Here is a 57,671-nt window from a genome sequence, read left to right on the forward strand (position 1 = left end):
CTTGACACTTACTCGGGTTGGACTTTCACCAACTAGCAATTAACGGCTTGCTGGGCACGCGTACATAACAAAAGCCGGACTAGCCGGCTTTTGGGTTTGTTTACAAGATAGAAACAAGCGATGTGTGCTTGTGTCCGAGATAGGCCACGCGATGTTTGCTTGTTTGCTTGTTCCGCAAGGCAGTTGTCACATTCTTATGAGCTTGCTTCTTCTTTCGGTTTTGAGATCAGTACGGCCCGAGGCTTACTTCCTTCATACGGACCGACAACCCCTCTTGCTTCCATTTCGTCAATTAAACGGGCTGCCCTGGTGTAACCGATTCTAAATCGTCTTTGCAGCATCGATACAGAGGCTGTTTGCATATCTACAATCAGTTCAACCGCTTCTTCGTAAAGGTCATCATCAACCTCAGTGGTATTTTCCGGGATATCGTCGGGAATCATTTCTTCCTGATATTGGGCTTTTTGCTGGGCAATCACAAAATCAACGATATCTTCAACCTCTTCATCCGACAAAAACGCGCCCTGGACCCGAACCGGCTTCGAAGCTCCAACCGGCAGGAACAGCATGTCCCCCCTGCCGAGCAGCTTCTCAGCCCCTCCCATATCAAGGATCGTTCGCGAATCGGTTTGCGATGATACAGCGAAAGCAATTCTGGAAGGAATGTTCGCCTTGATGACCCCGGTAATGACATCAACAGACGGACGCTGCGTTGCAATTATTAAATGGATGCCTGCGGCCCGTGCCATTTGTGCCAGCCTAGTAATCGCGTCCTCAACATCTGAAGAAGCTACCATCATTAAATCGGCGAGCTCATCAACGATGACGATAATATATGGCAAAAGCGGCTGGCTCGCTTCTTCTTCTGCGTTTTGCCTTTTTACATAGTCATTATATCCTTCGATATTTCTAGTGCCTGTATGGGAAAAGAGCTCGTAGCGCCTTTCCATCTCATTGACAACTTTTTTTAGAGCCTGGGAAGCCTTTTTTGCATCGGTAACAACGGGAGCGAGTAAATGCGGGATTCCATTATATACATTTAACTCGACCATTTTCGGGTCAATCATCATCAGCTTCACTTCATGTGGTTTTGCCCGCATTAACACACTCGTGATGATTCCGTTGATACAGACACTTTTTCCGCTTCCGGTTGCCCCGGCGACAAGCAGATGGGGCATTTTATTAAGCTCCGCCAAAACGGCTTCGCCGGTGATATCCCGGCCCAGGCCAATCATCAGCTTTGCTTCCGGCCTGTCATTTTGCCTTGCTTCAAGAACCTCCCGCAACGAAACCATCGCAACCTCTGAATTCGGCACTTCGATGCCTATTGCCGATTTACCAGGTATCGGTGCCTCGATGCGAATATCTTTAGCAGCAAGGGCAAGCGCAAGATCATCACTGAGGCTGACAATTTTGCTTACCTTCACACCAACATCCGGGTGGACCTCATATTTCGTTACGGCCGGCCCTAGGTGTACTTGTGTTACCCTCGCTTTCACCCCAAAGCTTTGGAAAGTTCGCTCCAGCTTGGCAGCATTTGCGTGGATGAGTTCGTATTCTCCACTTTGATCTGTTTGGCGCGGGTGCTTTAGCAGGCTTACAGGCGGAAGTTCATAGGCAGTATTTTCCACTTCAGTAAACGTCATTGGCGGTGCAGAATCGTCTTCGGCAGATCGATTCCGTTGCTCCGATTTGCCGCTTTCCGCTTCTACTGGCGGCGTCGGATAGGCTCTTTCCGCAAAGCTTGAAATGATTGGTTCAGAAGGCCGTTCTTCCCTCGTTTCCGGTCCGTCGTGAGCCGTAACAGCCTGATTATCCTGTTCAGCTTGTACACGATTGCGCTGCTCCATCCGCTGCAATCTTTTTGCTGCTTTTCGTTCTCTGCGACGAGTCGTTGAATCTTTCATATCAGCAACAAAAGCGAGCCAATTCTTTTTGCCGAACTCCCATATAAATCCGCCTAATTTTGCTGCACTACCCCCAAATGTCTTCCCGGTCAGCAAAATAAATCCAATGATAATAAATACTGTGGCAATTACCTTCGTCCCGGCTTCATCAAATAAATAGTAGAAGAGTGCAAACAGGACAGCACCTATCATGCCGCCGCCCAGGTCGGTAGTGCTCGTTTGCTCGTTTATTTCCATACGGAAAAGGTCCCATGTATTTGAAATCACACTCGGGTTTGTAAAGCTCCCACCGCTTGACATTAGCTCAAAGAGTGTAACATGGCTTAGAAGCAGCAAGGATCCAATGATGATGTATATCCCAACAAGCCTTCTGTAAAATAAAAACGGAAATTCACGTTTCCACATTAAATATCCGCCAAAAATAATCAGGCTAATTAAACTCAATATGTACCATTCTCCCATAAAGAAACGAAAGAATAGGACAATTCCCTTACCGACTGCCCCAAGCTTAGCAAGCGAAATTGCGGCCAGCGCAATAATAATCAGGGCAGACAGCTCAAATTGCAGCGTCCTTTTCAAATGATCTTTTTTTCTTGACTGTCTTCTTTTTCTTTTGGCCATTTTATCACCTTATGTTTTAATCTGGTCGAAACAAATAGCATGCTTCCATGACAACTAAGAAAGCAGCCCAAGCTGGCTGCTTCTTAACGAGTTGTCATTATTATACCATATACCCAGTCCAAACATAAGGCAGCCAGAAATTATCAAAAAGAAATTTTTGCGCCCGGTGTGCACCGCGAATCCATAAAGTGCTGGGGATCGCTGCTTAAAACACGGATTACCCGGTAGGACTGGTCGTCATCCAATTCCACCATAAGCGGGATCCCGTCCAAGTTAATCAATTTTTGCTTACTGTAGACGTCCCCCTCAGCAGGAAATATCAGCTCTTCAGGCATCATCGTATAGAGGATCATTGAATGATCGCCGCATTTCTTGCCCTTTTTAACTCGATTAATTCATTAAGCTTTCCCATCGCCTGGCCGATTCCGCCTACTTCATCAATCAAGCCATGTTCAACTGCTTCTGAGCCGACAACATTTGTTCCGATGTCCCTTGTTAAATTGCCTTTTTCAAACATTAAATCTTTAAAGGTTTGTTCACTCACTTTCGAGTGTCTGGTTACAAATTTCACCACCCTGTCCTGCATTTTATCCAAGTATTCAAACGTTTGCGGAACCCCGATCACAAGACCTGTAAGGCGAATCGGGTGAATCGTCATTGTCGCAGTCTCGGCAATTAACGAATAATCACATGACACGGCAATTGGAACACCGATAGAATGCCCGCCACCCAAGACAATTGAAACTGTTGGCTTCGAGAGTGATGCAAGCATTTCGGAAATAGCCAGGCCAGCCTCGACATCCCCGCCTACTGTGTTAAGGATGACAAGAAGTCCTTCTATTTTCGGGTTTTGTTCTATGGCCACGATTTGCGGAATGATGTGCTCGTATTTTGTTGTTTTATTCTGTGGCGGAAGCTGCAAATGCCCTTCAATCTGGCCGACAATCGTCAGACAATGAATCGTTGAATCCTGTGACAGCTGCGGCACATTCGTTTGGCCAAGCTCCTGTATTTTTTCGATTAAGGTCGAGCCCTTTTCTTCATTTTGCTGTTCCGTCTCATCCTGGTTGTTAAAGCCTGTTTGAAACCTTTCTTGATCCATATCCTGTTCTCCCTTCAAGAAATAATACTGTTAGTATGATCTTTGGCAGAGTTTTCATTCTATGGTTATAAAAAATAATCCGGTCAAAGGCAAAAAAACAGGTACGGCCAGATGGCCATACCTGTTTTCAACTGTAGACTTCCATGATGATCGGCAAAATCATCGGTCTCCGTTTTGTTTTCTCATATAAATATTGATTTAGTGAATCTCTCATATCTTGTTTTAAACTTGTCCAATCGAAGGAAGATTTCGAGATATTTTTTTCGACAATCTGGCGGACTAAATCTGTTGAGTCTTCCATCAACTTTTCCGATTCGCGCACGTAGACAAACCCGCGTGAGATGATTTCAGGCCCTGCAACAATTTTTCGTGTACCTTTGCTTAATGTCACCACAACAAGCAGGATACCGTCCTGGGATAAAAGCCTCCGGTCACGAAGGACGATATTGCCAACATCGCCGACACCGCTGCCATCAATTAATACGTTTCCGGCTGTAACGCGGCCGCCCGCTTTCAACTGGCCTTGTTTAATCTCGAATACATCCCCTTTTTCAGCGATAATTGTGTGATCATCCGGAATCCCGCATTCTTTGGCAACCCGGGCGTGGGCTTTTAGCATCCGGTATTCGCCATGAACAGGAATGAAATATTTCGGTTTCATTAAATTAATCATAAATTTAAGTTCTTCCTGGCTGCCATGGCTCGGAACCTGAGTGATCGATTTTCCGGACACGACGTGCGCTCCGGCGCGGTACAGCATATCAATCGTTTTATGAATAAACAGTTCGCTTCCTTTCAAAGGAGACGCTGCAAAAATCACGGTATCACCATTCTGGATATTTACCTGTTTATGGTCTTGCTTGGCCATTTTTTGCAAAGCCTCGATCGGTTCCCCCTGCTCTCCCGTAGTCAAAACAACGACGTCTTTATCCGCATATTGATCGATGGCGCCGATTGGAATAATTAAACCTTCATCAACCTCAATATAGCCCAGTTGCAGGGCAATGTCATAGACACGCTGCAGGCTTTTCCCGACAACTGCTACCTTTCGGCCGTTTTCGGCTGCCGCATTAAAGATATGCTGAATACGGTTTAAGTCAGAGGCAAAGCATGCCGCAATAATCCGGCCTGGAGCATTATAGAATGCCGTGGACATTTCCTTGGTTACAACGGACTCAGAAATGGTGTAACCAGGCCTTTCTGCTTCGGTACTGTCGGACAGCAAACATAAAACCCCTTTTTCACCAATACTGGCCATTCTGCCGATTTCCGGTTTATATAGATCGGTTGCTGCCTGATCAAATTTAAAATCGCCAGTAAAAACGATAGCGCCATCGGAAGTATCGATGCAAATTCCGACTGAGTCAGGAATGCTGTGGTTTGTCCTGAAAAAGGTCACCGCCGCCCGGTCAAAGTTTAGACGGGAATCGGAATTGATTTCTCTAAAGTCTGCTGTTCCGTTAAATTCTTGCTCTCTAAGTTTTGCCTGTGCCAAGGCGATGGTAAGCTTTGTTCCGTACACAGGTACATCGAGATTGCGCAGTACATATGTCAAGGCGCCAATATGGTCCTCATGGCCATGAGTCAGCAAAATCGCCTTCACTCTTGATTTGTTTTCCAGTAAATATGAAAAATCAGGAATCACAATATCGATTCCAAGCATTTCATTCTCCGGGAACATCAAGCCTGCGTCAATGACAAATATGTCGTCATCCACCTCTGCGACGTACATATTTTTGCCCATCTCGCCTACTCCCCCCAGGGCAATCAGCTTAATACTTTCATTTCTTGTCATACTCACGTAAGTTCCTCCTATGTTGTTTTCGCCGATCAAAAAATCAGTTACAACAATTATACTTGATGACAGAAATTGTTTACAACCATATTGTTGGCTCGCCTTCTCCAGACGAATGCGAATATCGTCGAACCATGTAAAATAATCGATATTAAGTAAAGTTGACGATAAATCCGTGAAAGTTGACGATATTTTTAAAATGTTGACGATGAAAACGGGGAAGTCGACGATAAGAACGGGGATGTTGACGATATAGTTAATAGTCGACGATAAGAACGGGGAAGTTGACGATATATTTTAAATGTTGACGATGAAAACGGGGAAGTCGACGATATATTTTAAAAATTTGATCAGAATTCAAAAAACAAGCAGGTTATTACACATTCGTACTCCAAAAAAACAGCCATGCCAATTCCATTGGCTAGGCTGTTTTGCGTGTTATATTGCTTTAAATTGTCTTTAATAGGTTTGCTAATGTCGTCCGTTCTTGTTCCGAAAGCGGGACGAGCGGCAAGCGGACAGAACCAACGTCAAGCCCTTCGAGCTGGAGCGCCGTTTTTACAGGCACTGGGCTTGGCGATGTAAATAATCCTTGCATAACGGGCAGGATCGTTTGATGAAGCTTTGCTGCTTGAGCAAAATTTCCAGAAAAGTGAGCACGGACCATCTCCTGCATTTCATTACCGATCACATGAGATGCAACAGAGACAACGCCTGCACCGCCAATTGCCAGGACAGGAAGCGTCAAGCCGTCGTCGCCGCTGTAAAGCAAAAAGTCATCGTCCGTATTCGCAATGATATGGGTCATCGCATTTAGATCTCCGCTTGCTTCCTTCACAGCGGCGATATTCGCAATTTGCGACAGGCGAACGACCGTTTCCGGCGCAATATTGACTGAAGCTCTGCCGGGAATATTATAGACCATAACCGGAAGCTTTGTGCTCTCGGCAATCGCTTTGAAATGCTGATAAAGCCCTTCCTGGTTGGGTTTATTGTAATATGGGGCAACAACCATAATAGCGTCGACACCGAGCTGTTCCGCTTTTTTTGTTAATTCAATGGATGCATAAGTATCATTGCTGCCAGTTCCGGCAATCACCGGAATTCTTTTATCGACCGCTTTGACAACATGCTGGAAAAGAGCCAGCTTTTCCTCTTTAGAAAGGGTCGGCGATTCACCGGTTGTCCCTGCAACAACAAGCGATTCGGTCCCGTGATCAATTAAATAATTGACGAGCTGGGTCGTTTTTGCAAAATCAACATGCCCTTTTTTATCAAAAGGCGTTACCATAGCCGTTGAAACTCTGCCGAAAAGAACCATAATTCCACTCCTTCATACCTCTTATATATCTGTTCTTTCAAACTCCAATGCTTCGGATTCAAGTTGAAAAGCATCATGGAGAGCGTTTACTGCATTTACAAGGTCTTCTTGCTTAACCAGGACCCAAATGGTTGTATGGCTGTCAGCAGATTGTAAAATTCTAATCCCTTTTTCTGATAGGGCCGTAACAATTTTCGCAGCAACCCCGGGAACTCCTGCCATTCCTGCGCCAACAACGGACACCTTTGCACAGTTCCGCTCGACAGCAGGCTCATGGCCGAGGTTTTCCAGCACATTGATTGCATGGTCGGTCACTTCATCTGTAACAGTATAGACGACACCGTTTGGTGATATATTGATTAAATCGACGCTGATCTTTTCATTTGCCATCGCTTTGAAAACTTCAGCCTGTAAATTGTACTGATTTTTTTTGGCATACACTTTAATTTGTGTAACATTTGAAACATGGGCAATGCCTGTGACAGGGCGCTCCTTAATATCACTGCCTCTGTTCTGTTTGTTAATCGACGTCACAAGCGTTCCGGGATTATCGGTGTAGGTGGAGCGGATCCGGATCGGCACTTTCGCCTGCATCGCAATCTCAACAGCGCGCGGGTGAATCACCTTTGCCCCCTGGTAGGCCATATTGCAGACCTCATTGTATGTTACGACAGATAACGGCCGTGCATTTGCGGCAATCCGTGGGTCTGCCGTCATAATCCCTTCTACATCCGTAAAAATATCAATCCACTCCGCCTCAAGAGCAGACCCCAATGCTGCTGCGGATGTATCGCTTCCGCCGCGGCCGATTGTTGTGATGTCACCATTTTTCGCAGAGCCCTGGAATCCTGCGACGACAACGGCATCATGAAGTTCAAGCTCTTTTATAAGCCTGTCGCATTTCATTTCAACAATTTTTGCGCTTGTATGGTCATTGTTTGTTCTGAAGCCTGCCTGCGCCCCGGTTAACGCAACTGCCTTTATGCCGTTTTCGATCAGCATATTGGTAAACACGACACTTGAAATCGTTTCACCGACGGATAAAAGCAGGTCTTGCTCCCGTTTACTGACTTTGCTCGCATTTCCGGAAATTAATGACAAAAGCGTATCGGTTGCATAAGGGTCCCCGCTCCTGCCCATGGCAGACACGACTACAACCGCCTTATATCCGTCTGAAATGGCTTTTTTAATATGCCGGATTGCGCTTTCCCGGCTTTGTTTATCCCTGACAGAAGTGCCTCCAAATTTTTGAACGATTATCTTCATCGTAACACCTCTAAAATTTATCTGACTCATTCTTCTTTTTTGTCCAGCTCCAGCGCCTAGCCCCTCGAGTCACTTCAGTCCTGCCGATGAAGTCATAGAGCAACTTCACCGACAGGCCCTCCAGCGCTTGTCGGGGCTGACCAAGGCGCTTGCGCATTTCTTAGATAATGAGATTACTTGACCTCTTTAACAAGTCCAAGCTTGATTAAGCTTTCGGCAATCTGGACAGAATTCCATGCCGCACCTTTTAATAGGTTATCGGAAACAACCCAGAGGTGGAAACCGTTTGTTTCGTCAAGATCCTGGCGAATGCGTCCGACAAAGACATCATTTTTGCCGACGCAGTCAGCGGGCATAGGATAGATTTGATTGTCCGGATCATCCTGAAGCGTAATGCCAGGTGCTTCTTTAAGTATGGCCTTTAATTCTTCCGCAGTTAAACCGCTGTTTTCCACCTCGATATACACCGACTCGGAATGACCGGTGGCAACGGGCAGGCGGACACAAGTTGCGGCAACCTGGAGCTCAGGCAAATGCATGATTTTCTTTGTTTCGTTGATCATTTTCATTTCTTCGTAAGTAAAGCCGTTGTCCTGGAATGTATCGATTTGCGGAATCGCGTTAAATGCAATCTGGTAATGCTTTTTATCTGATTTTACCGGTAAAAGTTTTGGTTCAAATGGTTCATTGTTAATAATCGCGCGCGTTTGTTCATAGAGTTCCTCGACAGCAGCAGCGCCTGAACCTGACACGGCCTGATATGTGGAGACGATCACTTTCTTTAAGCCGTATTTTTGGCGAACCGGTTCGAGTGCAACAACCATCTGAATCGTTGAGCAATTTGGGTTGGCAATGATTCCGTTATGCTGGTGCAGGTCATCTTCATTTACCTCTGGAACTACGAGTGGAACATTTGGATCCATGCGAAAAGCACTCGTATTATCGATAACAATTGCGCCCCTTTTGGCTGCTTCAGGAGCGAGCTGTTTTGAAACACTTCCACCGGCGCTGAACAAGGCGATGTCCACCCCTTCAAAGCTTTCAGGCTTCGCTTCCTGGACGATCACTTCCTCACCGTTAAATATAACCTTTGAGCCGGCAGATCGCGGTGAAGATAGCAAGCTTATTTTTGAAATCGGAAATTTGCGATTTTCTAAAGTTTTAATCATTTGCTGGCCGACAGCGCCTGTTGCTCCGACCACAGCAATATGCAATCCATGAGTCTGTCCCATCTATAATTCCCCTTCCGGTATAAAATCAGCAGTTTTATCTTATAATAAAAAAATATGAGAAGTTTTGGGAATGTAAGCAATTTGGTGTGCAACACCGATACTCCATCCCCATAATATCATTTATTTTAACATATTCGTTCATTAAAGGAATAAACTTTTTGCCTCAAGTTCCGGAAAAGGGTTCTGTTAATTGGCATCTTTATATCTTTCTACTATAACAGGCTGGAGTTGGGTACCGTTCACTGCCGCAACAATTGTTTCTTCAAGCATCGTCATTCGCGCCACCATCGAATTCGGTTTTTTCACGGGATCGTCCTGGCCAAACGGAATAAAATAAATATTTTTCGTTGCCATCAATCTCATCAGGTTGACCCCGTTTAATCCGAGGGCATCGTTTGTTGAAATACCCAGTACAACAGGATTACCGTTCCTTAGTGTCGCTTTTGCAGCCATCAGGACGGGGGAATCCGTCATCGCATTGGCGAACTTGCTCATTGAATTGCCGGTTAACGGGGCAATAACCATACAATCAAGCGGCAGTTTAGGGCCGAGCGGCTCAGCTTTAACAATTGAATCGATAATAGCTTGGCCTGTCAGATTTTCAATTCTTTGCACCCAGTCTTCCCCGCTTCCAAACCGGGTTTCCGTATTTTTTACGGTGAAAGTAACGACCGGAATCACTTCAGCTCCCAGATTAACAAGTTTCTCAATTTCCGGAAACACGGCGTCGTATGTGCAATGTGAACCTGTTAACCCAAAGCCGATTCTTTTTCCTTTTAAACTCATACTTCTTTCTCCTTTCGATTTAGTAAAAATTCACCAAGCAGCTGAGAAAGAACGTTAGCTAAAATTTGCCCTGCCGTTTTTGGGGCGACAATTCCGGGTAGACCCGGTGCCAGCAGCGCTTTAATTCCTCGTTTTTCCGCATAGCGGAAATCTGTTCCTCCTGGTTTTGAGGCGAGATCAATAATCAGCGTATGGACGGGCATTTTTGAAATAACTGATGCACTGACAACTAAATATGGAATAGTGTTAATGCAAATATCGACATCGGTGACGATATTACTGATATCATCAAGGTGGAACGCGGTTAAGCCCATTTCGGTGATCCGTGCGATATGTTCGCTCTTTCTCGCTCCAACGGCTACCTTAGCCCCCATTGCATGAAAGGTTCGTGCCACGCTCATCCCAACTCTTCCTAATCCCAGAATAACGACCGTTGAACCGTGAATGGTAAAATCGGTGTGCTGGATCGCCATCATAATTGTTCCTTCGACGGTCGGAATCGAATTGTAAATTGCAACATCATCCCGTTCAAAAAGCTGGACAAGGCGCCTGTTGGCCTGCTTCGTAATTTCATTTAAGTAGGAATTCGTGATTCCAGAATAGATCGTGCAATGGGCCGGGGTCTTTGAGAGTATTTCTTTTGTTATGAACACTTTCTCATTGGAAAAAATCGTCTCAATCTGGCCGTCTAGGCTCGTTCCGGGAACAGGCAAAATAATCGAGTCGATTGCTGTAAAATCGACTTCCTCCATTTTTTCCTTAATAGCTCCGGTAAAGGCATGGTCCAGTTGTTCAAATCCGACTAATGAAAGCTTCGCATCCAGTTCTGTTAACTTGCGGATAATCTCAAGCTGCCTGGCATCACCGCCAATAACTGCGATCTGCATTCCTGTCAGCATGAATACAATCACCTTCTTATATGGAATGAAACTTTTCTCATGTTACCGGGATCATCAGCATAGCTTTTAAAATCGCTAATCGTTTCCGACCAGAACGACCGTCAACCTACTGGTTAAAATCCCGTTCGTCATAGCTACGGGTGTTATGATAAAGTTTTTGGTTTTGAACTACTCCAACATATTATGATAGAAACAGGGAATCGGTGAGTTTTCCTGCAAAAAGGAGGACTTCACTTTATAGCTGCGAGTGCGCGGAGAGTTGTGCAAATCACCATTTCGGCAAATATAAAAAAACCGGCCTAAGAAGCGCCGGTTTACAGTTTTTGATCCTCTTCGGGAACATCGATAATTATCATGTCATTTCCGATTTTTTTTATGTGACGCCAGGAAACACGGACTTCCCCGCCCTGCTTCCGCAATCCAAACCATTTCCCGGTCGGAATAATCAATGCTTCTATTTGTCCGGTTGCTTCATTGATTTCCAGATCGGTTTGCCCGAGGACACCAAGCCTTTCAGCACGCTTTGCATCAACAATCTCTTTGCCGCTCAATTCACTCAGCTTCATGTATAATCCCCCGCAAAAAAGTATTTTTTACATATGTATCGTCCAAACCGCTGATTTAGACTAGGGGAATGTCCTTAAATTAAAACAAAAAAAGCCATACCATATTTGGCAGGCTGTATTTAAAGTCATTATGCAGGAAGCTTTGGCAGCTCTCCATCAGGGCTGATCAAAGCAATTGAATAATCATCCGTAAAGATGTTTTTGGCCATTTCATCCACGCCCTGCTTGCTGACTTGATCAATTTGTTCAACAATTTCATCCAGGGAGCGATGGCGGCCAAGCAGCAATTCATTTTTCCCGTTTCTGCTCATCCGGCTGTTCGTGCTTTCGAGACTGAGCATTAAGCTTCCTTTTAGCTGCTCTTTGCTGTTATTCAATTCTCTATCGGTAATACCCTCAGCTTTAAGTTTGCTTAATGTTTCCTGGATTGTTGCAGATAACACATCAAGCTGTTTCGCCCCGGTCCCGGCGTAAATCGTTACGATTCCACTGTCCTGGTAGGCCGAGTGATAAGAGAAGACTGAATAAGCGAGTCCCCGCTGTTCACGCACTTCCTGGAACAAGCGGCTGCTCATGCTGCCCCCAAGGATATTGTTTAAAACAATCAAGCTGTACATGTCGTCATGGCCAACCTTCAAGCCTTCAAAGCCGACACATAGATGGGCTTGTTCGGTTTCTTTCTTTCGGGTTACATGGTTTGTATGGAATACGGGCGTTTCGTCCAAAGCCAGTTGTTGCCCGCCTTCATAGCTGCCGAAATATTTCTCCACTTCTTTTATAAAGGACTCAGAAATGTTTCCTGCAATAGAAACGACAACATTTTCCGGTGTGTATGTGTTATGCATATATTCTCTAAGTGTATTTCCAGTAAAGGACTGAAGCGTTTCTTCAGTGCCAAGGATAGGATAACCAAGGGAATGCTTTTCAAAAATCGCTTTGCTCAACAGATCATGGACGATGTCATCAGGCGTATCTTCATACATTTTTATTTCTTCAAAAACGACGTTTTTTTCCTTATCTAATTCGTCTTCGACAAATGTCGAATTAAAAAACATATCCGAAAGAACTTCAAGGGCAAATTGGGAGTGAGTATCTAAAACCTTTGCATAATAACATGTATATTCCTTCGATGTGAAGGCATTTACCTGGCCGCCAATGCTATCAAAAGATTCAGCGATTTCCCGGGCTGTTCTCGTTGTTGTTCCTTTAAAGAACATATGCTCCAAAAAATGCGAAACGCCGTTAATTTCAGGTACCTCATTGCGTGATCCTGTTCCAATCCAAACGCCGATTGCGACGGAACGGACGGTCGGTATATTTTCAAGGACAACTCGAACACCGTTCTGGCAAGTATATTTCTTAATCAAAATTAATTCCTCCTGTTCTGGAACGACCGGCTGCAAGTATGACTGCATTTAGTAAGTATAGCTTATTGTTGTTATTTTTTCCAAAAAGAAGTTTATATTTCAGTTAATAATTGTATTTCGTCAGTTTATTTAGACAACTGCATTCGTTTTTCGGTTTAGCTTTACGTTGTGAAATTTTCTCACTTCTTCAATAATCTTTTTTCACTTAAGGCTTCAGAAACCGTCCCCAGCTCAATATCCTTCTCGTTGATTTGCATGATCAACTGATCAAGTGCTTTTGCAGTGGAGTCGGTCGGGTGCATAAGGATTAACGCCCCATTATGCACCTTTGTAACAACGCGCTGGATCAACACGTGAGGTGCAGGCTTCTGCCAATCAATTGTATCGACGCTCCACATAACCGTTCCTAGTTTCATCGCCGCGGCAATCTGGACAACCTGATCCCGGTAGCTGCCGCTTGGCGGCGCAAACCAGATCGGATTTATCCCGGTAGTAGCTTCAATCACTTCATTCGTCTTTTTTATTTCTTCATGAATTTTTGCCGTTCCAAGCCGCTCCATATTCGGGTGCGAATACGAATGATTGCCAATTTCATGGCCTGCGGCCGCAATCATTTTTACCAGTTCCGGATTTTGCTTTGCCCATCTTCCTTCCAGAAAAAAGCTCGCTGAAACGTGACGCTTCTTTAAGGTGGCAAGCATATCCGGTATGTATTCATTTCCCCATGCAACATTAATGATAAACGCAGCCATCGGCTTTTCGGGATTGCCTTTATAGATGGGAGCTGCAGGGAGATCACTCAAATGGACTGCCGGGCTTGTTTGTTGAAAAACAATGTCTTTTCCGGCAAATTTCCCGGTTCCCTTCATTTTGTTGTAAGAGGCTTCCACATCCACCTTCAGTCCGTTATAGCCCGGGATCGCTTTCCAAACCCGGTCTATTTTAGCGTCGACAGGAGGGATTTCATACTCTTGGGCTTTCCGTTCTATCTCTTCACGTAAAAGGCTTTTCTGCTTCCCGACAGAAAGGGTCTCTGTTTTTAATACGGTAATGTAATGATCTATCGTTTGGTTATTAACCAATATAAACGCAATTACAATAAATAAGACGACTAAACCTGTTTTTTTCATCCGACATTCCTCCTTCCATAAAAAAATATGTGAAGGAAGGACAAGGTAGAACACTGTATAAGAAAAGCCAGGGTTGTCCCTGGCTTCTTCCCTGTCCCCGCTCGCGCGGGGAGTAACTATTATTGCTCTGCTTTTTGTTTTTGATCTTTTAATACTGCTTTACGTGATAAGTTGACACGGCCCTGCTTGTCAATCTCGGTCACTTTGACAAGAAGCTCATCGCCGATTGCCACGACATCTTCCACTTTTCCAACCCGCTCCTCAGCAAGCTCGGAAATATGGACAAGGCCGTCTTTTCCGGCAAAAATTTCAACAAACGCTCCGAATTTCTCAATCCGCTTTACTTTGCCGAGATATATTTGCCCGACTTCTACTTCACGAACAATATCTTCAATGATTTTCTTGGCTTTCTGGTTCATTTCTTCGTTAACAGATGAAATAAAGACCGTGCCATCTTGCTCTATGTCGATTTTCACACCGGTTTCTTCAATAATCTTGTTGATCTGCTTGCCGCTTGGACCGATCACATCGCGAATTTTATCCGGGTTAATCGCCATCATTAAGATTTTTGGTGCATATGTTGACAGCTCTTCCCTCGGTGTTGAGATCGTTGCCAGCATCGAGTCGAGGATCTGTATCCGGCCTTTTTTCGCCTGCTGCAGGGCTTCTTCTAAAATCTCGCGTGATAAACCTTCGATTTTAATATCCATTTGCAAAGCTGTAACTCCACTGGCCGTACCAGCTACTTTAAAGTCCATATCTCCCAAATGGTCTTCCATTCCTTGAATATCGGTTAAAATCGTGTAATGTTCACCTGTTTTAACAAGGCCCATCGCAATACCGGCAACAGGTGCCTTGATCGGTACACCAGCATCCATCATCGCGAGTGTGCTTGCACAAATGCTCGCCTGCGAAGTTGAACCGTTCGATTCAAGAACTTCTGATACGAGACGGACCGTATACGGAAAGTCCTTTTCAGGCGGGATAACCGGTTCCAGTGCGCGCTCGCCTAAAGCACCATGTCCGATCTCACGCCGACCCGGTCCTCTCATTGGACCTGTTTCCCCGACGCTGAAGTTAGGAAAATTATAATGGTGCATAAACCGTTTTTCTTCTTCGATTCCTAATCCGTCAAGAATTTGAACGTCACCTAAAGCACCCAAAGTACAGATACTTAGCGCTTGCGTTTGTCCGCGTGTAAAAAGACCTGAGCCATGCGTCCTCGGCAAAATGCCTACCTCGGACGAAAGTGGACGAATCTCATCAACACCGCGGCCATCCGGACGCACTTTCTCTTCTGTAATCAGGCGGCGCACTTCACCTTTAACAAGCTTGTCCAAAACCTTTTTGACCTGCTTGATCGTATCATCGTCTGCTTCCTGTTCCACAAATTTTTCGAGAACGTTATTTTTCACTGCTTTAATCGCGTCTTCGCGGGCATGCTTTTCCTGAACCTGGATCGCTTTGATCATATCCTGCTCACATAATCCGCGCACTTCGGCTTCGATATCTTTATCAATTTGGTAAAGGATGACTTCCATTTTTGCTTTGCCAACTTCAGCCGCGATTTTTTCCTGGAAAGCGACTAAACGCTTAATTTCCTCGTGGCCGAACATGATCGCTTCGAGCATTGTTTCTTCAGGAACCTCATCAGCACCTGCTTCAACCATATTGATGGCATCTCTCGTTCCGGCTACGACCAAATGTATATCGCTTTTTTCAGCTTGCTCGACTGTCGGATTAATCAAAAATTCTCCGTCGACACGGCCGACGTTGACTCCGGCAATCGGTCCACCGAATGGAATGTCCGAAATTGACAAAGACAATGATGAACCAAACATCGCTGCCATCTCAGAGGAACAGTCCTGGTCAACACTCATAACCATGCTGACTACCTGGACTTCATTACGGAAACCATCCGCAAAAAGAGGCCGAATCGGCCGGTCGATCAACCGGCTGGCAAGAATCGCCTTTTCACTCGGGCGGCCTTCCCTTTTAATAAATCCGCCGGGAATTTTTCCTACCGCATATAACCGTTCTTCATAATTAACTGTCAGTGGAAAGAAATCCAAGTTTTTTGGTTCTTTTGAAGCTGTTGCTGTGCTGAGTACAACCGTGTCTCCATAACGCACCAACACTGCCCCGTTTGCCTGTTTTGCCAGTTGGCCGATTTCAACCATTAATTGGCGGCCAGCCCAATCTATCGAATAGACTTGTTTATTTTGTTCCATTCGTTTCAAACTCCTCTCTGCATCCATCACGCTTCAGAGTTAAGCGAGAAAAAATAATTTTCTGTTAACTTCTGTTCTTCTATAGAAAAGCATATAAATGCTCTTATGACAAATTAATAATAGTATGTACAAAAATGCCGCAACTTATATGATTTTCAGCTTATTTTCAAATATTTTCTGAAGCCATAGCCAATAGTATGTATTGCTTTAATGAACGCGTAATGAGCGAAGGCTCACGGCGCAAGCCGGACATAGAAAAAAAGCGGGAAAAAAATCCCGCTTCGGCAGACTATCGACGTAAACCAAGCTTGTTGATTAGTTCACGATAACGTTGAACATCTTTATTACGCAAGTAAGTCAAAAGATTACGGCGTTTACCGACCATTTTCAAAAGACCGCGACGAGAGTGGTGGTCTTTTTTGTGTGTACGTAAATGCTCGTTCAAGTTGTTGATCTGTTCAGTAAGGACAGCGATTTGAACCTCTGGAGAACCAGTATCACTTTCGTGTGTCTTGAATTCACCAATGAGTTCATTTTTGCGTTCTTGTGTGATTGCCATCCTGTTCACCTCCTAATTTATAATCCCCTGTTACCGAGCAAGCGTCGGTGACTCGTCTTGCCAAGCAAAGGTTGATTTTTGATACGTTAATAAGAATACAACTTTTTTTGACAAAAAGCAAGATTAAACATAGCTTTTCTTAAAGTATGCGAGTGCTTTCTGCTTGTCCCGTTCGATTTGTGCAACGAGCTCCTCAATGCCTGAAAATTTCTGTTCTTCTCGAATATGAAGATGCCACTCTATCATAAGCTGCTCCCCGTATATATCCCCGCTGAATTCAAAGATATGTACTTCAACGCTAGGCCGTGCAGCTTTCTCTTGATTAAACGTTGGCTTATATCCGATATTGCATACTCCATAGTACCACGAGCCGCTAACCTTTACGCGAACGGCATAGACACCAGGAGGCGGTATGAGCCAATCCTCCGGAATATTGACATTTGCAGTGGGAAAGCCAATCGTCCTTCCCCGTTTGTCGCCATGAATAACAATTCCTGCAGTTTGGTAGTACCTGCCCAGCAATTGGGGGAGGTCCTCCGTTTTTCCGTTCCTGATCCGGGAGCGGATTAATGTCGAGCTAATCTTCTCCGAGCCTTCCGAAAGCTCGGGAACGGTCGTAAAAGTGAATCTCCCGCGGGAATGGAAGGTGATCGTTTCCATCGTCCCTTTACCCATTCTTCCGTATGAAAAATCAAACCCAGCCACCGCATGGTCTACATGTAAGCCAATAATATAGTTGTCAACAAATTCCTGTGGCAGTAAATTCGCAAATTCTTTTGTAAATCGAACGATATACAAATAGTCGATTTCCAGCCTTGAAATCAAGTCAATTTTTTCTGGCAGGGGGGATATGTATTCAATCTGCTGTTTGCTTCTGCCGAGAACGACAGATGGGTGCGGGTCAAACGTCATCACCGCGCTTTGCAGGCCTTTCTGTTCAGCAAAGTCCTTTGCCGTTTGGATCACCTTTTGGTGGCCGAGGTGGACCCCGTCAAAAAAGCCAAGTGCCATCGCCACAGCAGGCAGTTCATTCCTTTTAAAATGATGCGGATGATCAATTGTAATAACTTCCACGCATTTCCTCACCTTTTATCATCGTTTCTGAGCACTTTATCCGGCTTCATTAAACCGGGTTTACGGGGATGATGGCGATAAACAGCAAGGGCACGCCCTTCCTCGGTTTCAACCAATATCGGTCCAGATTCATCGCTTAAATGATCAGGAATCTGGAGTAAAGCGCCGTTTTTTACTTTCTCTGCTAATGTATCACTTATAGTAAATTTCGGCAAATGCGAAATTCCTGCTTCAAGCGGAGCTAAGACCGTCGCTATTTTCCCCTCTGCCATAACAGTCTCGACTTCTTCAAGGGTTAAGCAGTCGGCGATCGTAAATTGTGCTGATTGAATCCTCGTCAAGTACGACATGTGCGCGGGGTAGCCCAATTTTTCACCAATCATTACCGCAAGTGTTCTAATATATGTACCTTTGCTGCACGATACCCGAAAGCGGAAGGTGATCGCCTCGCCCTGAAATAGAATGCGGTCATCCAATAATTCAATTGAATAAATCATCACCTTTCTCGTCGGCCGTTCAACCTCTATGCCTTTGCGGGCATACTCATACAGCCGTTTTCCATTCACTTTTACTGCGGAATACATCGGGGGCGTCTGCACAATTTCCCCGGTCAGGGACGCGAGTACATCCAGAATCTCAGCCCGGGATATTTCTCTGTCAACGGCCTGCTTGTCAATGAAATCGCCTGCGGCATCTTCTGTGGAAGTGGAAAAACCAAGCGTCACTTCTCCTTCATAGGCTTTGCCGGCGTCTGTTATATATTCGGCCACCTTGGTGGCCCTGCCGATACAGACAGGCAAAACGCCGGTAACATCGGGGTCGAGCGTTCCAGTATGGCCGACTTTTTTTGTTTTTAATATCTTCCTTAAGCGAAAAACACAATCATGGGAAGTCATCCCTTTTGGCTTTAAAAGCGGCAATATCCCTTCCAATGTTTCATCCTCCTGCGCAAATTTTTATAGAAATCCCGATTTTTACAAAAAAAGGATAGACAGTAGTCTACCCCTTTTTGCAGTCAAGTTCAGCTCTATATTCTAATTAAGTCTTATCTGGTTTGCCTGATGAAAGCGTTTATACACAACGCTTGTTCTGCCATTCAGTTTTTATGTTCATCCTTGATTTGATGAAGAAGCGATTCAATTTTGTTCCCGTAATCAATGGATTCATCAAATTCAAAGAGAATTTCAGGTGTTTTCCGCAAACGGATACGCTGGCCGATTTCGGAGCGGATAAAACCTTTGGCCTTTGCAAGGCCCTTTAACGTATTTTCCCTTTGTTCTTCATCACCCAACACAGAAATAAACACTGTTGCCTGCTGAAGATCGCCGGTGACTTCAACGTCTGTTACCGTTACAAAGCCGATTCTCGGGTCTTTAATTTTACGGCCGATGATATCGCCCAATTCTTTTTTCATTTGCTCACCAACACGGTTCGCTCTATGACTCATTTCGATTCACCTCTTCACCCGGATTAACGGGCATGCAAACTCTTTAAATCGCGGAAATCAATTTGGAAGACGGCGATTTGCATATGTCGTGAGCTAAAAACAAGCTGAGCACACACTAAAGCCATTCGATTTCGGTAATCGTCCGTTCTATTTCCGGAAAAGAGTCGATTAATTTTAATGCATTCTGTAATTCCTTTTCAACCGGAACTTTAGCGGATGAGACTGCGACAATCGCAATCTCCGTCCGCTGCCAAACATCCTGATGCCCGACCTCCGCAACAGAAATATTGTATTTTTGTCTCAAACGGGCAAGGATTCGCTGTAAAACGGCACGCTTTTCTTTTAACGAATGGGCATCATAAATAATGCATTCACAGGCAGCCATGCCGATTATCATTAACGTTCCACTTCTTCCATGATATATGCTTCAATCACATCGCCTTCTTTAACGTCATTGAAGTTTTTAATGGTGATTCCGCATTCATATCCCTGGCTGACTTCTTTTGCATCATCTTTAAAGCGCTTAAGGGCATCTACGGTGCCTTCGAAAATGACGACGCCATCACGGATTAAACGGACGCCGCTGTCACGGGTGATTTTACCATCCGTCACATAGGAACCGGCAATCGTACCAATTTTAGAAACTTTGAACGTTTGGCGCACTTCCGCCTGGCCGATAACTTTTTCTTCGAACTCCGGATCAAGCATCCCTTTCATCGCTGCTTCGATTTCATCGATTACTTTATAAATAATCCGGTGTAAACGAATCTCAACCTTTTCTGCTTCAGCAGTGCGTTTTGCATTGACATCAGGGCGGACGTTAAATCCGATCACAATCGCATTAGATGCAGCAGCAAGCGTGATATCTGATTCGTTAATTGCTCCAACAGCCGTATGGATGATGCGGATGTTAACGCCTTCGACATCAATTTTTTCCAGGGAGGCTGCCAAAGCTTCCGCAGAACCTTGCACGTCAGCTTTAATAATCACGTTTAAATCTTTCATTTCCCCTTGTTTCATCTGTTCAAACAAAGATTCGAGACTAACGCGTGATTTTTCACCGCGCTGTGCCTGCACAGCCTGCTGGGAACGCGCCTCACCGATCTGGCGTGCTGTTTTCTCGTCATCAAAGACGACAAAACGGTCGCCGGCCTGGGGAACATCGTTAAGACCTGTAATTTCAACAGGTGTAGACGGACCGGCTTCTTTCACACGGCGTCCTAAATCATTCACCATGGCGCGGACACGGCCATAAGTAGTGCCGACAACAATCGGGTCACCGATTTTAAGCGTTCCATTTTGCACAAGCAAAGTTGCAACAGAACCTCGGCCTTTGTCTAATTGAGCTTCAATAACCGTTCCGATCGCATTACGCTTCGGATTTGCTTTATATTCTTCCACTTCGCCGACTAGAAGAATCATTTCAAGCAGATTATCGATGCCTTCCCCAGTTAAAGCTGAAAGTGGAACGAAAATGGTATCGCCACCCCATGCCTCTGGCACCAAATTATGCTCGGTCAACTCTTGCATTACCCGGTCCGGATTGGCAGCCTCTTTGTCCATCTTATTAACTGCGACGATAATCGGTACCTCTGCAGCCTTGGCATGGTTGATCGCCTCAACTGTCTGCGGCATCACACCATCATCAGCAGCAACAACAAGAATCGTAATGTCAGTGATTTTGGCTCCGCGGGCCCGCATCGTCGTGAATGCAGCATGTCCCGGAGTATCAAGAAAAGTGATCTTTTTGCCGTTCTCTTCCACCTGGTATGCTCCGATATGCTGGGTTATTCCGCCAGCTTCACCGGCTGTAACCTTAGTATTACGGATCGAATCAAGCAAAGTCGTTTTTCCGTGGTCAACGTGGCCCATGATTGTTACAACAGATGGTCTTTCAACGCGGTTCTCCGCATCATCCTCAGTAAAATAAACCTCCAGGTCTGTTGTATCAATCCTGATTTCTTCTTCTACTTCAACACCATAATCGCCTGCAACAAGTTCAATCGCATCCTTATCGAGTTCCTGATTAATCGTAGCCATTACGCCAAGCATAAAGAGCTTTTTGATGATCTCCGACGGCTCTCTGTGCAGCTTTTTGCCAAGTTCAGCGACTGTTAATGACTCAGTGAACGTAATTTTTTCCGGAAGCTCTCTGACCTTTTTCGGCTGTGGCGGTAGTTGCTGATGCTGTTGCTGCTTGCCGCGATTATTTTTTGGCCTGTTGTTGCTGTTATTATTTCTATTGTTATTATTATTTCTATTGTTATTATTGTTTCTATTATTATTTCTATTGCTATTGTTGAACGGCGGCTTATTATTGGATCTCGCTGGAGCATCCTGTTTTTTGCCGTCGTTGCTCTTTGGAGCCGTTCTAGCCTGTTCTGCTTTTGGCTCTGTGTTTGTACCACTGTTAGTGGCTGCAGCTGGTTTTGGTCTTGATTGTGTTTGGTTCTGCGGTCGTTGCTGAGGCTGTTTGCTCCCTTGTGTCTGCGGCTGTTTCTCTTCTTTTTTCTGATAAAAGCTGTCAAGTTTTTTAATTGTGTCGTCCTCTAATGTTGCCATATGGTTTTTGACCTCAATATTCATTCCGTTTAATTTCGTAATGACATCTTTGCTGGAAATATTATATTTTTTTGCATATTCGTAGACTCGTGTCTTACTCATATTTTCACCCCCGCTAAAATTAATCGAGCAACGTCAACAGCTTCTTTGCAAATCCTTCATCTAATAAAGCCACAACGACACGGGCTTCCTTCCCTATTGACTGCCCAAGCAAATATCGGTTCTCAACGATTTTAAACGGGACATGATAGGATTTACATTTATCTGTTATTTTCTTTGTCGTGTTGGCTGACGCATCTGCCGCCAACAAGATGAGTTTAGCTTTACCGCTTCTAATTTCCTTCACGGAAAGCTCTTCACCCGAAATGATTTTTCGTGCTCGATTGGCTAAGCCAAGCAATGACATCCATTGAGTTGATTTCATCAGGACAGTCGTTTCTCCTTCTCAATGAGTTCAATTAGCTCTTCGTATAAATGATCGTCGATCTTAACCTGTAAATGGTTGGACAGAGTGTTTTTTTTCTTTGCTGACATTACTGCTTCCTTATCCTTGGAAAGATAAGCACCTCTTCCAGACTTTTTACCTGTTAAGTCAATCGATACTTCTCCTTCTTTTGAGCGAACGATGCGAATGAGTTCTTTTTTCGGCTTCATTTCGCCGGTTGCCACACATTTTCGCATAGGAACTTTTTTCACGATCCCTCACCTCGCTCCTTAATCGATATCAGAATCTTCTTCAATTTCGTCGTCGAAAATTAAGAGCCGTTCGTCTCTCGGGTAAATTCCGGCTTGTCTTGCTTCCGATTCTGGTTTGATGTCGATCTTCCATCCAGTAAGCTTTGCTGCAAGCCGTGCATTTTGTCCGCGTTTTCCAATCGCCAGCGACAGTTGGTAATCCGGGACAACAACCGTTGTCGCCTTCTCATCTTGACTGACAATAACATCAAGCACTTTAGACGGACTTAAAGCATTGGCCACAAAAACAACCGGATCATCCGACCATTTGACAATGTCGATTTTTTCGCCTTTTAATTCATTTACGACCGCCTGAACGCGGCTTCCTTTCGGACCAACACAAGAGCCGACCGGATCAACCTCAGGATTGTCAGAGTGAACGGAAATCTTTGAACGGTCGCCTGCTTCACGGGCTACTGATTTAATTTCAACCGTTCCATCAAAGATTTCAGGCACCTCAATTTCAAACAGCCGCTTCAACAAGCCGGGATGTGTTCTCGACACAAAAATCTGCGGTCCCTTTGTCGTTTTTTCCACTTTTGTAATGAAAACTTTAATCCGGTCGTGAGGTTTATAATGCTCTGTCGGCATTTGCTCGTTTGCCGGCAAAATCGCTTCAATTTTACCAAGGCTGACATAAATGAATTTAGGATCTTGACGCTGGACGATCCCGGTCATAATATCTTCTTCGCGGTCAATAAATTCAGAATAAATAATGCCTCTTTCCGCTTCACGGACGCGCTGGGTTACAACCTGCTTTGCCGTTTGCGCGGCAATTCTGCCAAAATCCTTCGGCGTAACTTCCATTTCAACAACATCTTCAACCTGATAATTAGGATTCATTTGCTGCGCTTCCTCGACTGAGATCTCAAGTCGGGGATCAAAAACCTCCTCGACCACTTCCTTTCGCGCAAATACACGCATTGAACCATTTTCTAAATTCAAATCAGTCCGCACGTTTTGTGCTTGATTAAAATTGCGGCGGTATGCTGAAACGAGCGCAGCCTCAATCGCATCTATTAACACATCCCGGGAAATGCCTTTTTCTTTCTCAAGCAGCGTAAGAGCATCCAACAATTCACTTGCCATAAACACGTATCCCCTCAATCTTTATAAATTTTTCTTCGATCCTTTTGTCCATTTTTTCTATAAAAAAAGGCTGAAGATAGCAAATCCAGCACAGTTCTTCTTAAAGGAATATTAGCAAAACTGGATTATCGTGAAGCCATTCTTTTCAAGTGCTAATGACTTTAAGAAAAGGTAACGGCTAAACGGGCCGCAGCCACTTTATCAAAAGGAATTTCGATGAGTTTTTTTCTCGTTTTAATCTTGATCTCAACCATTATTGATTGTCCATTAAAATCCTTTAATTCCCCTTCGAAGCTCTTTTCACCATCAATAGGTTCATATGTTTTAATAAAGACATTTTTGCCGACAGCCCTTTGATAATCTCTTTCTTTTTTCAGCGGACGTTCTGCACCGGGTGAAGATACCTCCAGGAAATAGTTATGGGGAACGGGGTCAAGTTCATCAAGCTTTTCGCTTAATTTTTCGCTTACCATTCCGCATTCTTCGATGTCGATTCCGGAATCTTTATCAATAAAGACGCGCAGGAACCAGTCTTTACCCTCTTTGACATATTCAATATCAACCAATTCCAACCCGTTATCATCCAGGATCGGAGTGACTAATTCTTCGACAACATCGGTTACCTTACTCATGAAATCCCTCCTTTAACATCCATTCTTTTCGATCGTTTGAAGTTTAATACGAAGAAGGAAAATATTTTGTTTAAATGTCTGCATACAATACGAAAGAGTGGGTTTCCCCACTCTCGTTTGCACGTTATCCTTAGTATTTCCAATAAAACTATAACATAACCAAATATTTAATGCAAACTGAATCGTTCCATATCCTGTCCGGGCTAAAAAAGTGAAAGCTGGTTCTGCTCAGGTAAAGATTCCAGGCATCCATGATTATCAAGATACTCAAGGATCGTTTTCGAAATTTTACCGCGCTGCTGGAGGTCTTCCTTGGAGAGGAACTCTCCTTCTCCTCTTGCCTTGACAATGTTCAGCGCAGCGTTTGTTCCAAGTCCGGGAATCGAATTAAACGGCGGGATTAATGAATCTCCGTCAATTAAAAACTGATCTGCACTTGAACGGTATAAATCTACTTTTCCAAACGAGAAGCCGCGCTCACACATTTCCAGCGCAAGCTCCAACACCGTTAACAGGTTTTTCTCTTTAGGTGATGCATCAAGGCCTTTTGCATTGATTTCATCAATGCGGGCGCGGATCGCCTGTGAACCTCGCGTCATCGCTTCAACATCAAAATCTTCGGCTCTTACAGTAAAATAAGCCGCATAGTACATCAATGGATGATGAACTTTAAAATAAGCAATCCGAACCGCCATTAAAACATAAGCGGCAGCATGGGCCTTAGGGAACATATATTTAATTTTTTTACAAGAATTAATGTACCACTCAGGAACACTGTTTTTCCGCATTTCTTCTTCCATTTCATCTGTCAGTCCTTTTCCCTTCCGCACTGACTCCATGATTTTAAAAGCAAATGCCGGTTCAAGGCCCTGGTAAATTAAATAAACCATAATGTCATCACGACAGCCGATTACTTCGCTCAAATTGCAGGTTTTATTGTGGATAAGCTCCTGGGCGTTTCCGAGCCAAACGTCGGTACCGTGGGACAGTCCGGAGATCTGCACCAACTCAGAAAAAGTAGTCGGTTTTGTGTCCTCAAGCATCTGGCGGACAAACCGCGTTCCAAATTCCGGAATCCCAAGGGTGCCGGTTTTACACATAATTTGCTCTGCGCTTACCCCGAGCGATTCTGTCCCGCTGAAAATTTTCATTACTTCAGGGTCATCTGTAGGAATCGTTTTCGGATCAATACCGCTTAAATCCTGAAGCATCCGAATGACTGTCGGGTCATCGTGGCCGAGAATATCGAGCTTTAATAAATTGTCATGAATAGAATGGAAATCAAAATGGGTTGTTTTCCATTCCGATGTTTTATCATCAGCCGGGAACTGGATCGGTGAAAAATCATAAATGTCCATATAATCAGGGACAACGATGATTCCGCCTGGATGCTGGCCGGTTGTCCTTTTTACCCCGGTGCAGCCTGAAGCGAGCCGGTCGATTTCCGCACCGCGCAGCTGTAAGTTATTATCCTGCTGATAAGCCTTTACATAACCAAACGCTGTTTTGTCTGCTACTGTGCCAATCGTACCGGCACGGTAGACATTGTCTTCGCCAAACAATACCTTCGTATAATTATGGGCCCGCGGTTGATATTTACCTGAAAAATTCAAGTCGATATCTGGTACTTTATCACCTTTAAAGCCAAGGAAGGTTTCAAACGGGATATCATGCCCGTCCTTCCTGTATGTTCCACCGCAATTAGGACAATCTTTATCAGGCAGGTCAAATCCGGAACCAACCGAACCGTCATTAAAGAACTCAGAATGCTTGCAGGTTGGGCAAACATAATGCGGCGGCAGTGGATTGACTTCGGTAATTTCCGTCATTGTTGCGACTAACGATGAACCGACAGAACCCCGTGAGCCGACAAGGTAGCCGTCATCGAGCGATTTTTTTACCAGCTTGTGAGAGATAAGATAGATAACCGCAAAACCGTGGCCGATGATGCTTTTCAGCTCTTTTTCAAGGCGGGCTTCAACGATCTCCGGCAAATTATCGCCGTAAATGCGTCTTGCCATTGCATAACTCATGCTGCGCATTTCTTCATCTGCACCCTCAATTTTTGGGGTGTACAGATCGTCTTTTATCGGTTTTATATTGTCAATCATATCGGCAATTTTATTCGTATTCGTAACGACAATTTCCTTTGCTTTCTCTTTCCCCAAGAAAGAAAAACTGTCGAGCATTTCGTTTGTTGTCCGAAAATGGACATCTGGCAGCTGGTGCCTGTTCAGTGGATTGGCTCCGCCTTGCGAATTCACGAGTATTTTCCGATAAATTTTATCATTCGGATTTAAATAGTGGACATTACCGGTTGCCACAACCGGTAAGCCAAGCTTATCCCCAAGCTTGACGATATTTGTCATGATTTCCTCCAGAGCAGTACGGTCTCTGACAAGCTCCATTTCTAAGAGATGGGCATAGACTTCCTTTGGCAGGATTTCAAGATAATCATAAAATTGGGCTGTCTCTTCAACCTCTTCCGGCGCCTTTTGCATCATCCCTTCAAACACTTCGCCTTTGTCACAGCCTGAGCCAACAAGGATTCCTTCGCGAAACTTTTCGAGCTGCGAACGGGGGATTCTCGGCACCCGGTAAAAGTAATTTAGATGGGCGATCGAAACGAGTCTGAACAAATTCTTTAAACCTGCTTCGGTTTGCGCAAGCAAGGTGCAATGGTACGGACGCGCACGCTGGTAAGCGTTACCCTGTCCCATATTGTCATTTAATTGATCGTGAAACTCAATGCCCTTTTCAGCTGCATCTTTAAGCATCCGGAGCAGCAGATATCCTGTCGCCTCCGCATCATAAATAGCGCGGTGATGCTGTGTCAGTTCTATATCAAACTTCTTGGCAAGCGTATTCAAGCGATGATTTTTCAGATCAGGATACAAAAAGCGGCCAAGCTCGAGTGTGTCAATGACAGGGTTGGCAGCTTTGCTGAAGCCGGCTTTCTGGTAACCAACATTCAAAAAGCCCATGTCAAAAGAGGCATTGTGGGCAACTAAAACTGCGTCATCTGCCCATTGCTTGAAATCAGCCAAAACGTCTTCAATTTCAGGAGCCCCCTTAACCATGTCATCGGTGATTCCTGTTAAATTAATGGTTGTTGCAGAAAGTGGGTGATGCGGATCGGCAAACCTTTCAAACCGGTCGATAATTTCGCCGTTTTGCACCTTAACAGCTGCAAGCTCAATAATTTTATCGTAAACAGCCGATAAACCGGTTGTTTCGACGTCAAAAACTACGTACATATCTTCCTCGAGCCGCCTGTGTGAACTATTATAGGCGATTGGTACTCCGTCATCGACGAGGTTTACTTCAACTCCATAGAGAATTTTTATATCATTTTTTTTCCCGGCGCCAAATGCTTCCGGAAATGACTGGGCTCCTGCATGATCGGTAATCGCAACCGCTTTGTGGCCCCATTTTTTCGCCTGGGCGACAAGCGTGCTAACAGGTGTAACAGCGTCCATCTGACTCATAGGTGTATGTAAGTGAAGTTCAACACGCTTTTCGCCTTCCGGTGCCGTGTCTTTTCGTTCAACCGGTTTTATTTCGTTTATATCATTTCCAATCATCACAAGATCACGGACAAATGTATCATTTTGGATGCTGCCGCGAACCTTCAGCCACATTCCCTTTTGCACCCTCTGGAATTGGGCTGCATCTTCTTTGTCTCTCGAAAACATCTTAATCATGATCGAGCTTGTATAATCAGTAAGCTTAAAGGTTAAGAGAGTACGACCGCTTCGCAGCTCTTTCGTTTCTGCAAAAAAGACATAGCCTTCTATCGCTACCCGTCTTTCCTCATCAACAATTTCTTCGAGCCTTCTGAACTCAGAATCATCCTTAATCGTTAAGCCGATTGTGAGCGGGCCGGAAGGAGCCCCACCGTCAGCCTCTTTCTCCGCCTCTTTCCTCTGCATCTCAACCATCGCCTGCAAACCGCGTTCCTGATCTTCCTTCTGCTTTGCGGCCAAAAATTGTTCATACTCTTTGTTTTCGGGTTTTGACGTAATTTCCGCCTCTATCGTGATTGCCGGAAAACCGAATGTTTGATAAATATTTGAAATCAAGCCGGCGTATTTCCGCTTAATCGCCAGCCCTTCTGTTTCATTCCTGACGGCTAGCACAAATTTGCTGCCCTGAACTTTTGGCGTCTGCTCATTTAATAGTTTTAGCAAGGGTGGTGACATTCCGTCTATTTCTTGAAGGCAGTTTGTCCAATATTCAAGGGCAAGCTGTTCGGAAAACTGCTGATCGGCGGCTTCGACCGAAAATGAAATATTGGCAATATGTGAAAATGTCTTTTCCAGTTGCGCAGCAAATCTACTAAATACACTGCAAGGAATAATTCTTTCGAATAAGAAGTAGAAATGCCACCTTTTTGCCTTTTTTTCGATGACCAATTTATCAATTTGTGCGTTAATAAAATGGGAAACGATCGCATCCTCTGTCAAATTTAGCTGCTGAAGCAAAAGCTGGAACCGCTCTTTCTTGCCCTGCGCCTGATCGATCATCCGTCTCCCTCCCATCCTATATTTCTAGTTTTATTATCATTTTTCGACGATATTTGCGATTTGAAACAACTGTAATTATATCATAAAGGCCAGCTGAATTTTTTATTAAAAATGGTTGTAATAATCTCCAACAAAAACCGGTAACCGCTCCCTCTTCAAATAAAAAAACGGGCTCCGCTGCTTATGGGAGAGCCCGTTTTATGTTTAAAGAGTTGAAATTAGTTCTGAAATTTTTGCAACAAGCTCATCCTTGTGGAACTCAAAAGACTCCCCTGTTTTACGCACTTTAACTTCAACGATTCCCTCGGCTGCTTTCTTGCCGACCGTAATCCGTACCGGCAGCCCGATTAAATCGGAATCGGCGAACTTTACACCGGGTCTTTCCTGGCGATCGTCAAGAAGTACCTCAAAACGATTCTTCTTCAGCCGTTCATATAGCTCCAATGCGAGGGCTGATTGGGCTTCATCCTTCATATTGACAGCGATCAAATGCAAATCAAATGGCGCGAGCGAGGATGGCCAGATAAGGCCATTTTCATCATTGAATTGTTCTGCGACCGCAGCCATCGTCCGGGACACACCTATTCCATAGCAGCCCATCAGCATCGGCTGTGATCTTCCATTTTCATCTAAATATGTCGCATTCATTGCTTCACTGTAGCGTGTACCCAGCTTAAACACATGTCCGACTTCGATTCCTTTTGCAAACAGAATCTTTCCTTGTCCATCCGGTGAAGGGTCCCCTTCTTGAACAAAGCGAAGATCCTCATACTGGGATATTTGGAAATCCCGACCCGGGTTCACGTTGATAAAATGGTAATCTTCTTCATTGGCACCGCAGACACCGTTCACAATTACCTCGACAGCGCGGTCAGCGACCACTTTAACTTCGTCATTCTTCAAGTTGACCGGCCCCAATGAACCAACGCTGCAGCCAAGAACCGCTCTCGTCTCTTCAGCACTTGCAAGCTCAACCGCAGCAGCTTCCAATAAATTTTTCACTTTAATGTCATTAACTTCGTGATCGCCTCTGACAAGGACGAGCACGTAATTTTCATCCGCTTTAAACAGCAGGGTTTTTATGCAGTTTTCTGCAGGCACATTTAGAAATGCCGTTACTTCTTCGATCGACTTTTGATTCACGGTTTTTACTTTTTCGAGTTCTTTTTCAACTTCTCCGTTTTTCTCGTATCTGGCAACCACTGGAGCCATTTCAATATTGGCTGCGTAATCGGACGTATCGGAATAAGCAATCGTATCCTCACCGACATCGGATAACACCATAAATTCATGTGTATCTTTGCCGCCCATTGCTCCGGAATCGGCAATGACCGCCCGAAAATCCAATCCGCACCTTCTGAACACGTTGCTGTATGCCGTAAAAAGCTTTTCATAAACATCATCCAAACTATCAGGAGATGAATGGAACGAGTAAGCATCTTTCATAATAAACTCACGGCCGCGCAACAGCCCGAAACGCGGCCTTTTTTCATCGCGGAACTTTGTCTGGATTTGATAAAGGGTTAACGGAAGCCGTTTATATGATTTAATTTCGTCACGAACAATGCTCGTAATCACCTCTTCGTGAGTGGCACCAAGGGCGAAATCACGGTCATGGCTGTCTTTAAGCCGCATCAGCTCAGGCCCGTATGTGTACCAGCGCCCTGATTCCTGCCATAATTCAGCTGGCTGCAAGGCTGGCATAAACAGCTCGACTGCTCCGGCATTGTTCATTTCTTCGCGAATAATCGCTTCGACTTTTTGCAGCACCTTTCTTCCAAGCGGAAGGTAGCTATAAATTCCGCTTGCAATTTGGCGGATAAAACCGGCTCGTAACAGGAGTTGATGGCTTTTAATTTCAGCATCTGCGGGAATTTCCCGTAAAGTTGGAATAAGCGACATACTTTGTTTCATTTTGTTCTGCACCTCATTTTCGCATTACTACTGTGATCGTTTCATTTCCTTGCCTGTCTTATATTTCAAACCAAAGCGCCAATATCGCCCTGGCACTTCCTGAAAGAAGACCATCAGCAAATAGTCTTGTGATGGCTGACAATGCTATAAGAAAAAGCGTTGAATATCATTCCATGTGACAACAAGCATGAGCAACATCAATAGGGCAAAACCGATAAAATGGACCATTCCCTCTTTTTGGCGGTCAATCGGCTTTCCTCTAATTGCCTCAACAGCGAAAAACATCAGCCTTCCCCCGTCTAACGCCGGGATTGGAAGCAGGTTCATGATGCCGAGGTTAATGCTTAAAATCGCAGCCCATCTCATTAAATAAAAGATCCCTGATTGCGCAACAGTATCGGTCGATACATATATCCCAACCGGACCCGACAGCATATCGATTGAAAATTGGCCAGTCACCAGTTTTCCTAACATAACAAAAATTTCTTTTGTCCAGAAATAAGTCTGTTCAAAACCATAGGAAAAAGCTTTAAGCGGCGATTTTTCGACAGGACTGTAAACGCCAATAATGCCAATCGTTTCTTCTTCTACCTTTTGCGCTTCCGGCGTTACCGGTACTTCGATTGTTTTGCCATCCCGGACGACAACAAATTCAAGCTCGTTGCCGGGATTTTGGCGAATAATCTCGACAACATCAGACCAGCTGGAGATTTCTGCACCGTCAATACTTTCGATTGCGTCGCCTTCCTGTAAGCCCGCAGCCTCTGCTGCTCCATCCGGGGCCAGTTTCCCCAGCGCTGGATCATTGGAAGGAATTCCTTGAATGAACGCTAAAATAAGAAAAATGAAAAAGGCAAGAACAAAATTCATCATTGGGCCGGCAAAGATGGCCATTGTTCGTTGTCCGAGCGTTTTAGAGGCAAATTGCCGGTTATACGGTGCAATCTGTGTTTCAACTCCGGCTTCGACTAATACCGCATCAGGGCGGATCACGAAAGATTGCAGCTGCTCCTCTTCATCGTCTGCGTATCCTTTTATGATAAGGTCATGTTCAATATCGGCATGTTCCACTTCAATAACTCTTGCCTGCGGATATTTTTCTTTGTTGTTTAATATGATTTTTGTGACTTTTTCGTTTTGATCGAAAAGAAGGCCGATTCGGTATCCTGGTTTAATCTCGACCATCTCCGGATCCTCGCCTGCCATGCGGACAAACCCGCCGATTGGCAATAGGCGGATCGTGTATGTCGTTTCTCCTTTTTTATGGGAGAAAACTTTCGGACCAAAACCAATCGCAAACTCGCGGCAGAGAATTCCGGCCCGCTTCGCAAAAACAAAATGGCCTAACTCGTGGAAAAAGACGAGGGCGCCAAAGATAACAATAAATGCGATAACTGTACTCAAAGTTTAACCACCTTTTATCGTGTGAGTTTTTCAAGCTATTGTCCCTATGATGAAATTAACCTTTTAACGTACATTGTTGATTTCCAATTAATACTATACTAATGATTCGACTAGTCTTCTCGCTTCTTTATCTGCTTCTTGAATCGCTTCAAGATCAGGGTTCACGATATTTTTATGAGCGCTGATCGCTTTTTCTATTAAGTCCTCAATTTTCAAGAACGTGATTTTCCCGTCCAGGAATGCAGCTACTGCCGCTTCATTGGCTGCATTTAAAACAGCGGGCAGCGTCCCACCGGCCTTTCCTGCTTCGTATGCATAATGTAAACAGCGAAATCGTTCAAAATCCATTTCCGAGAAATGAAGTTTGCCGATTTCAGCAAGATTGAGGCGGTTTGCACCTGGAAGAGGAAGCCTGTCCGGGTATGTCAAAGCATATTGAATCGGGACTCGCATATCAGGAGTGCCGAGTTGAGCGATCATACTGCTGTCATGAAATTCCACCATTGAATGGATGATGCTTTCCTTATGTAATAGGACATCAATCTTTTCAAAAGGAATCGAGAAAAGCCAGTGCGCCTCAATGACCTCAAGTCCTTTATTCATCATCGTTGCTGAATCAATGGTAATTTTTGCTCCCATCGACCAATTAGGATGGTTCAAAGCTTCCTGCACCGTCACCTTTTCCAAATCTGCTCTTGAACGGTCGCGGAAGCTGCCTCCCGAAGCAGTCAAGATTAATCTCTCAATATTTTCGTACTTTTCACCTTGAAGTGCTTGAAAAATGGCTGAATGTTCACTATCAACCGGCAGCAATGCGACTTGATTGCGTTTCGCGGCTTCGATAACGATGTGCCCAGCTGTTACAAGCGTTTCTTTGTTTGCAATGGCAATTGTTTTTTTTGCCTCAATGGCCGCTAACGTCGGGGAAAGCCCAACACTTCCCAGGACAGCATTGACAAGAATATCAGATTTTGCATAAACTGCAGCTTCAATTAAACCCTCTTCAGAAAAACCAAACTGAACGCCGGGATACTCAGCTTTCAATGTGTCCGCCGAAGATTTATCCTGGACGGCGACAAATTCAGGCTTAAATTCGGAGACGATTTTTCTCGCCAGCTCCAAATTTCTCCCGACTGCCAGGGCAACCAGCTTAAACTCGCCCGGATGTAGTCTTATTATATCCAAAGTCTGGGTGCCGATCGATCCAGTCGCTCCCAAAAGACTAATATTCTTCATTTAGCTCACTCCCCTAAATCAACAAAAACCTGCCTATATACTGTTGTGCTCTATATCAATTGGAAAAAATGGATTAAAGGCCAGACAAACAGCAAACTGTCAAACCTGTCGAGAATACCTCCATGCCCTGGAAGAAGGCTTCCGGAATCTTTAACATTGTAGTGACGCTTTAACGCAGATTCGACGAGATCGCCAATTTGTCCAAATATTGATAATAGAACAGTAATGATAATCAGCTCAAGAAGCGGAGCATCGATCTTTTCAGCAAAAATAGAAAAAACGATGGCAACAACCAGAGCGCAGATAATCCCTCCGACAAATCCTTCGACCGTTTTATTTGGGCTGATTTCCGGCCAAAGCTTATTTTTCCCCATTGCTCTTCCAATAAAATATGCACCCGAATCGGTCGCCCAAACAATCAGCAGGGAGTAGAATACGAATTCAATTCCGGCATCCCTTGTTTCGAGAAAGTAATAGAAACCGATCCCGATGTATAAAATAGCCATTGTTGAAAAAGCAACATCGTCAAAAGTAAATCGATTTTTAGTTGCTACAGTATAAGTCAAGAACAATAAAACCGCAATCAAAGCTAACTCGACTTTAGTATAGTCAAGATCTTCGATAAGATTTTGGTAATCGCTTGGGAGCAGGAAAATCCACAATAATATAAGAGATATAATTCCTGGAACAGACAGCAGCTTAAGATGCCGCATTTTAAGTAATTCATACAGGCTAATTGTCGCTAAAAGGTAAACCATCAATAAAAAAGGAGCGCCGCCGTAGAGGACAATCGGCAAAAATACTGCCGCTGCTATTACTGCTGTTATAATTCTTTGCTTCATCTAATTTTTCAACACCTTTATCATATCTAACGGGACCCACTAAGTTATACGGATATATCGAATTTTGCCATTTGCTGTTAAGCCCAGTCAAAACACGAAACAACGATTAAAAGGTCCTTTTTCTGAATCAACAAGCCCAGCGTCTAAATTTTCTACACCCCGCCAAACCTGCGCTGGCGCCTTTGGAATACTTCGATTGCTTCCACTAGATGCTCTTCATTAAAATCGGGCCAGAGAACGTCGGTGAACCAAAATTCGGTATAGGCCAGCTGCCAGAGCATAAAATTGCTTAAACGGATTTCACCGCTTGTGCGAATGAGAAGATCAGGATCCTCGATATTTTTAGACATTAAATAAGCGGAAAAGGTTTCCTCATTAATGTCATTTTCATCCATTATACCACTTTTGCATTCCTTTAAGACATCCTTAACCGCTTCAATAATTTCAGCCCTGCTGCCGTAATTAAGAGCAAAATTTAAACTGAGGCCTGTATTGTCCTTTGTTTCATGAATCGCTCTTTCAAGTGCGCTAAGGGTGTGGGCGGGCAAGTTCTGCTTATAACCCATCATTTTCACCTGGACGTTTTCGGCAACGAGCTCCGGTAAAAAGGTATCCAAAAATTCATCGGGCAAACTCATGATATAGTCGACTTCCGTTTTCGGCCTCTTCCAGTTCTCTGTTGAAAAAGCGTATACGGTAAGGGTTTTTACTCCAAGCTCGCTTGCCAGTTTCGTTATTTTCCGGACAACCTTCATCCCTTCATGATGTCCGGCCACTCTCGGCAACGCTCTCTTTTTCGCCCATCTTCCATTACCATCCATTATGATAGCGATGTGGGAAGGAACTTTTTGTTGTTTAACCTGCTGAATGCGCTCCTGGAGATTGGAAGAAGGCCCAGAGTTCCTCCAAAGCTTAAGTTTTTTTAACATAATTACAGTTCCTCCAAAACGGGTAATCAATCTCCGAATACAGACTCCTGCAAAAGCCAGCCTGCTATTAGATCATATTCGGATAGCTCTTTTCCACATGCTCTTATCATACCAAAAAAGGGTAAAGATATCTCTATTAAATAGATATGTTCAAACACGATAATTAAGAATATTTTAAAAAGTTCCGGCCAGCTGTTAAGAAGGAAATGGTCTCAAAGAAATGATAGACCCGAAAACATAAAAACCCTCTAAAATAGAGGGTTATAAAATATATCCCGTTACAGGCTAACCGCGATCATATAGAACAGATAACGAATAGAATGAATGAAGCTGGAAATATCCTAATCACCATTATACTTCCATAATTTCTTTTTCTTTATCTTTTGTAATCTGGTCGACTTTGCTGATGTACTCGTCTGTGAGTTTCTGGATATCATCACCATAACCTCTCAGGTCATCTTCTGTAATCTCACCATTTTTCTCAAGCTTTTTAAGATCATCATTTGCATCACGGCGGATATTTCGGACAGCCACTTTTGCTTCTTCGGATTCTTTTTTAACAAGCTTTACAAGCTCCTTGCGCCGTTCTTCAGTTAGCTGTGGAATTGTAATTCGAATCAGTGAGCCATCATTTGTCGGATTGAGGCCAAGATCTGACTTTTGAATGGCTTTCTCAATTCCACCTAATACGGTTTTATCGTATGGCTGAATAACAAGTACACGTGCCTCAGGAACACTAATTCCTGCTAATTGGTTTACCGGTGTAGGTGCTCCATAATAATCGACAGTAATTTTGTCCAATAAAGACGCATTTGCTCTTCCTGCACGAATGCTTGCCAGTTCACGTGTGTAAGCCTGAATCGCTTTCGTCATTTTTTCTTTAGTATTGGAAATAAGCTGCTTTGGCATTAATTTTTCCCCCTGACTACCGTACCGATGGTTTCTCCCATTACGGCGCGTTTAATATTTCCTTGTTCCATAATTGAAAATACGATCAATGGAATATTGTTATCCATACACAATGAAGATGCAGTTGAGTCCATCACCGCCAGTCCTTCCTTGATGACATCAAGATAGGATAATTCATCGTATTTCTTGGCATTTTTATCGACCCGAGGATCTGCTGAATAAACGCCGTCCACATTGTTTTTCGCCATTAAAATGACGTCTGCTTCAATTTCCGCGGCACGTAAAGCAGCTGTTGTATCTGTGGAGAAGTAAGGATTTCCTGTTCCGGCTGCGAAAATAACAACCCGTTTTTTTTCTAAATGGCGAATGGCGCGTCTGCGAATATATGGCTCGGCTACCTGGCGCATTTCGATTGAAGTCTGGACGCGTGTTGCTACTCCAACTTGTTCAAGGCTGTCTTGCAGCGCCAATGAGTTCATCACCGTCGCAAGCATGCCCATGTAATCAGCTGTTGCCCGGTCCATACCCATTTCACTGCCGATTTTGCCACGCCATATGTTTCCGCCGCCAACAACGACTGCTACTTCAACGTTGAGCTCAGCCAACTCTTTCACCTGTTCGGCGACGGATTTAATGACAGCTGGATTAATGCCAAAGCCCTGTTCTCCAGCTAAGGCTTCACCACTTAATTTTAAGACAACGCGTTTATATTTAGGGCTGCTCATAGGAACCTCCATTATGTAATTAAAGCATCTATATTTAACGTTTCATTGTTTCCAAGAAAATGAACGCTTCGTCCTTGAAAAACAGGGAACACATAGTGTCCCCTGAAATTGGAAAAATTACCGATTTCGAACCTAGATTCTGCACGGCTTTGCATGCTATTTCAGGTAGATCGAAAACTTCATTTGCGGTCGTTTCTATTTTTATTTTTTCACCTGGTTCATTACTTCTTCTGCAAAATTCTCTTCACGCTTTTCTAATCCTTCACCGACTTCGTAACGGACAAATTCACGAACCGTTGCACCTTTTGACTCAACAAACTGGCGAACTTTTTGATCCGGATTTTTAACAAAAGGCTGATCAAGCAGACAAACATCCTCAAAATATTTTGAAAGGCGGCCTTCGACCATTTTTGCAACAATATTCTCAGGCTTGCCTTCATTTAACGCCTGCTGCGTTAATACCTGGCGCTCGCGGTCAACTTCTTCTTGAGACACTTCTTCACGAGAGACGTATTTAGGGTTAAGCGCAGCGATGTGCATGGCAACATCCTTCGCTGCTTGCTCTTCAGTTGTTCCTTCTAGAACAGTTAACACACCAATGCGGCCGCCCGCATGCAAGTATGCACCAAAAGCATCGCGATCTGTCTTTGTTTTTACTGCAAAGCGGCGTAGAGATAATTTCTCACCGATTTTTGCGATTGCAGCATTAATATGCGCCTCAATTGTTGCACCATTGTCCATAGTTTGCGCTACTGCTTCTTCAACAGATGCCGGCTTGTTCTTTAGAAGATGGTCAGCAAGTTCCTTAACAAGAACCTGGAATCCTTCATTTTTCGCAACAAAGTCCGTTTCTGAATTCACTTCAAGGATCACTGCGTCATTTCCTTCAGTAAGGATGTAAGTAATCCCTTCAGCAGCGATTCGGTCCGATTTTTTCGCAGCTTTGGCGATTCCTTTTTCGCGAAGGTAATCAATTGCGTTTTCCATGTTGCCGTCAGTTTCTTGAAGCGCTTTTTTGCAGTCCATCATGCCGGCTCCAGTTTTTTCACGTAATTCTTTTACCATTTGAGCAGTAATAGCCATAATGATAGTTCCTCCTTGAATGTTGTTATGTAAAATATTTGGTGGATCATCTTTAAAAAAAGGTGATAAAGGGTGCTCCCTATTATCACCTTCTTAAATTTAACGATTAAGCAGTTGTTGTAACTTCTTCGCCTTGCTTAGCTTCTAAAATAGCATCTGCCATTTTACCAGTAAGAAGTTTCACTGCACGGATTGCGTCATCGTTTGCAGGAATGACTACATCAATTTCATCCGGATCACAGTTTGTATCAACGATACCAACGATCGGAATGTTTAATTTATGAGCTTCTGCAACAGCGATGCGCTCTTTGCGTGGGTCGATGATGAAAAGAGCATCAGGAAGAACTTTCATATCTTTAATTCCACCCAGGAATTTTTCTAAACGTTCTTGTTCTTTTCTTAATTGAACAACTTCCTTCTTAGGAAGAACTTCAAAAGTTCCATCTTCAGACATTCTTTCGATATCTTTCAAACGTGAAATACGCTTTTGGATTGTTTCAAAGTTTGTTAAAGTACCACCTAACCAGCGTTGGTTAACATAGTACATACCAGAACGTAGAGCTTCCTCTTTAACTGAATCTTGAGCTTGCTTCTTCGTTCCAACGAAAAGGATTGTACCGCCGTTACCAGCAAGTTCCTTTACGTAGTTGTAAGCTTCTTCAACCTTTTTAACTGTTTTTTGAAGGTCGATGATGTAGATACCGTTACGCTCAGTGAAAATGTATTTTTTCATCTTAGGGTTCCAACGGCGAGTTTGGTGTCCGAAATGTACACCTGCTTCAAGCAATTGCTTCATTGAAATGACTGACATGTTTTTTCCTCCTAGTGGTTTTGTTTTCCTCCGCTCGCATCATCTTTATACTGCAACTGCCTTTGGCAGCACCAGCAGCATAAATCCGCAAACGTGTGTATTAACACCATGTCATAATATAGCATATGTCTAAATCACAATCAAGTTATTCCTGCTGTTTTTGATTAAATTTAAGCAAAAGCTCAATTTCTGTTTTGCCTTTGTGCAGTTTTTTGGCAATTTCAGCAGGATTAAGCCCCTGTTCCCTCAGCCTGAAAATCTGGCTTAACTGCGTTTCTTCCTGCTTTGCCCCATTCACGCTCTGATCGTTGGGATCGGCTGGCGGGGGCGTGTCAATTCCTGTCTCATCTACCTGATTGCCGCTATTTTGTTTGTATGCTTTTACGGCATGATAAGCTGTCGCTTTCCCAATTCGCAAGGAGCTGTCAGCCAGCGCGATTGCATTGTCAGCATCGGGGTTGAACTCTTTGTTGCCAGTACCTTCGTCTAATACCGAAGATAAGCCTTTATCTTGGACGATGAAGCGGCCAGTTTCGCTTTTCAAGCTAAATTTTTCGATAAACCGTTCGTTATCTTCTTTCATTTCCAGTAAATAAGCAGAAATGATTTCTTCCATTTCGCTAATCAGTCTGGCCTGGTTTTTTTCCGCCTCAAAAAAACGGTTTTGCCGCAAGTACAGTAAAATGATTGCCAAAATGGCAACCACATTTAAAATAAAACTAATAAACAAAAAGAATGTTGTCACGATATCCCTCTATCCGCTGTAATCAATAATCGTTCCTTTATATGGATGAAGCTCTTTCGCTGCTTTTTTGTCTTTTTCCTGTTTGCTTTCCTGTTTTGAATGATCTTCCTGCTTTTTGGATTGATCCTTGCTCATTTTCACTTCGCCCTTGTGCTCATTCTTTTGTACAGCCTTTCGCTGTTTTTCTACGTTTTTCTGGACGCTCTCAGCAGCATGCTCAATGAGATGCTGACCCCGTTGCTGAAGTTGCTCCTGTATTCGTCCAGCATCCTGTGTCCTTGGAAGGGCGACCTGCATCTCGATCGATTTAAGGCTCAAGATTATCACTTCCCTTCGGAAAGACTCCTGCGTTAAGTTTATATAAATCTGCTGACGCACCTTCTCTCGGGCGCAGCAGTTTAAATCACTTTATCAAGTGCCTGCCTCAATTTATACAGTGCTTTTGAGTGGATTTGTGATATTCTCGATGTCGACAGGTCCATCACTTGGCCTATTTCAGTCAGCGTCAGTTCTTCTTTGTAAAACAAGCTCAACACAAGCTGCTCTTTGTCATTCAGCTTTGTGATCATTTCCGTCATTTCAGAAATAATTTCATTCTTAACGATTTTCTCTTCGGGAGTTTCTGTCTTATTGTCTTTTAATACGAAGGATTGGCTTTCAGAATCATCCTGATCTGCCGGCTGCTCATCCATTGAAAGAACATTGGCAAAAAAATGCTCATTCATCGTGGTATAAACTTCTTCTTCTGTTATAGCCAGTTCATCAGCGATTTCCGCTACTGTCACATTTCTCATATTTCTTTGCTCCAACAGTTCGGTGGCAGCTTCTATTTTTTTTGCTTTGTCCCTGGTGCTTCTCGGCAGCCAGTCCTCTTTCCGCAATCCATCGAGAATCGCGCCACGAATCCGAAAAGAAGCGTATGTATCAAATTTAAGTTCCCGGTCTGGGTCGAATTTTTCTAACGCATCATATAATCCAATCATTCCAAGACTTCGTAAATCATCCCTTGAAACGATTTTAGGAAGGCCGACCGCTATTCTTTGCACATGATAACTTACGAGCGGAATATATTTCTTGACTAATAGATTCCCAGCCTGCGCGTCGCGATGTTGAACCCACTTATTCCATATTTGTTCATCGCTTGTTGAAATCTGTGTCATGGCAATCCTCCTTATACGTCGTCCACCTTCAATTATTGCTATTATACCAAATTATTTCCTCTATTAATATAAGCTTAGATGCTTGTTTTACAGGCAAAAACTAGAAGTTTTTTTGTATTTTCCAAACTCTGCTTCTTTTTTATATTGCGTCAATAAATAAAAATCAGCCCGTATTACACGAATGCAGGCTGATTTTTGCGGGATTATTAAAAGTGCCGAATTGTTCAGGAATTTTTTTATATAGGATCGATCATCTTCAGGTATTGGTCCTTCCCGTTTATTACAACTCGTGAATCCCCTTGTTTACAGTCCGAATCTGCAAAATACCTGTACTAGGATTAAATTCAATCGTCCGACCGCTATTTCCACCTAAATCTTCCCCGGCAAGCGGGATATCTAAAAAGGCCAGTTCCCTTTTCACAGCTTCAACGTTTCTCGGGCCAATTCTCATCATGTCATTTGTACTCGCAAATTGAAACATTTGCGCCCCGCCAGCCATTTTGGCTTTTAAACTGTTTGGGCGAGCCCCGTTTCTGGCCAATCCTGACACGAGTTCTTTTATGGCAGTATCGGCATACTTTGCAATATTAAGCGTACCTGTTTTCGCAAGAGAAGAATCCGGAAGCATAACGTGGGCAAGTCCGGCAATCTCCATGATTTGGTCGTACACTACTACTCCGACACAGGAACCCAGACCGGATGTTCTGATAAGATGGGGTGCCTTTACAATATTCATATCAGCTATCCCTACCTTAACAATCTGTAAGCATTCATTCATCGCCTGCAACCCCTAATGCCTTAAAAATAATCTGAAAAGATTCCGGATCTGGCAGCAGGAAAAAGTGTCCTCTTACACTCTCAAAATCTTTCATTTCATCCTCGTTCAGAGCGGTGTCAATGACAATGGCATAATCGCTGACCTGGGAAAGCTCTATTAATCCATAGCTGATAATCGCACCTACCATATCAATGGCTAAAGCAGGCACCGACGGGTATAGAGATAGATTGGTAAAATCAGATAATGACGAAAGGTACGAGCCTGATAAAATATTTCCAAGCTCCTGCAATGCCGACATAGCCAGCTCGTCATATGGCGGGTTATCAAAGCTGAACCCGGAATCACCGATCATTTGCCTAATAAAAGCGGCTGCCTGTTCAAGCGGCAGAACAAAGAACATACTGCCGGGCGCATCCCCTTCAATCCGCAAAAACACGCTGGCAACTACATTTTCCGACCCTCCGGCCATTTCCATCATTTCATCAAAAGAAACAACTCTGACATTTGGCACTCTCATGTCTACTTTTTTATTAAGTAGCGTGGACAAAGCGGTCGCTGCATGTCCTGCTCCAATATTGCCAATTTCCTTCAAAATATCGAGGTGCATGTTGGAGATTTTTTCGATAAACATTGAATTATCCCTGAATTCCGGCTAAAACATGAGTCTCTTCAGTACTTAACACCTTTTCCAGATCGATTAAAATTAATAATCTTTTGTCAATCTTGGCAACTCCGCTTATATATTGTGCTTCTAAAACACCGATTACTTCTGGAGGAGGCTCAATCGCTCCTGCCGGTATATCGATGACATCATTTGCCGCATCAACAATAAGGCCAACTTCCATGTCTTCCAAAGCAACAATAATCACACGAGTGCTGTCGCTATGGTCCGTTACTTCGATTTCAAACCTGCTTCTGAGGTCAATAATCGGTGTAACCACTCCTCTAAGATTAATAACCCCTTTTACAAATGGATATGTACGCGGAACTCTCGTAATATGCTGTACTTTTTCAATCGAACGAACCTGGCTGACAGGTATCGCATACTCTTTTTCTTTAAGTTGGAAGATAATCACTTTCATTTCTGCCGTTAAATTGTCAGACATATGGCTTCACTCCTTTTTATAAAATCCAGTCTAGTTTTCCAAGTCAAGCCCAGGACAACCCGGGCTGAACCACTATTTAATCAAAGCATTACAATCGACAATCAAAGCAACCTGTCCATCTCCAAGGATTGTAGCTCCTGAAATCGCAAACACGCTGTTTAAGTAATTTCCTAATGATTTTAAAACAACTTCCTGCTGCCCGATAAACGAGTCAACAACAAGGCCAGCCATTTTATCCCCTTTTCGGACGATGACGACAGAATAAAATTCATCATCTTCATTATGTCCAGGCACATCGAAAACTTCCTTCAGGAATAAAAGCGGTACGACGCGGCCGCGGAAATCGATGACCTTCTCATTATGTGAGTACAAAATTTCTTCTTTCTTGACGATCGCTGTTTCAATAATCGAAGACAGCGGTACGGCAAATTTTTCTTTTTCAATTTCAACGAGCATAACCGCAATGATCGATAGTGTCAGTGGCAGCTGAATCGAGAAGACAGAGCCTTCGCCCTCTTTTGAATCTATCGATACCGATCCGCCGAGGGATTCAATCGTGCTTTTTACAACATCCAATCCGACTCCGCGTCCGGACACATCGGAAATTTTATCAGCCGTAGAAAAGCCGGAAGCAAAAATAAGTTCATAGATTTGCTTTTCTGTCAGTCCTGCAGCAGCTTGCTCTGTGATGATTCCTTTATTTAAAGCCTTTTGCAGAACCTTATCCTTATTAATACCGGCGCCATTGTCTTCAATCTCAATGAACACATGGTTGCCGCTGTGGAATGCTTTTAATACGACTGTACCTTCTTCACTTTTTCCTTTAGCGATTCTTTCCTCGGGCGTTTCAACACCATGGTCAATCGCATTGCGAAGAAGATGGACTAACGGATCACCAATTTCATCAATCACGGTCCGGTCAAGCTCTGTTTCTGCACCGATAATCTCTAAAGCTATCTTTTTATTTAAATCGCGGGCAAGCTGGCGAACCATGCGCGGAAAACGGTTAAAGACGGTTTCTACCGGCACCATGCGCATATTCAATATAATATTTTGCAAGTCTCCCGAAATCCTGGACATTCTTTCGATCGTTTCGTGGAGTTCCTGATTATTCAAGTCGCGCGATATTTGCTCAAGGCGCCCTCTATCAATGACAAACTCTTCAAACAAATTCATCAAAATATCGAGTCTTTCAATATTAACCCTGATCGTTTTACTGCTATTATTTGCCTGTTTGCCTGTGCTGGTTTTTTTCTTATTATCTGCCTCGGCAAGTTGTGTCGGCGACTCGGCTGTGTCCACTTCGTTCGCAGCAACTTCCGTTCGGACCACGTCCGCACTTTCCCGATCATTTTGGCGGTAGGCTTCCAAGACAATCGGAGTTGCTTCTGCCTTTTCCACTTCGGAAACCTTCATGATTTTCTTCTGAATGTCCTCTTTTGGTTCCTTTGAAACAATCGTGACGGAGAATTCCTGGTCAAATTGTTCCTCTTCAAGCTGATCAACAGAAGGCGTTGATTTGATTACTTCACCAATCTTCTCCAATACTTCGAAAATCATGAAGACTCGGGCAGCTTTTAGCAGGCAATCTTCCCGTAAAGCAATCGCAATTTCGTACGCTTCAAAGCCTTGCTCTTTTGATTGTTGAAGTACCGTTAATTCAAATTCATCATAATCGTTTTTCGCTGAGGCAGAACCTTCCGCTACAGCAACAGCAACTTCTGCTTTGCTTGTCGGTTCAATCGGGCTTTGGCCGAGTTCAATCAATTTCAACTTGTCGACAACCTCGGTAACATTGCGCCTTCCGTCTCCCCCTTCAGCAATCGACTGGACCATCGCTTCAAGATCATCGACCGCCAAAAAGATAACATCCAAAATTTCAGCGCTAAACGAAATTTTTTCATTGCGGATCGCATCAAGAACGTTTTCCATCTGATGGGTCAGGCTCGCCAAATCTTCGTAGCCCATTGTAGCCGACATTCCTTTCAACGTATGTGCAGATCGGAATATCTCATTTACAATCGCTAAATCCTGAGGATTTTTCTCAAGCTCCAGCAGGTGCTGGTTGCATGATTGCAAATGTTCTTTGCTTTCTTCAATAAAAACTTCTAAATATTGGTTCACTTCCATATGTCTTACACCCCTCGGCTGTTAAACGTATTTCATAATCGTTTCAGCAATATTTTCAATACTTTGTACTTCATCAACAAGTTTTGTGGCTATTGCAGCTTTGGGCATGCCGAAAACAATCGACGTTTCCTGAGATTCAGCTATCGCTTTCACCGTCCCATGCTTTTTCAATGCAGCCAGGCCCATTGACCCATCAGAACCCATGCCTGTCATAATGACGGCTACTTTTGAATAATCCGTAATATGACTGACTGATTCAAACAAGACATCAACAGAAGGACGGTGTCCCCCATGCGGTGCTGTTTGGTCAAGCTGGACAGCCAGGCTTGTTCCGACTGCTTTGATTTTTAGGTGATAGCCTCCCGGAGCAATATAAGCAACCCCGTTTCTGATAATCTCACCAGCTTCTGCCTCTTTAACTTGAATTTCCGACAATGAGTCCAATCTTGATGCGAGCGACTTCGTAAACCCCGCCGGCATATGCTGGACAATCAGGATCGGTGCTGCTATCCGGGCAGGTAATCTTGTTAAAACTTGCTGGAGCGCCCTTGGTCCACCTGTCGAAGTACCTATACAAATCATTTTTTTCCCAACCTGATTCCATTTACTAAATCGATTGGATTGCCTACAATCCTGACCGGTTAGTTCTATTTTACTATAATCCGCTACAGAATGAATAGAATTATTTCCAGATGATGATAATTTTGCCGCCTGCTTGATATTTGCCTTACTGGCGTGGAGAACTTTTTCGATTAAATCTTCTTTAACTTTATGTAAATCCAGCGAAATCGAGCCGGAGGGTTTTTGGATAAAATCAATCGCACCATATTGCATCGCCAGCATCGTATTTTCAGCCCCATCCCGGGTGGTGCTCGACAGCATCACCACAGGTACCGGGTTTTCTTTCATAATCTGCTGCAATGCTTCGAGCCCGCTCATAACGGGCATCTCTATGTCCATTGTCACAACATCGGGTTTCAGGTCACGAATTTTTTTTATCGCATCTTCACCGTTTCGGGCTGTACCGGCGATATGTATACGCGGGCTTTCGGAAAGAAAGTCCTGGATCAATTTCCGCATAAATGCTGAGTCATCTACAATTAACACGTTTATTTTTTCCACACTGCCGCCTACCTCTCGAACAGGAATCTCTTTAGCCTTGAGACAAAATGAAAACCTCTGGAAGCAGAGTTTTCTGAACGGTCAACGGCCAGGTTCACATGCCGTCTCGCGATTTCCTTTATAGCCCGGGCCGCAGCCGCTTTATCATTGTAGACAAGCAGCGGTGTTTGCCTGGCAACGGCAAGCTGAACGTTCCGATCATCGGGAACGACCCCAAGCGTGCTCAGTTCTCTTCCTAAAAATCTTCTTGAAACTGCCATCAGTCGCTGCTGAGTGTCAAGCCCCTCTTGTTCTGAAAAAGCACGATTGACAATAATTTTTAACGGAATTTCCGAATCCAGCAAATGAATATATTTCATGATTGAATAGGCGTCAGTTATCGAAGTTGGCTCAGGTGTTGTGACCACAAAGACCTCATGCACCGACCGCAGGAATTTTAATGATTCTTCATTTATGCCTGCACCCATATCAAATAAAAGGTAGTCATAATCATCAATGACCATTGTTAAATCTTCGACAAATTTCTCCACTTTGTGGTCTTCTAATTTGAAAACCTGCGAAAGACCAGTTCCGCCTGCAATATAATCCATGCCCTCAGGTCCCTTTGAAACAATATCTGCAAGTCCCGCCCTGCCTGAAAAATAATCAACGATTGTATAATCGCTTGAGCTCCCCATTAAAATGTTCAAGTTTCCCATGCCGATGTCCATGTCAAACACTAAGACGCTTATTCCAGTTTGCGCAAGGGCTACCGAGAAGTTCAATGAAAAATTCGATTTCCCTACGCCGCCTTTTCCGCTTACAACAGCTATCGTTTTAGTCGTTTTCCCTGCCTCATGTCTCTTCAGCCTTTTTCTTAAGATTTCCGCTTGATCATTCATGTCGTTCGACCCCAAGAACCGTATTGACAATGACTTCTGCCGTTGCATGCTTCATGTCATCGGGAACATTTTGTCCGTATGTTAAAAAAGCAATCCCTGTACTATGTTTGTCGATCATGTTGATCATTGCGCCATAGCTTGAAGTTTCATCTGTTTTGGTAAAAATGAGTTTATCGATGTGGATAAGCGAAAACTGTTTATAAATCTCTTCCATATCCTCCTGTTTTGAAGTTAATGAAAGGACCAGGAAGGTTTCGATTTCCTTTTCAAAGTCGACAACCGCTTTTAAATCTTCGACATATTGCCTATTGCGGAAATTGCGGCCGGCCGTGTCGATCAGCACTGTGTCGTAATCTGCAAATTGGCTTGCTGCTTTCTGAAAGTCATCGAAGTTGTAGCAAACCTCGATCGGTACGTTCAAAATTTTCGCATATGTCTTTAACTGTTCGATTGCGGCAATCCGATACGTGTCCGTCGTGATAAACGCGACTTTTTTGTTATGGGCTAAAATGCAATCGGCTGCCATTTTCGCCAATGTTGTCGTTTTGCCGACTCCGGTTGGGCCGACCACATTTACGTACTTTTTCGTAAAAGTGATCCCTCCAAATTGAAGAGATGAAATACGCTTCATTAACTCAGCCTTTAGCCAGGCAAACACTTCCTGATCATCCGCAGTCGCCCCGCCTGTATACCAGTTTGAGACTAATACCGACAATATGTCCTTTTGAATTTCTGTGCTTATTCCCTGACCAGACATTAATTTTTGTGCGTTCAGGACTGGTTCAGGATAAGAAACAGCATTGTCAGAGCCCCCAAAGCGGACACTGCTGATCAGTGAACGCAGTTCATTAATCTCCCTCGCCAATTCGGGTGGTGCTTTCGCTTCCGGATCTGAACCCTTTCCGGTGTACACCTTGTTGAAAGGAGAATCTGCACGACCCGATTGCTCCGGTTTAACGGGAACGTTTTTTTGTTTTTCTTTAATTACCGGAACCTGCGCAGTTTTCGCGGCAGGGTCGACAGCCGCGATGACTTCAATATTCTTTTTCTTAAAAAAGCCGAAAATTCCGCCAGTCTGGATCATTTTTGAATTTAGAATGACAGCTTCGCTTCCTAATTCTGCTCGAATCGCTTTCATCGCTTCGGGCATTGAAGGAGCAATGTATTTTTTCACTTTCATTACGCACTCACCACCCCGACACTTTGTACTTCTACATTTGCTTCCAGTTCATTGTAAGAAAGGATCGGTATTTGTGGAAAATACCGTTCGGTTAATTGCCGTACATACATCCTGACCGCAGGCGAACAAAGGACAATCGGTGTTTGTTCCATCAACGATAATTGCTCTACCTGTGAAGCAAGAGATTCTAAGATGGTTTGGGACGCAGCCGGATCGATCGATAAAAAGTTTCCATGCTCCGTTTGCTGGATTCCATCTGCGATCAGCTTCTCAGCTTTCCCAGAAAACGTGACAACCTTTAAAGAATCGCCATGTGAATATTGACTTGTAATTTGCCTTGCAAGAGCCTGTCGTACATATTCGGTAAGCAGATCAGTGTCCGTTGTGACTTTTCCAAAATCAGCCAAAGTTTCAAAAATGATCGGCAAGTTACGAATTGACACATTTTCTTTAAGCAGCTTGGCCAATACCTTTTGCACTTCACCTACCGACAATGGATTCGGCGTCACTTCTTCAACAAGAATCGGATAACTTTCTTTTAAATGATCGATTAACTGCTTCGTTTCCTGTCTGCCGAGAAGCTCATGGCTGTTCGCCTTGATCAGCTCCGTTATATGTGTTGACACAACGGAAGGCGGATCAACAACGGTATATCCGAAAATCTCAGCCTGTTCCTTCATTTCCTCGGTTATCCATTTAGCAGGCAGCCCAAATGATGGTTCGATTGTATCAATCCCCTCAATCGAGTCATCTTCACCGCCGGGGCTCATCGCTAAATAATGATCAAGCAGTAATTCCCCTCTTGCCAGTTCATTTCCCTTAATTTTCAGCCTGTACTCATTGGGCTGAAGCTGGATATTATCGCGGATCCTTACGACCGGGATCACAAGGCCAAGTTCAATCGCCAGTTGTCTCCGGATCATCACGATCCGATCAAGAAGATCGCCGCCTTGATTTGTATCTGCTAAAGGGATCAGCCCATAGCCGAACTCGAACTCGATCGGATCGACATTTAACAGATTAACAACACTCTCGGGGCTCTTCATTTCGTCCGTTTGAATTTCTTCTTCGATTTCCTGGAGCTGCTCTTTATTCTGTTCAGGCGAGCGTGACATCATATAACCACCAAATGCGAGCAAGCCTGCAAGCGGAAATGTATAAATATCATTAATCGGCGTTAGCAAGCCGAGTAAAAAGATCGTCGCAGCCGTGATATAAAGCATTTTTGGAAAGGCAAACAACTGTGAAGTAATATCCTGTCCAAGATTTCCTTCTGATGCTGCCCGGGTGACGACGATACCGGTGGCAGTCGAAATTAACAACGCCGGGATTTGCGTCACAATCCCGTCCCCTACCGTTAATAGGGAAAAGTGGGTAGCAGCTTCAGCAATCGGCATCCCCTGCTGGAGCATCCCGATGATAATCCCAAACGTCAAATTGATCAGCACGATGATAATGCCGGCAATCGCATCACCCTTGACGAATTTACTCGCCCCGTCCATCGCTCCGTAAAAATCAGCTTCCCTGCTAATTTTGTCACGGCGCTCGCGGGCTTCATGTTCGGAAATCATCCCGGCATTAAGGTCAGCATCAATACTCATTTGCTTGCCGGGCATTGCATCAAGGGTAAAGCGGGCCGCCACTTCTGATACACGCTCAGATCCCTTCGTAATCACAATAAACTGAATGACAACCAAAATTAAGAAAACAACCAAACCGACAATTACGTTTCCGCCGACAACGAAATCACCGAACGTTTTGACAACACTTCCGGCATTTCCGTTAGAAAGAATCGCTCTTGTCGTTGATACATTCAGGGCAAGACGAAACAGCGTCAAAATTAATAATAAAGAAGGAAATATCGAAAACTGGAGCGGTTCACTCATGTTCATGGTTGTAAGCAAAACTAGCAAAGCTAAAGAAATGTTAACTATGATTAACACGCTTAACAACCATGGTGGAAATGGAATGATTAGCATTGCCACGATTAAAATTACACCCAGCAATACCGATAAATCTTTTGCTGACATACCAATTCTCTCCTAACTCGCCCCGGTAAAATTTAAAACCATAAAGGGTAAAAACACATTGCGTTACATTTTATTTTTAGTTTTGTAGACAAAGGCAAGGATTTCGGCAACCGCCTTAAAAAACTCTTCAGGAATTACGTCGCCGACTTCAGCCTGGCTGTATAAGGCCCTGGCTAACGGGCGGTTTTCGACAGTTACTACTTCGTTTTCTTTTGCAATAAATTTAATTTTTTGGGCAACATAGTCTACTCCCTTTGCGACGACATATGGAGCATCAAGCTTTGCCTCGTCATATTTAAGTGCAATCGCATAATGCGTCGGGTTCGTGATCACGACATCCGCTTTCGGAACCTCCTGCATCATTCTCCTCATCGCCATTTCCCGCTGACGTTGCTTTATTTTCGACTTAATAAGCGGGTCACCTTCAATGTTTTTATGCTCATCTCTGATGTCCTGCTTTGACATCCGAATGTTTTTTTCAAAGTCATACTTTTGATAAAAATAATCAAGCACCGCTAAAAACAGCAATGCTCCGGAAGCAAACAAGCCCATTTGCAAGGTTAAGCCCGCAATCGTAAGCATGGCTGCCCCAACCGATTTTTGCGAAAGAATTAAGATCTCATCAATTCTTTGCCATAGTACCGTAAAGGTGACGATTCCAACAAAGCCAATTTTGAGGATCGACTTCAGCATTTCAACAATAGCCCTTAATGCGAAGATCCGCTTAAACCCTTTGATCGGATCAATTTTATCAAGCTTGAACTGGATCGCCTCAGTAGAGAACAAAAAGCCGATTTGAAAATAATTGGCGGCTACACCAGCGATCATCGCAATCAGCATGATAGGACCAAGAAACAAAGCCAAATCTTGCAAAATGTCAAGAAGAAGAACATGGATATTGCTTTCGGTAATCTCAAGCAGCATATATTCTTCTAAAGCATGAACCACTAAATACAGGGTGATATCCAAGAAATACGATCCGGCGAACCCAAAAAACAAAAACACGGCCAGCAATACAACTGCTGTATTAATATCCTGGCTTTTCGCCACCTGCCCTTTTTTCCTGGCGTCCTGGCGCTTTTTTGGTGTTGCCTTTTCTGTTTTTTCGCCGGCAAAAAACTGCAGGTCTAACGAGAGGAATTTCATCTATGCCCCCCCAATTAAGTCCATTAAGCCCCGCATCGTCGTCAGCATCATTTCAAAGAGCTGGGACACACTTAGCATTAATACACCCATCACGATAATGAGGACGATTAGACCGACACCAATCTTGAGCGGAAGCCCGACGACAAAAACGTTTAACTGCGGTACGGTTCTGGCGACAATCCCCAACGCCACATCGACAAGAAACAAACAGGCGACAACCGGTATCGACATCTGGAAAGCAATCACAAACATCGAATTAAACGAGCGGGTTACAAACTCGGCAATATTTTCATCTCCGAAGGGGATCCACGCCTGATCGATCGGTATGAATTGATAGCTGTAAAAGATGCCGTCCAAAAGCAGGTGGTGTCCATTAACTGCCAAAAGTAACAAAAGTGAAATCGTGTATAAATATTGACCCATTAATGGGCTTTGCGCACCCGTTTGCGGATCGATTACATTGGCAATCGCAAACCCCATCTGAAAATCGATCAAGCCCCCGGCGATCTGCACTGCCGAAAGGATTAAGTAGGCAATAAAGCCGAGCACCAGCCCTACTAAAGCTTCTTTTATGATTAGTAAATAGAAAGCCCCATTTATTTCAAAAGTTGGAGCTTCTACTGTATAAAACATGATCCAGGCCAGAAAAAAACCCAACCCTATTTTATGACTGGTAGGAATCGTCCGGTAGGAAAAAAGCGGCATCAACAAAAAGAAAGAAGTTACCCTTACGAATATTAGTAAAAATGCCGGGAATTCCGGAAGCAAATCTAGCATAAAATCATCCTACGAATCTAGTTAAGTTTGAAAATATTTCATTTGTATATGACAGCATATGGCTGAGCATCCAGGGCCCGAAAAAGACGATGCCGAGCAAAACAGCAACAATTTTCGGAACAAAAGCGAGTGTCTGCTCCTGGATTTGTGTAGTTGCCTGAAAAATGCTGACTATCAAGCCAACAACGAGCGCGACAAGCAGCAATGGCCCGCAAATGATCAGCACCATATAGATACCGCGTTCAGCAATCGAAATGACCGTATCAGATGTCATCTATTTTCACCCTCTTAAAAGCTTTGTAAAAGCGACTTCACTACTAAATACCAGCCATCGACCAACACAAACAGCAATATTTTGAATGGCAAAGAAATCATGACCGGGGGCAGCATCATCATCCCCATCGACATCAGCACGCTGGCGACGATCATATCAATCACTAAAAATGGAATAAAAATCATAAAGCCAATTTGAAAAGCCGTTTTAATTTCGCTGATTGCAAACGCCGGTACGAGAGCCGTTAATGGAATGTCTTCGACGGATTCTGGTGTATCAGCCTTGGCGTACTCCAAAAACAAAGCAAGGTCCTTTTGTCTCGTATGGGCGCTCATAAACTCCTTAAACGGACCCGAAGCCCGCTCATACGCCTGCTCGAGGTTAATTTCCTCATTAAAAAGCGGTGTGAGCGCCTGTTCGTTTACCTCTTGAAAGGTCGGTGCCATAATAAAAAAGCTTAAAAACAAGGATAATCCGATCAGCACTTGTGTCGGCGGCATTTGCTGGGTTGCAAGCGCCGTTCTGACAAAGGAAAGAACGATAACAATTCGTGTAAAACACGTCATTAAAATAAGAATACTCGGTGCCAGTGACAGGACGGTTAAAAGCAAAATCAATTTTACCGATGTGGAGACGTTTTCGGGAGAACTCGAATTAAAAAACTCTAAGAATTCATTCATTTCCTGTCTTTCCCTTTCTTCTCCATCTCTTCATACAAGCTTGTCCTGCCTTTTTTAAATTCATCAAGCTGGCGCTTCAGCATCGATTGAAACTGACTATTTCCTGCACCGTCCGTTTTTTTCCTTCTCGTTCTTTCAAGTAACCTTGTCACAATATCGCTCGGCCCGGCAAGCTGTTCAATCCTACTGTTATACTCTGAGAGGATTTGCCGATATTCTTCAGGATCGTCAATTTCTGTTAGAAGCTCAATGCTTTCACCGACACCAACCACGAGGAGGCGGTTGCCGACCTTTATAATCTGAACCGAGCGGTTCGAGCCCAAATTGGTTCCGCCGATATTATCTACAAGCTGTGAACTTTTGTATGTTTGACTTTTTTTATTAATAAATTTAAGAACAACATAAAGAAGCCCTATAACAAAAAGAGTCGTAAAAATCATGCGCAGAAAATCCCAAATCGTTAATCCAACCGTACTTTCCACAGCTTTCGTTTCGGTTTCCGGCTTGGTTTCCGGCTGATTTTTGAGTTCTTTTTCACTGCAGTTGTCAGGGTTCTCCAGGCATTCCTTCACGCTGTTATTCATTTGCTCTGCTGAGGCCCAAGCTTCTGAGCCCAGCAAAACAAGAATAATCAGCAGCAACACTTTTAACGTTTGTCTTGTTTTTTGCAATGCGCTGCACCTCTATAAAAAAATAATTCCTTATCCCAACGCTTTAGAGATTGCTTCTATTACTCTATCAGCCTGGAATGGCTTGACGATAAAGTCCTTTGCTCCTGCCTGGATCGCATCAATAACCATCGCTTGCTGCCCCATTGCAGAACACATAATAACCTTTGCATTCGGATTAATTTTTTTGATCTCTTTAAGGGCGGTGATACCGTCCATTTCGGGCATTGTGATATCCATTGTGATTAAATCAGGCTGGTTTTCCTTATATAACTCAACAGCCTGAGCGCCATCAGCCGCTTCGCCGACAACCTCATAACCGTTTTTAGACAATATATCCTTAATCATCATTCTCATAAATGCTGCATCGTCTACAATTAAAATTTTATGTGCCATTCTGTCTATAAACCCCCTAGTTTTATCTTAACTTTTTAATTCGGTCGCTCTGGCTGATAATGTCAGTCACCCGAACGCCAAAGTTTTCATCAATTACAACAACTTCGCCCTTGGCGATAAGCCGGCTGTTTACAAGAATATCAACAGGTTCACCGGCAAGCTTATCAAGCTCAATTATCGAACCTGATGACAGTTCGAGAATTTCTTTCACGGAACGCTTCGTTCTGCCAAGCTCCACTGTCACCTGTAATGGTATATCAAGGAGCATATTGAGGTTTTTCGACTCTGACTCTTGAAGCTGGTAAGGTTCAAAGCTTGAAAACACGGCTGGCTGCACATTAGGCTGGCTTCCAGCCGGATAGCCTGCACCGAAATGCTGCGGTCCTGCTTGATAATTCATCCCCTGCTGCGGCATTGAATATCCTTCTGGCACCTGCTGCTGATAAGCCGCCATTTGCGGCATGCCAGGCTGCGGCTGACCCGAATATCCACTCACTGACTCTTGCTGGCTTCCAGAAGTGCTTGGTTTATGCGGTGGGCTGCTGGCAGCGGAATCCGCTTTTTCGATTGCTTGCTGCACTTCTGGTTCTTCGCTCGGATTTAATAATTCCTGAACGAGATTCTTCGCAAATTCAAGCGGAACGAGCTGCATGATGCTCGAATCGATTAAATCCCCGACCTTTAATTTAAATGCTATCTTTACAAGCATATCCTCGTCGGGAATCCGATCAGTACCTTCACCATGTTGGACATCTAAAATATCAATCGACGGCGGGGAAATATCCACCCGCTTTTTGAAAATCGTTGACATCGAGGTTGCCGATGAACCCATCATTTGATTCATCGCTTCCTGTACGGCACTTAACTGGATTTCCCCCATCAGTTCGGCCGGATTTAGGCCATCGCCGCCAAGCATTAAGTCAGCAATAATCGCTGCGTCACTCTGTTGGATGACAAGGAGGTTGCTTCCCGAAAAACCTTCTGTATAGCTGACTTGAATGGCAACATAAGGGTGAGGGAATTCATCAGGAAGCTGTCGCTTCGGAATGATGGAAACAGTCGGTGTTGTGATATCTACTTTTTGATTTAACAGAGTAGACAAGGCAGTGGCTGAGCTGCCAAATGATATGTTTCCGATTTCCCCTAATGCGTCCTGCTCCATGCCTGTCAAATATTCCTCGACATTAAAATCCGCGTCTGACACACTATGTGCGTCGTCGTCTGTACCCCTTAAAAGAGCATCTATTTCGTCTTGAGAGAGCATGTCATCGCTCACCATCATCGTCTCCCCCTTTCAAGGCTTCAATTACTTGAATGGCTAATTTTTTGTTTGTTCTTCCTGGTTGTCCCCGATATTTCGGTATTTCACCGACTTTTATCGTCAATGGTTGTTCGATTGGCTGGTTCAGTTCTATAACGTCCCCTACATCAAGCATCAGAAAGTCTTGAATTGAGATATCGGAAATGCCAAGCTCTGCAATGATCGGCAAGTATGCTTCCTGAATCCGCTGCTCCAAAACCGCAATTTCCTGCGGCTCCCTGTCCTTCTTGTCGGTCTGCATCCAATAGTGAACAGATAGTTTTGGAATGATTGGCTCCAATACAACGTGTGGAATACAAATATTGATCATTCCACTCGTTTCACCAATCGTCGTATTCAAGGAAATCACGACAACTGTTTCATTTGGCGACACCATTTGCAGAAATTGCGGATTGACTTCGAAATCTGCCAGAATTGGATCTATTTCTGAAATATTGCTCCATGCCTCCTGTAAATGTTCAAAGGCTCTCTCGAATGTATTGGACATAATTTTTGTTTCAATCTCAGTCAAATTCTCAACCTTGTTAATACTCGAGCCTTTGCCGCCCATCATCCTGTCCATCAATGCATAAGCGATATTTGGATTGACTTCCATCAAAATCCTGCCTTCCAAAGGCGGAACATCAAATACATTTAAGATCGTCATTTTTGGTATGGAACGGATAAACTCCTCATAAGGAATTTGATCGGCAGATGCCACGCTGATTTGCACATAAGTTCGCAGCTGGGCCGAGAAAAAAGTCGTTAGCAGTCTTGCAAAGTTCTCATGGATTCTCGTTAAGCTGCGGATTTGATCCTTTGAAAACCGCAGCGCTCTTTTAAAATCGTAAACTTTTACTTTTTTCTCGGACTGCTCTTTCTTTAATTCATCAGCATCCATTTCACCCGTTGATAAAGCGGATAAGAGGGCGTCTATTTCATTTTGTGATAAAACCTCTCCAGACATAAAACCTCACCTCCATGTTTTCAGTCGTTAAATCGTTGGTAGTTTGCTTTCCATTACTGGAGGAGAGATTGGGTTATATAAACCTTTTTAACTTTGCCTTCAAGCATCAGGCTGTTGATTTTTTCCTTTAGCGTCTCTTCAAGGCCGATCTTGCCATCTTTCCCTTGTAATTCTTCAGATTCCCTTTCTGACAGCTCTTGAATAATGATGTTTTTTACTTGAAAATCACGTTTCTCCAGCTCTTCTTTCGCCTTCTTGCTGTCTGTTTCGATTTTAAAAGAAATCTTAATAAAATCATTACCTTGAAGATTTGTCGTTATTTCAGGAACGTCAACGGAAGCTTCAAGAACTTCTTCAATTGACGGCTCTTTATGTTCACTTTCCCCGTTTACTTTTAATACGACGACAAGCGCGACAGCCCCGACTAGTGTGATGGCAACAAGCAATATTAACATAATCATTAACAGCTTATTATTCTTCATTTTCATTTCCCTCCAACTGTTGTTGTCCTAGAAGGTTGACAGTTTGGTAGAATTTCTCTATCAATTGCAATACATGCTCTTCTGTCTCCTTCACGACATATTTGCGGCCGTTTGTCAAAGTTATAGTCGTATCAGGAAAAGACTCGATCGTTTCTATATAAACTGCATTCATCGCAAAGCTTTTTCCATTTAAACGAGTTACCTTTATCACAGTATGTATCAGGGCTAAAGGCTTTGCACCTTTAGGCCCTGTCCCTCCCTTAACCTATCGTTTTAAGTTGACAAGCTCTTGTAAAATTTCATCAGAAGTCGTAATGATTCTCGTGTTTGCCTGGAATCCACGCTGTGCTGTAATCATTTCCGTAAACTCTTCTGATAGATCTACGTTCGACATTTCCAGTGATCCTGATTTGATCGAGCCACGGCCGTTTCCAGGGGTATTAATATTGGCTACCCCTGAGTTGACTGTTTCCTGGAACAAGTTGTTGGCCGCTTTCGTTAAACCGGAAGTGTTGCTGAACTTTGCTAGAGCCAGCGTTCCAAGATCCCTGATTTCCCCGTTTGAGTAGATTCCGTTTACTTCCCCGGAAGGACCGATGTTAAAGCTTTCCAAATTCCCGGCAGTATTCCCGTCTGGATTTGCCATTGCTGTAATCGAGTCACCGGTGTTTGTCAGGTTTGTCAGACTTAAGGTAACTGCCTGGTTGTCGGTTGCAGCCGGGCCTATCGGAATATCAAATGGATTTACATCTGCCAAATTGGCAAAATTAATTGGCTGCGCAGCAGATGATCGAGCTGGATTAAAATTTCGGTTAGTAAAAGTGACTTCCCATTGTGAAGTAGTAGTATTCAATGCGAACTGGGCATCGACAACCTGGGCAGTACCAGTAGCATCAACAACTTTGATCTGTTGTGTAGCAGGATTGCTGCCATTTGCCGCAGCTGGAAGGTTTCCTGCCAGCTCGATGCGATTGGTGATTTTAGCCGGCAAGATCGCATTAACGTTCACGGTGATATCGCGAAGCACACCATTGTCATAGGCCTGGACTTTTAAGCCATCACCGTTGACCAATGTACCTTCATTATCTAAGTAAAAGTTTCCTGCCCGTGAATATAACTGGTTTTCACCTTGGCGGACAATAAAGTAGC

At 43.9% G+C, this 57,671-nt stretch carries 55 protein-coding genes (1 of these 55 running past the window's edge); all 55 read right to left on the minus strand.

The genetic code is table 11. From position 1 onward, the window contains the following. Positions 1-194: 194 nt before the first annotated feature. On the minus strand, positions 195-2,528 hold the full coding sequence (locus tag CVD23_RS02115) for a DNA translocase FtsK (protein WP_101665041.1): 2,334 nt from the start codon (positions 2,526-2,528) through the stop codon (positions 195-197). Positions 2,529-2,671: 143 nt separating this feature from the next. Continuing rightward, positions 2,672-2,881, minus strand: coding sequence for a YlzJ-like family protein (locus tag CVD23_RS02120; protein ID WP_101576708.1), 210 nt, complete (start codon positions 2,879-2,881; stop codon positions 2,672-2,674). Further along, complete coding sequence (locus tag CVD23_RS02125; RefSeq protein WP_101665042.1) at positions 2,878-3,630, minus strand: ClpP family protease; 753 nt, start codon at positions 3,628-3,630, stop codon at positions 2,878-2,880. The genes CVD23_RS02120 and CVD23_RS02125 overlap by 4 nt, the downstream gene beginning before the upstream one ends. Before the next feature lie 127 nt (positions 3,631-3,757). Beyond that, positions 3,758-5,425, minus strand: a complete 1,668-nt coding sequence (locus tag CVD23_RS02130; protein WP_219619905.1) for a ribonuclease J — start codon at positions 5,423-5,425, stop codon at positions 3,758-3,760. 448 nt (positions 5,426-5,873) lie between these two features. Beyond that, positions 5,874-6,746 (minus strand): 4-hydroxy-tetrahydrodipicolinate synthase, encoded by an 873-nt coding sequence (gene dapA / locus CVD23_RS02135; RefSeq protein WP_101576702.1) that lies wholly within the window; start codon positions 6,744-6,746, stop codon positions 5,874-5,876. Between the two features lie 21 nt (positions 6,747-6,767). Next, on the minus strand, positions 6,768-8,012 hold the full coding sequence (gene dapG, locus CVD23_RS02140; RefSeq protein WP_101576699.1) for an aspartate kinase: 1,245 nt from the start codon (positions 8,010-8,012) through the stop codon (positions 6,768-6,770). A 173-nt stretch (positions 8,013-8,185) separates the two neighbouring features. Beyond that, a complete protein-coding gene (gene asd, locus CVD23_RS02145) occupies positions 8,186-9,244 on the minus strand; it encodes an aspartate-semialdehyde dehydrogenase (RefSeq protein WP_101576697.1) in 1,059 nt (352 codons plus the stop codon). A 186-nt stretch (positions 9,245-9,430) separates the two neighbouring features. After that, positions 9,431-10,030 carry a dipicolinate synthase subunit B gene (gene dpaB / locus CVD23_RS02150; protein ID WP_101576695.1) on the minus strand — a complete coding sequence of 200 codons (600 nt, stop codon included), beginning with the start codon at positions 10,028-10,030 and terminating at the stop codon, positions 9,431-9,433. Continuing rightward, positions 10,027-10,929: a dipicolinic acid synthetase subunit A gene (gene dpaA / locus CVD23_RS02155; protein WP_101576693.1), complete on the minus strand. Its 903-nt coding sequence runs from the start codon at positions 10,927-10,929 to the stop codon at positions 10,027-10,029. The genes dpaB and dpaA overlap by 4 nt, the downstream gene beginning before the upstream one ends. A gap of 314 nt (positions 10,930-11,243) precedes the next feature. Then, the gene (locus CVD23_RS02160) at positions 11,244-11,495 is read right to left on the minus strand and encodes a YlmC/YmxH family sporulation protein (RefSeq protein WP_101576691.1); all 252 of its coding nucleotides are present in this window, start codon (positions 11,493-11,495) and stop codon (positions 11,244-11,246) included. A 128-nt stretch (positions 11,496-11,623) separates the two neighbouring features. Then, positions 11,624-12,862, minus strand: coding sequence for a M16 family metallopeptidase (locus CVD23_RS02165; protein ID WP_101576689.1), 1,239 nt, complete (start codon positions 12,860-12,862; stop codon positions 11,624-11,626). Positions 12,863-13,041: 179 nt separating this feature from the next. Beyond that, positions 13,042-13,992 carry a polysaccharide deacetylase family protein gene (locus CVD23_RS02170; protein ID WP_101665043.1) on the minus strand — a complete coding sequence of 317 codons (951 nt, stop codon included), beginning with the start codon at positions 13,990-13,992 and terminating at the stop codon, positions 13,042-13,044. Between the two features lie 119 nt (positions 13,993-14,111). Then, entirely contained in the window at positions 14,112-16,223 is a 2,112-nt protein-coding gene (gene pnp, locus CVD23_RS02175; protein ID WP_101665044.1) for a polyribonucleotide nucleotidyltransferase, read from the minus strand. A 289-nt stretch (positions 16,224-16,512) separates the two neighbouring features. Next, complete coding sequence (rpsO, locus tag CVD23_RS02180; RefSeq protein ID WP_101576683.1) at positions 16,513-16,782, minus strand: 30S ribosomal protein S15; 270 nt, start codon at positions 16,780-16,782, stop codon at positions 16,513-16,515. A 123-nt stretch (positions 16,783-16,905) separates the two neighbouring features. Beyond that, complete coding sequence (ribF, locus tag CVD23_RS02185) at positions 16,906-17,856, minus strand: bifunctional riboflavin kinase/FAD synthetase (RefSeq protein WP_101665045.1); 951 nt, start codon at positions 17,854-17,856, stop codon at positions 16,906-16,908. 8 nt (positions 17,857-17,864) lie between these two features. Beyond that, complete coding sequence (gene truB / locus CVD23_RS02190; RefSeq protein WP_101665046.1) at positions 17,865-18,788, minus strand: tRNA pseudouridine(55) synthase TruB; 924 nt, start codon at positions 18,786-18,788, stop codon at positions 17,865-17,867. A gap of 164 nt (positions 18,789-18,952) precedes the next feature. Then, positions 18,953-19,303 carry a 30S ribosome-binding factor RbfA gene (gene rbfA, locus CVD23_RS02195; RefSeq protein ID WP_101665047.1) on the minus strand — a complete coding sequence of 117 codons (351 nt, stop codon included), beginning with the start codon at positions 19,301-19,303 and terminating at the stop codon, positions 18,953-18,955. 115 nt (positions 19,304-19,418) lie between these two features. Beyond that, a complete protein-coding gene (locus tag CVD23_RS02200) occupies positions 19,419-19,700 on the minus strand; it encodes a DUF503 domain-containing protein (RefSeq protein WP_101665048.1) in 282 nt (93 codons plus the stop codon). Further along, positions 19,700-21,967 carry a translation initiation factor IF-2 gene (gene infB / locus CVD23_RS02205; protein WP_101665049.1) on the minus strand — a complete coding sequence of 756 codons (2,268 nt, stop codon included), beginning with the start codon at positions 21,965-21,967 and terminating at the stop codon, positions 19,700-19,702. The genes CVD23_RS02200 and infB overlap by 1 nt, the downstream gene beginning before the upstream one ends. Before the next feature lie 19 nt (positions 21,968-21,986). Next, positions 21,987-22,289, minus strand: a complete 303-nt coding sequence (locus CVD23_RS02210) for a YlxQ family RNA-binding protein (RefSeq protein WP_101576671.1) — start codon at positions 22,287-22,289, stop codon at positions 21,987-21,989. Then, entirely contained in the window at positions 22,289-22,546 is a 258-nt protein-coding gene (rnpM, locus tag CVD23_RS02215; protein WP_101576760.1) for an RNase P modulator RnpM, read from the minus strand. Before rnpM ends, CVD23_RS02210 begins: the two co-directional genes overlap by 1 nt. 33 nt (positions 22,547-22,579) lie before the next feature. Then, the gene (gene nusA / locus CVD23_RS02220) at positions 22,580-23,689 is read right to left on the minus strand and encodes a transcription termination factor NusA (RefSeq protein ID WP_101576669.1); all 1,110 of its coding nucleotides are present in this window, start codon (positions 23,687-23,689) and stop codon (positions 22,580-22,582) included. A 161-nt stretch (positions 23,690-23,850) separates the two neighbouring features. Next, positions 23,851-24,321, minus strand: coding sequence for a ribosome maturation factor RimP (rimP, locus tag CVD23_RS02225; protein ID WP_101576667.1), 471 nt, complete (start codon positions 24,319-24,321; stop codon positions 23,851-23,853). A gap of 203 nt (positions 24,322-24,524) precedes the next feature. Then, positions 24,525-28,847 (minus strand): PolC-type DNA polymerase III, encoded by a 4,323-nt coding sequence (locus CVD23_RS02230; protein ID WP_101665051.1) that lies wholly within the window; start codon positions 28,845-28,847, stop codon positions 24,525-24,527. 204 nt (positions 28,848-29,051) lie between these two features. Beyond that, a complete protein-coding gene (locus CVD23_RS02235) occupies positions 29,052-30,761 on the minus strand; it encodes a proline--tRNA ligase (RefSeq protein ID WP_101665053.1) in 1,710 nt (569 codons plus the stop codon). Between the two features lie 144 nt (positions 30,762-30,905). After that, positions 30,906-32,165 (minus strand): RIP metalloprotease RseP, encoded by a 1,260-nt coding sequence (gene rseP / locus CVD23_RS02240; protein WP_101665055.1) that lies wholly within the window; start codon positions 32,163-32,165, stop codon positions 30,906-30,908. 93 nt (positions 32,166-32,258) lie between these two features. Further along, positions 32,259-33,401: a 1-deoxy-D-xylulose-5-phosphate reductoisomerase gene (locus tag CVD23_RS02245; RefSeq protein ID WP_101665057.1), complete on the minus strand. Its 1,143-nt coding sequence runs from the start codon at positions 33,399-33,401 to the stop codon at positions 32,259-32,261. Between the two features lie 50 nt (positions 33,402-33,451). After that, positions 33,452-34,243: a phosphatidate cytidylyltransferase gene (locus CVD23_RS02250; protein ID WP_101576656.1), complete on the minus strand. Its 792-nt coding sequence runs from the start codon at positions 34,241-34,243 to the stop codon at positions 33,452-33,454. A gap of 152 nt (positions 34,244-34,395) precedes the next feature. Beyond that, complete coding sequence (locus CVD23_RS02255; RefSeq protein WP_101576654.1) at positions 34,396-35,172, minus strand: isoprenyl transferase; 777 nt, start codon at positions 35,170-35,172, stop codon at positions 34,396-34,398. A gap of 351 nt (positions 35,173-35,523) precedes the next feature. Further along, a complete protein-coding gene (frr, locus tag CVD23_RS02260) occupies positions 35,524-36,081 on the minus strand; it encodes a ribosome recycling factor (protein WP_101665059.1) in 558 nt (185 codons plus the stop codon). Continuing rightward, a complete protein-coding gene (pyrH, locus tag CVD23_RS02265) occupies positions 36,081-36,806 on the minus strand; it encodes a UMP kinase (RefSeq protein WP_101576650.1) in 726 nt (241 codons plus the stop codon). The genes frr and pyrH overlap by 1 nt, the downstream gene beginning before the upstream one ends. Positions 36,807-37,007: 201 nt before the next feature. Continuing rightward, entirely contained in the window at positions 37,008-37,889 is an 882-nt protein-coding gene (tsf, locus tag CVD23_RS02270; RefSeq protein ID WP_101665061.1) for a translation elongation factor Ts, read from the minus strand. 106 nt (positions 37,890-37,995) lie between these two features. Beyond that, positions 37,996-38,700 (minus strand): 30S ribosomal protein S2, encoded by a 705-nt coding sequence (gene rpsB / locus CVD23_RS02275; RefSeq protein ID WP_101576647.1) that lies wholly within the window; start codon positions 38,698-38,700, stop codon positions 37,996-37,998. Positions 38,701-38,845: 145 nt separating this feature from the next. Next, on the minus strand, positions 38,846-39,445 hold the full coding sequence (locus CVD23_RS02280) for a hypothetical protein (RefSeq protein ID WP_101665063.1): 600 nt from the start codon (positions 39,443-39,445) through the stop codon (positions 38,846-38,848). A gap of 9 nt (positions 39,446-39,454) precedes the next feature. Further along, the gene (locus tag CVD23_RS02285) at positions 39,455-39,763 is read right to left on the minus strand and encodes a hypothetical protein (protein ID WP_101665065.1); all 309 of its coding nucleotides are present in this window, start codon (positions 39,761-39,763) and stop codon (positions 39,455-39,457) included. A gap of 80 nt (positions 39,764-39,843) precedes the next feature. Continuing rightward, positions 39,844-40,605, minus strand: a complete 762-nt coding sequence (locus tag CVD23_RS02290) for a FliA/WhiG family RNA polymerase sigma factor (protein WP_101665066.1) — start codon at positions 40,603-40,605, stop codon at positions 39,844-39,846. 280 nt (positions 40,606-40,885) lie between these two features. Then, entirely contained in the window at positions 40,886-41,383 is a 498-nt protein-coding gene (locus CVD23_RS02295) for a chemotaxis protein CheD (RefSeq protein ID WP_101576643.1), read from the minus strand. Next, positions 41,376-42,014 carry a chemotaxis protein CheC gene (locus CVD23_RS02300; protein ID WP_101665067.1) on the minus strand — a complete coding sequence of 213 codons (639 nt, stop codon included), beginning with the start codon at positions 42,012-42,014 and terminating at the stop codon, positions 41,376-41,378. Before CVD23_RS02300 ends, CVD23_RS02295 begins: the two co-directional genes overlap by 8 nt. Before the next feature lie 4 nt (positions 42,015-42,018). Further along, positions 42,019-42,489, minus strand: a complete 471-nt coding sequence (locus CVD23_RS02305; RefSeq protein WP_101576641.1) for a chemotaxis protein CheW — start codon at positions 42,487-42,489, stop codon at positions 42,019-42,021. A gap of 72 nt (positions 42,490-42,561) precedes the next feature. Next, complete coding sequence (locus CVD23_RS02310; protein ID WP_101665068.1) at positions 42,562-44,619, minus strand: chemotaxis protein CheA; 2,058 nt, start codon at positions 44,617-44,619, stop codon at positions 42,562-42,564. 21 nt (positions 44,620-44,640) lie between these two features. Then, positions 44,641-45,741 (minus strand): protein-glutamate methylesterase/protein-glutamine glutaminase, encoded by a 1,101-nt coding sequence (locus CVD23_RS02315; RefSeq protein ID WP_101665069.1) that lies wholly within the window; start codon positions 45,739-45,741, stop codon positions 44,641-44,643. An 8-nt stretch (positions 45,742-45,749) separates the two neighbouring features. After that, complete coding sequence (locus tag CVD23_RS02320; protein ID WP_101576638.1) at positions 45,750-46,622, minus strand: MinD/ParA family protein; 873 nt, start codon at positions 46,620-46,622, stop codon at positions 45,750-45,752. Further along, positions 46,615-47,802 (minus strand): flagellar biosynthesis protein FlhF, encoded by a 1,188-nt coding sequence (gene flhF / locus CVD23_RS02325; RefSeq protein ID WP_101576637.1) that lies wholly within the window; start codon positions 47,800-47,802, stop codon positions 46,615-46,617. Before flhF ends, CVD23_RS02320 begins: the two co-directional genes overlap by 8 nt. Further along, a complete protein-coding gene (gene flhA, locus CVD23_RS02330) occupies positions 47,802-49,832 on the minus strand; it encodes a flagellar biosynthesis protein FlhA (RefSeq protein WP_101665070.1) in 2,031 nt (676 codons plus the stop codon). The genes flhF and flhA overlap by 1 nt, the downstream gene beginning before the upstream one ends. 63 nt (positions 49,833-49,895) lie before the next feature. After that, the gene (gene flhB, locus CVD23_RS02335) at positions 49,896-50,978 is read right to left on the minus strand and encodes a flagellar biosynthesis protein FlhB (protein ID WP_101665071.1); all 1,083 of its coding nucleotides are present in this window, start codon (positions 50,976-50,978) and stop codon (positions 49,896-49,898) included. Next, on the minus strand, positions 50,979-51,755 hold the full coding sequence (gene fliR / locus CVD23_RS02340; protein ID WP_101665072.1) for a flagellar biosynthetic protein FliR: 777 nt from the start codon (positions 51,753-51,755) through the stop codon (positions 50,979-50,981). A 4-nt stretch (positions 51,756-51,759) separates the two neighbouring features. Further along, positions 51,760-52,029, minus strand: coding sequence for a flagellar biosynthesis protein FliQ (gene fliQ / locus CVD23_RS02345; protein ID WP_101576633.1), 270 nt, complete (start codon positions 52,027-52,029; stop codon positions 51,760-51,762). Between the two features lie 14 nt (positions 52,030-52,043). Then, positions 52,044-52,709 (minus strand): flagellar type III secretion system pore protein FliP, encoded by a 666-nt coding sequence (gene fliP, locus CVD23_RS02350; protein WP_101576632.1) that lies wholly within the window; start codon positions 52,707-52,709, stop codon positions 52,044-52,046. After that, complete coding sequence (locus CVD23_RS02355) at positions 52,706-53,380, minus strand: flagellar biosynthetic protein FliO (protein ID WP_257987881.1); 675 nt, start codon at positions 53,378-53,380, stop codon at positions 52,706-52,708. Before CVD23_RS02355 ends, fliP begins: the two co-directional genes overlap by 4 nt. A gap of 30 nt (positions 53,381-53,410) precedes the next feature. After that, positions 53,411-53,773 carry a response regulator gene (locus tag CVD23_RS02360; protein ID WP_101665073.1) on the minus strand — a complete coding sequence of 121 codons (363 nt, stop codon included), beginning with the start codon at positions 53,771-53,773 and terminating at the stop codon, positions 53,411-53,413. 22 nt (positions 53,774-53,795) lie between these two features. Continuing rightward, positions 53,796-55,052: a flagellar motor switch phosphatase FliY gene (fliY, locus tag CVD23_RS02365; protein WP_101665074.1), complete on the minus strand. Its 1,257-nt coding sequence runs from the start codon at positions 55,050-55,052 to the stop codon at positions 53,796-53,798. Further along, the gene (fliM, locus tag CVD23_RS02370; RefSeq protein ID WP_101665075.1) at positions 55,039-56,040 is read right to left on the minus strand and encodes a flagellar motor switch protein FliM; all 1,002 of its coding nucleotides are present in this window, start codon (positions 56,038-56,040) and stop codon (positions 55,039-55,041) included. The genes fliY and fliM overlap by 14 nt, the downstream gene beginning before the upstream one ends. A gap of 53 nt (positions 56,041-56,093) precedes the next feature. Beyond that, positions 56,094-56,522: a flagellar basal body-associated protein FliL gene (gene fliL / locus CVD23_RS02375; protein ID WP_101576628.1), complete on the minus strand. Its 429-nt coding sequence runs from the start codon at positions 56,520-56,522 to the stop codon at positions 56,094-56,096. Beyond that, positions 56,512-56,733 (minus strand): flagellar FlbD family protein, encoded by a 222-nt coding sequence (locus tag CVD23_RS02380; RefSeq protein ID WP_101576627.1) that lies wholly within the window; start codon positions 56,731-56,733, stop codon positions 56,512-56,514. Before CVD23_RS02380 ends, fliL begins: the two co-directional genes overlap by 11 nt. Before the next feature lie 54 nt (positions 56,734-56,787). Beyond that, on the minus strand, positions 56,788-57,671 hold the 3' portion of the coding sequence (locus CVD23_RS02385; RefSeq protein WP_101665076.1) for a flagellar hook protein FlgE. 298 nt of this gene lie beyond the right edge of the window; the window shows 884 of its 1,182 coding nt (coding positions 299-1,182); its start codon lies beyond the right edge, outside the window; the stop codon is at positions 56,788-56,790.

Source organism: Bacillus sp. V33-4, from assembly GCF_002860225.1.
Classification (GTDB): domain Bacteria; phylum Bacillota; class Bacilli; order Bacillales; family Cytobacillaceae; genus Bacillus_BJ; species Bacillus_BJ canaveralius.

Coding starts and splice junctions, on each gene's coding strand:
- tsf (WP_101665061.1), bottom strand. CDS start 37,889: ATGGCTATTACTGCTCAAATGGTAAAAGAATTACGTGAAAAAACTGGA.
- CVD23_RS02295 (WP_101576643.1), bottom strand. CDS start 41,383: ATGAATGAATGCTTACAGATTGTTAAGGTAGGGATAGCTGATATGAAT.
- dapG (WP_101576699.1), bottom strand. CDS start 8,012: ATGAAGATAATCGTTCAAAAATTTGGAGGCACTTCTGTCAGGGATAAA.
- CVD23_RS02160 (WP_101576691.1), bottom strand. CDS start 11,495: ATGAAGCTGAGTGAATTGAGCGGCAAAGAGATTGTTGATGCAAAGCGT.
- CVD23_RS02210 (WP_101576671.1), bottom strand. CDS start 22,289: ATGAAATCAACTCAATGGATGTCATTGCTTGGCTTAGCCAATCGAGCA.
- CVD23_RS02120 (WP_101576708.1), bottom strand. CDS start 2,881: ATGATCCTCTATACGATGATGCCTGAAGAGCTGATATTTCCTGCTGAG.
- CVD23_RS02235 (WP_101665053.1), bottom strand. CDS start 30,761: ATGAAACAAAGTATGTCGCTTATTCCAACTTTACGGGAAATTCCCGCA.
- CVD23_RS02300 (WP_101665067.1), bottom strand. CDS start 42,014: ATGTTTATCGAAAAAATCTCCAACATGCACCTCGATATTTTGAAGGAA.
- CVD23_RS02230 (WP_101665051.1), bottom strand. CDS start 28,847: ATGATCGATCAGGCGCAGGGCAAGAAAGAGCGGTTCCAGCTTTTGCTT.
- CVD23_RS02360 (WP_101665073.1), bottom strand. CDS start 53,773: ATGGCACATAAAATTTTAATTGTAGACGATGCAGCATTTATGAGAATG.
- dpaA (WP_101576693.1), bottom strand. CDS start 10,929: ATGCTGACAGGAATGCAGATCGCAGTTATTGGCGGTGATGCCAGGCAG.
- fliL (WP_101576628.1), bottom strand. CDS start 56,522: ATGAAGAATAATAAGCTGTTAATGATTATGTTAATATTGCTTGTTGCC.
- CVD23_RS02115 (WP_101665041.1), bottom strand. CDS start 2,528: ATGGCCAAAAGAAAAAGAAGACAGTCAAGAAAAAAAGATCATTTGAAA.
- infB (WP_101665049.1), bottom strand. CDS start 21,967: ATGAGTAAGACACGAGTCTACGAATATGCAAAAAAATATAATATTTCC.
- CVD23_RS02130 (WP_219619905.1), bottom strand. CDS start 5,425: ATGACAAGAAATGAAAGTATTAAGCTGATTGCCCTGGGGGGAGTAGGC.
- asd (WP_101576697.1), bottom strand. CDS start 9,244: ATGGGACAGACTCATGGATTGCATATTGCTGTGGTCGGAGCAACAGGC.
- CVD23_RS02245 (WP_101665057.1), bottom strand. CDS start 33,401: ATGAAGAATATTAGTCTTTTGGGAGCGACTGGATCGATCGGCACCCAG.
- rbfA (WP_101665047.1), bottom strand. CDS start 19,303: ATGAGTCATAGAGCGAACCGTGTTGGTGAGCAAATGAAAAAAGAATTG.
- CVD23_RS02255 (WP_101576654.1), bottom strand. CDS start 35,172: ATGTTAAAAAAACTTAAGCTTTGGAGGAACTCTGGGCCTTCTTCCAAT.
- flhF (WP_101576637.1), bottom strand. CDS start 47,802: ATGAAAGTGAAAAAATACATTGCTCCTTCAATGCCCGAAGCGATGAAA.
- CVD23_RS02170 (WP_101665043.1), bottom strand. CDS start 13,992: ATGAAAAAAACAGGTTTAGTCGTCTTATTTATTGTAATTGCGTTTATA.
- frr (WP_101665059.1), bottom strand. CDS start 36,081: ATGCCAAAGCAGCTTATTTCCAATACTAAAGAAAAAATGACGAAAGCG.
- CVD23_RS02250 (WP_101576656.1), bottom strand. CDS start 34,243: ATGAAGCAAAGAATTATAACAGCAGTAATAGCAGCGGCAGTATTTTTG.
- fliR (WP_101665072.1), bottom strand. CDS start 51,755: ATGCTAGATTTGCTTCCGGAATTCCCGGCATTTTTACTAATATTCGTA.
- flhA (WP_101665070.1), bottom strand. CDS start 49,832: ATGTCAGCAAAAGATTTATCGGTATTGCTGGGTGTAATTTTAATCGTG.
- dpaB (WP_101576695.1), bottom strand. CDS start 10,030: ATGAGTTTAAAAGGAAAAAGAATCGGCTTTGGGTTAACAGGTTCACAT.
- flhB (WP_101665071.1), bottom strand. CDS start 50,978: ATGAAATTCCTCTCGTTAGACCTGCAGTTTTTTGCCGGCGAAAAAACA.
- rpsB (WP_101576647.1), bottom strand. CDS start 38,700: ATGTCAGTCATTTCAATGAAGCAATTGCTTGAAGCAGGTGTACATTTC.
- fliQ (WP_101576633.1), bottom strand. CDS start 52,029: ATGACATCTGATACGGTCATTTCGATTGCTGAACGCGGTATCTATATG.
- fliM (WP_101665075.1), bottom strand. CDS start 56,040: ATGTCTGGAGAGGTTTTATCACAAAATGAAATAGACGCCCTCTTATCC.
- CVD23_RS02200 (WP_101665048.1), bottom strand. CDS start 19,700: ATGATAATCGGCATGGCTGCCTGTGAATGCATTATTTATGATGCCCAT.
- CVD23_RS02305 (WP_101576641.1), bottom strand. CDS start 42,489: ATGTCTGACAATTTAACGGCAGAAATGAAAGTGATTATCTTCCAACTT.
- CVD23_RS02310 (WP_101665068.1), bottom strand. CDS start 44,619: ATGGAAGTGAACCAATATTTAGAAGTTTTTATTGAAGAAAGCAAAGAA.
- CVD23_RS02290 (WP_101665066.1), bottom strand. CDS start 40,605: ATGACACAGATTTCAACAAGCGATGAACAAATATGGAATAAGTGGGTT.
- CVD23_RS02320 (WP_101576638.1), bottom strand. CDS start 46,622: ATGAATGATCAAGCGGAAATCTTAAGAAAAAGGCTGAAGAGACATGAG.
- rnpM (WP_101576760.1), bottom strand. CDS start 22,546: ATGCGAAAATGTGTGGCAACCGGCGAAATGAAGCCGAAAAAAGAACTC.
- fliP (WP_101576632.1), bottom strand. CDS start 52,709: ATGAATGAATTCTTAGAGTTTTTTAATTCGAGTTCTCCCGAAAACGTC.
- fliY (WP_101665074.1), bottom strand. CDS start 55,052: ATGGTGAGCGATGACATGCTCTCTCAAGACGAAATAGATGCTCTTTTA.
- pnp (WP_101665044.1), bottom strand. CDS start 16,223: ATGGAACAAAATAAACAAGTCTATTCGATAGATTGGGCTGGCCGCCAA.
- rimP (WP_101576667.1), bottom strand. CDS start 24,321: ATGAGTAAGGTAACCGATGTTGTCGAAGAATTAGTCACTCCGATCCTG.
- dapA (WP_101576702.1), bottom strand. CDS start 6,746: ATGGTTCTTTTCGGCAGAGTTTCAACGGCTATGGTAACGCCTTTTGAT.
- nusA (WP_101576669.1), bottom strand. CDS start 23,689: ATGGCAAGTGAATTGTTGGATGCTCTTACGCTGCTTGAGAAAGAAAAA.
- pyrH (WP_101576650.1), bottom strand. CDS start 36,806: ATGAGCAGCCCTAAATATAAACGCGTTGTCTTAAAATTAAGTGGTGAA.
- rpsO (WP_101576683.1), bottom strand. CDS start 16,782: ATGGCAATCACACAAGAACGCAAAAATGAACTCATTGGTGAATTCAAG.
- CVD23_RS02125 (WP_101665042.1), bottom strand. CDS start 3,630: ATGGATCAAGAAAGGTTTCAAACAGGCTTTAACAACCAGGATGAGACG.